Genomic DNA, 46,670 nt, shown 5'->3' with positions numbered 1-46,670 from the left:
GTGCCGGCCGCTGGCCGGCAGCGTCCAGGATCAGGCCGCGACGCTCTCTTCCAGCGTCGGATAATCGGTGAAGCCCGCCGCGCCACCGCCAAAGAATGTCGCACGATCCGGCGGGTTCAATTCCGCCCCCAGACGCAGACGCTCCGGCAAATCCGGGTTGGCGATGAACGGGCGACCGAAGCCGATCAAGTCGGCCCAGCCTTCAGCCAGTGCCTGCTCGGCGCGCTCGGCGGTGTACTTGCCGGCGTAGATCAGCGTGCCCGGGTAGACCATGCGCAGCGCCTGCTTGAACGCCACCGGCATCAGCGGTGCATCGTCCCAGTCAGCTTCGGCGATATGCAGGTAACCCACGCCCAGCTCACCCAGCAGGTGCGCCGCGGCCAGATAGGTGGCCTGCGGCGTATCGTCAACCGCGCCCTGCAACGTCGTCAGCGGCGCCAGACGAACACCGACGCGGTCACCACCGGCTACCGCGGTCACCGCCTGCACTACCTCGCGCAGGAAACGCAGCCGGTTCTGCAGCGAGCCGCCATAGCCGTCGGTGCGCTGGTTGGCCTGCGAGTCGATGAACTGGTTGATCAGGTAGCCATTGGCACCGTGCAACTCCACGCCATCGAAGCCTGCGTCCAGCGCGTTGCGTGCCGCCTGGGCGTAGTCGGCGACGATGCCCGGAATCTCGTCTTCGCGCAGCGCGCGCGGCATCGAATGCTGGATCATTTCGCCCACCCCGGCTTCGGGACCTGCCCCGGTCGGGTCGACGAACACCTTCACGCCTTCCGCCAACAACGCCGACGACGACACCGGCGCGGCGCCACCCGGCTGCAGCGCCACGTGCGAGACCCGGCCGACATGCCACAGCTGGGCGTAGATGCGACCACCGGCAGCGTGCACGGCATCGGTCACCCGGCGCCAGCCCTGCACCTGGTCCGGGCTATGGATGCCCGGGGTCCAGGCATAGCCCTGGCCCTGAGGGCTGATCTGGGTGCCTTCGCTGACGATCAGGCCGGCGCTGGCGCGCTGCGCGTAATAGGCGGCCATTTCGGCAGTGGGCACGTTGCCGGCCGACGAGCGCGAGCGGGTCATCGGCGGCATCACGATGCGGTTGGGCAGGGTCAAGGCGCCCAAGCGGTGGGGAGTGAACAACATGGCGGCGATCTCTTGCGGGGGGGACTGCCGCAAAGGATGGGGATGCCAGCTGCCAGGCAACAGGCATGCACTGGCAAAACAATTGTTCCCCGAAGGCAAGGATGGCCCGCCGGGGGGCAGAGCCCCTTCCTGCGGAACGGGATCCGGCCCCGCGCGCAACCGGGGTCGGATCCCTTTGCACCGCAAAGGGCTCCGACCCCGAAGCCGGTTACAGCGTGGGTTCGATCAGCACGCCGCCATGCGCCACCCGGTCATAGCAGGCGCGCACCACATCTTCCCCATACTTCAACTCCAGCCGGCGCACGATGAAGTGACCACGCGCCATGTCCTGGTAGTAATCGGTGAACATGGTATTCAGTGTTGCACCCGCGGCCGCACCAACGATCGGCACCGCCTGCGCAGCGAATTTCTCGGTAACAACCACGCCGAAGCGCGCCGCCACCTTCTCCACCATCTTCGCCAGCAGCTTGCCGGCTTCCTTCGGCGCCACGCCCAGCGTCAGGTCGCGGCCGGTCACCACCCGCCCGGCCAGCTCGGCCGACAGGTGGCGCATCACATCGGTGGTGAAGCCGCGGGCCAGGTAATAGCCCGTCTCGCTGGCGTCATCACGCGGCGAGTTGCCGCCCAGCGCGAACACTTCCAGGCACGCCTGGCGGGTGCTGAACTCGGACAGGTCAAACCCCTCGCTGCGGGCGACGTCGGCCACCGCACGCATCATGATCGTGGTCGACACCGGCAGCTCGATGAGCAGGGCGGCAAAGCCGAAGGCACCGCCGACCGCACCGGAGGTGGCTGCCGCCAATTTGTGCCAGCGGGTCGACGCTCCCTTGCCGGGCGAGTTGTCCATGCTCCACAGGGCTGCCTGCGCCGACTTGGACAGTGCCGCCTGCACCGCACCGTGGATGCGGTTGGAGACCGAACTGGGCAGCGCCTTCACCGCGAACTCCAGCGGCGTACCGACCAGGTTCGCCATGCGCGCGGTCAGGGTCGGCGCTTCCAGCAGCGCCACCGCGCGCTGCAGGTCGGACCAGTCGCGGGCGTCATGGGCGATGTCGCGGGGAAGCAGGATGGGCTCGTTCATGGCGCCGATCTTAGCGCCCGGAAGTTGAACGGTTCGTCGTGGGTCACGACAGTAAGGCGCGGATCCCGCGCCTTGCAGGCCAGCGGCCGGCACTACCCGTTGGTGTGTCACCCGGTAGCGCCGGGCCATGCCCGGCGGCGTCGTTCAGGCAGCCGGCAACCCCGACAGCGCGCCCATGAACTGGCGGTAGTGGCGCAGTTCGGCGATTGAATCGTGTACATCGCTCAGCGCGGTATGGTTGCTGTTCTTGCCGACGCCGGCGGCCACGCTCGGCGCCCAGCGCTTGGCCAGTTCCTTCACCGTGGACACGTCCAGGTTGCGGTAGTGGAAGTACTTCTCCAGCCTCGGCATCTGGCGATGCAGGAAGCGGCGATCCTGGCAGATCGAGTTGCCGCACATCGGCGAAAGACCGGCCGGAATCCACTGCGCCAGGAAGTTCACCGTCTGCGCTTCGGCCTGGCCCAGGGTGGTGGTGCTGTCCACCACGCGCTGCCACAGGCCGGAACGACGGTGCTGGTTGCGGTTCCACTCATCCATCGCTTCCAGCGTTTCCAGCGGATGGTGGATGGCAAACTCGGGGCCTTCAGCCAGCACATTGAGCTGGGCATCGGTGACCACGGTGGCGATCTCGATGATCGAATCGTTGTCGGTATCCAACCCGGTCATCTCCAGGTCGATCCAGATCAGTCGCTCGTTGGCCGCGCCGGTGTCCGCCATTGTGTCGCCTCGTTGCTGGGCAGGCGCGCGGCCTACCGGTGAAGGAAAGAGGCGCCCATCATACCCGTTCGCCCCTCAGCCCTCGGCCGCATGGTCTTCCAGCAGCAACGGCGGCTTGCCGCGCTTGGCGCGGAAATAATTGGTCAGGCGCATGCTGGCCTCCTTGGCCAGCACCCCACCGTGGATTTCCACCCGGTGATTGTGCCGGGCATCACCCAGCAGGTCGAACACGCTGCCGCAGGCGCCGGTCTTGGGGTCGCTGGCGCCGTAGACCAAGCGGGCGACGCGTGCATGCACGATGGCCATCGCGCACATCGCGCAGGGTTCGAGGGTCACGTACAGGGTGCTGCCGAGCAGCCGATGATTGGCCAGCCGCGTGCCGCCGGCGCGCATGGCCACGATCTCGGCATGCGCACTGGGATCGTGCGAGGCGATGTTGAGGTTCCAGCCCTCGCCCAGCAGCTGGCCATCGGCGCCCACCAGTACCGCACCGACCGGAATCTCGTCGAACTCGCGCTGCGCACGCTCGGCCAGCGCCAGCGCATGGCGCATCCAGTGTTCATCGGCGTCGTGCACCGGTACACCCAGGGCATCGGTCATGGCGGTTCTCGCGTGTCTGCAGGGCCAGGATGGCCGCCGGGGCCGCATTGTACGCCCGCGGCCGTGCAGGCGGCGCGGGTATCGGCGGTGCCATTGCGCGCGACCGGCGGTCCAAGCAGCGAGCGCGCTGAAGCCAGGCTGCAGGCCTCATACTGAGCCTTTCCGCAAGCACCTTGGTGAACCCATGACCACCCTCCGCCCCTCGCGCGCCGATGACGGCGCCGCCCTCGTCGACCTCTGGCGCCGTGCCGTCGACGCCACCCACGACTTCCTCAGCGCCGAAGACCGCCAGGCCATCGATGCCGAAGTCGCCAGCTTCCTGCCGCAGGCGCCGATGACCGTTGCGGTCGATGCACAGGATCGGCCACTGGGCTTCATGCTGATCGACGGCACGCACATGGAAGCGCTGTTCATCGATCCGGACGTGCGCGGCACTGGTATCGGCCGGCAACTGCTGCAGCACGCGCTGGCCCGGCATCCGCAGCTGAGTACCGACGTCAATGAGCAGAACGCACAGGCCGTTGGCTTCTACCTGCGCATGGGCTTCGTCGAAACCGGCCGCTCACCGCTAGATTCGCAGGGCCGTCCGTATCCTCTGATCCATCTCCGGCACGACGGCTGACATTGGACGGATATTCGAGGCCCGCCCCCGATCATCAGGCCGTGGCTTCGAATGCCGGTGAGTACTGCACCTCTCCCTGCGCCATCGACGGCCTCAGGTGCAGCGCCTGGAAGTACTCTGGCGGCACACCCGGCAGCACCAGGCCGGGCTCGGCGCGGAATCCGAATCGACCGTAGTACGCGGGTTCTCCCAGCAATACGCAGCCCTGCGCCCCCTGCTCACGCAGTGCATCAAGCGCCGCATGCATCAGCGCCGCGCCGACACCCTGCCCCTGCCATCCGGGCAGCACCGAGATTGGTCCCAGGCCAAACCAGCCCGTACTGCCATCGCTGATCGTCACCGGCGACAAGGCAACATGCGCGACGACCTGCCCGTCCTTCTCGGCGACCAGCGAGAGACTCAGCTCTCCACGCGAACGCAGTGCATCCACAATGAACTGCTCGGTGTGGCTGCTGTGCGGGGCTTCGCGGAAGGCTGCCTCGGTGAGTGCGTGGATGACAGCGCGGTCTTCACGGATTTCAGGGCGGATCGTGCAGTTCAAGGAGGGCGCCTTCAATGAAGTGATGGACATGTGAATGATTGATTTCAGTCACGGATTCAGCAGCAGACCTGCCTCCGGCAGCAATGCCAACGTGATGATCGCGAGCCTTGTGCGGCAAGCGATCCGCCCGGGCAATGCTTCCCCGGGGCGTCAAAAATCCGTCTCCAAGGGTGGCACAGCGCTCCCGGCACGTTCCATAATCGAGATACCTGCCACCCAGGAAGGATAGATGGACATGGACGCACGATGCAGGCTCGCGCCATGGGTGTAGCTCGCCCCGAACCCAGGGGGCGGCCGCTCCTGGCATTGCTCGCCCTCGTCCCGCTGGCGGCATGTTCGCCCTACGCCGACGCCGACGCCGACGCCGACGCCGAGCGTGACGTCGCCGCGGGTGGACGCGGCCTGGCCAAACTCAACCCGGCGCCGAAGCAGGCCTACGAATTGGTGCTGACACTGAAGGATGCGCCTGGGCCTTTCGCGGTCGCCGAAGGTGTGGCCCAGTATGACGTCAGCAACTACGAAGACTGCGGGCGGGTCATCTGGTCGACCGGCACGGCCAGCCGCATCACCAGCCAGGAACCGGTGGAACTGCGCAGGACGGGCGAGAACGAATATCGCGGTACGTTCTACCTCGACCGCATGCAGGACCAGGACTATTACGATCGCGGTACCTGCCACTGGACACTGACCGGTGTTGGCGCGATGTTGCGTGCCACGACCGGCGAAGCTGATACGCGATTCCTGACGTTCATCGACAAGAAGCGCATGGACTCGGGGAGCCAGTTGACGCGGTACTACCCACGCGCCGACTACCCGCGGATCGAAGAGATCACCGGATACGGAGCAAGTGGCAAGGAAGATCCTTCGGCGTACAGGGAAGAGCTGCGCAATGCGCTGTTCTCAACCACCACCACTGTGCAGAGGCTTGTGCCATGAACTGCCAGTGCCACATTTCCCCCTACACACCAGGAGGCCGACATTGCGCCACAAGATGATTCCGTGCCTTGCTCTGCTTCTGTTGACCGCCTGCCATCCGGAGACCGCCATGAACCAGGAACGTGCCGCTGCTGAAGCCGATGTCGCCCAGGGTGGGCGCGGCCTCGCCAAGCTCAACCCCAGCCCGCGCAAGGCCTATGAACTGGTGCTGCGCCTGAAGGACGCCCCGGGTGATTTCGCTGTGGTTGAAGGCGTGGCCCAGTACGACGTCACCAACGAAGACCAGTGCGGCCACATCGAGCCGGCCACCGGCACGGCTGCACGCATCACCAGCCAGGAGCCGGTGGAACTGCGCAAGGTTGCTGATGGCGAGTACCGCGGCACGCTGTATGTGGACCGCATGCTGGACGAGGACTACTACGGTCGTGGTGTCTGCAAATGGGAATTCACCGGTGCAGGCGCGATGCTGAAGGCAACGGGTGCTGAAGAGGAGACCCGCTTCCTGACCTTCGCTGACGCGGAACCGCTGATCGAAGGGAAAACGCACACGCTTTTCTATCCTGATCTCGTCTATCCGCGGACAGACCGTGTTCCCAATTTCCCGGCAAGTGGCGAGTCCGATCGCAGCGGTTATGCCGTCGATCTGCGGGACAATTTGTTCACGATCAGTCTTTCTGCAAGTGAGGTGGCCCCGTGACCATCACGTCACAAGACTACGCCGCCTTATCCGATGACGCATATAAGGATCGCGCTGTCGGTCGACGCGCCCCTGGTCAAGAAGAGAAGGTCATACTGAACGGCCATGAGTACAAGATCCTTGAGCATGTCGACAATCGGCTCAATGGTTATCAAGGTACGGTCTATCAACGCGTAGACAGCAAGGAAATCGTCATTGCACATCGGGGCACCGAGCAGATCGGACGCGATGGCATCCTGACGGATGGAGGCATGGTCGTCGCCCGCACCAATGTGCAGGCACCTGACGCGATCGCATTGACGCAGAGAACGCTCGAAGCCGCAGCGGCGCAGTCCCGCTTGAGCGGCGGACCAACTCCTCAAGTCACCGTCACCGGCCATTCCCTCGGCGGCGCGCTGGCGCAGATCACCTCGCACCATTTCAACGTCAAGGGCGAAACCTTCAACGCCTATGGCGCGGTCAGCCTCAGCTACCGCATCCCGGAAGGCGGCAACACCATGATCAACCATGTCATGGCCTCCGATCCGGTCAGCGCAGCGTCGCCGCACTTCGGCCAGGTGCGCATCTACGCCAGGCCGAATGAAATCAGCACGCTCGCCGCGAACGGTTTCAGCAATCACTCGTTGCGCGCCCTTATCCCCGACCGGCCGATCATCGCCGCAGGCAGCTCGTTCGGCGCGCACAAGCTGGGCAACTTCCTCGGTGACGGCTCGGTGCTGCAGCACCCGGAAACGCAGAAGCTGGCAAAAGACAACGCCAGGATGATCGAGGAGTACCGCGACGACGTTGAATCACTGCGCCGTGGTGTCACCCGCGCGGCGCGGGGCATCCCAGGCGGCGCCGTCGACCTGTACGACCACATCCGCGGCCCGCTGCAGCCCGGTGAGCCGGCACGCCGCGAAGCGGAGAAGAACGGCCATCACACCAGCATGCTGCGAATGGACGATGCCAACCATGTGGGCAACCCACTGTTCAACGACGCGATCCGTGGCGTGCACGCGCAGGATGTCCGCGTCGGCCGGGTACCAGACGTGATGAGCACGCAACTGGCAGGCAGCCTGGCCGCCGAAATGCACGCAGCAGGCGGCAAGCGCATCGACGAAGTGGTCATGAATGCCGATGCCTCGCGCAGCTTCGCCGTGCAGGGCCAGGGCGGCGACCCCGCCCACCTTCGCGTATCGGTGGATACGGCAGTGGCGATGAACACCCCGCTGGAACAGAGCAGCCAGCGCATCGACCAGCAGGCCGCCGACCAGCGCGTTGCGCTGGAGCGCGACCAGCAGCTGGAACAGCAGCGGAACCAGACCCGCAGCCTGCAGGCCTGATGCAGCGCGGGAGCCGGTCAGCCCGGCTCCCGCATCACTTCGAGACTTCGGCTCAGGGGCTGGACGCTGCCATTGGCACGGATGCTGCGGCCGTCACGAACAGATCGGGCCCGGAATCCGGGAATCCGCCACAGGCGCGATCGCCGGGTGCCACCGGGTCACAGGGCCACTGCGCGCGCGCGACCTTCTCGCGCAGCTCGAAGCGATCACCGGTCCAGACCACGAACGCGATGTGCTCACGGTTCCAGTCACTGTAGGCGCGCGGACCACCCTTCTGCGCCGACTCCGGGTATTGCACGAACCAACGCATGGCCGGGCCGTACTGCAGCTTGCTGTGGTCCAGGCTGATCCGGCCCTCACGCGACAGCTGGCGCGCACGATCGGCCTCCGTGACCGGGGGCATCGTCGGCATGGCATCGGCGGTCACATCCCGCGGCGCCGCATCCCCGCGGACCTGGTACACACGCTGGGCCACATAAGCCTCGCGGCAATCACCCGCTGGCACACGGACCGGCTCCGCGCCGTACTCCTCGCGGTTGGCGACCCGGTCGCTGCAGGTGAACGGCGCTGACACCAGGTAGAACGTGCTGTCGGCGTCGCGCCCTTCCAGCGAGCGCACCCAGATGTCGCCCATCCGCACGATGAAGTCCGGGCGCTGGCCATAGCCCGGCACAGCCTTGAACCAGGCCTTCTGCCGCACCTCACGCTCGCGCCAGCTGCGCGGCAGGTGGATGTCCTGCACAGGCAGCGCGACCAGCAACGCGGCCAGATGCGCCGGCATGGTGCCCTGGCAGGCGCCAATCAGCAGGTCGCCCTGGGTCGCCAGCCGCCCGGCCAGATCCACCGGGCAGCGGGCACCGAGCGCCCGCTCGGTCGCCTGCTCTGGCGGCAACGGCACGATGGCCAATGCGGGCGGAGCGGGGGCTACCGCGGGAACGGTTGGCTCGACGGAGGCGGACGGTGCAGCCACAGGTGCCGCCGCTGCGGGCGCAACGGGCGCCGGCGCCGGATCCGCAGTCGGCGCCGGCTGCGCGTCCACCACAGGTGTCGCAGGGGGTGTCACGGCAGCCGACACCTCGGGCGTCGGCGCCACGACAACGGCGTCGGCCGCCGCGGGCGCTGCAACGGCCGCCGCCTCTGCAGGCGCCTCAACGGTAGCCTCGGCAGCGGGGGGCGTCTCCACAACAGGTACCGCTGCCTCCTGAGCCTGTGCCGACGCTGCGGCAAGTCCAAGTGACAGCAGCCAGAGCGGCGGCAGCCGGCGCACGGATGCAGTGCAGCGGGCAGCGGTGTGCCGGGTATTCGAGGGAACGATTCGCATGTGGTGTCCTTACGAGTGGGTTTCCATGTCGGCGCCACAGGGCGCCACGCGTCGTACGTAAAGCGCCCGCGGGCACTCTGCCCGCCGGCATCAGGTGCTACAGGGATCGAGAGCGCTGCTCCTGCTCGCGGGCGAGCGCGGCCGCGGGGTCCTGCTGGGCGACACTGGCGGCCAACTGCTGGCTGCTCTGTGCCAGCGGCTGCTGTGCCGCCTGTTCGCGCTCGACCGAAGCGCGCAGCATGGCCGGGTCACCCAGCGCGCCCTGCACGGCAAACAACGTGCGGCCGTCGTTGCCAGCCAGGAGATGATCGATGCGCGACATCCCCGCCTTCTGCGCGCTCAGCGCCAGTGCGCCGGCAGCATTGTCCAGTTCCTGCACGCTGCGCAGACCGCTTTGTGGTCCCATCTGCTGCAGATGGTGGCGGGCGCCCTGGAACAGGGCATGCCCCGGCGCGCCAGGCTGCGACATGTCGCGCACGGTGGCCTGCTGGGCCGGCGCCCCGACTTCGCCCCGCTCCAGCCGCGCCATCACATCAGGCGTCAGCTTCTGCTGCCACACCTCGAATCGCTGCTGGCGGGCCTCGATGCCGTTCAGGCCACCATTGATCGCGCGCGTCGCTTCGCGCACGTCCTCGCGCGCCGCTTCCGGCACCCGCGTCTGCCACTGCCACACGGCAATGCGGCCAGCGTGCTCGGGCTGCGCGGCCAGTTCCGGGTGGTTCACCAGGTCCAGATCCAGCGCCTTGCCGGCACGCTCGTAATTCTCCTTGCCGACCAGAGGCAGATAGCCACGGCCGTGATACTTCAGCGCATCGCCAGGCGCGTCATTGCCCATACGCCCGCCATACATCAGTTCGGCCAGGTTCTCCGGCCGACCACGCAGCGCCTCCTGGCGCGCGCTCTCAAGCGCGCCATTGCCATTGCGCCACGCCGCTTCCACCGGGATCTGTGAGATACCCCGGGTGAAGTTGAAACTTTCATTGAGCCGGCTCAGGCCACGGGACTCGTGCCCGGCCTGCGCCATGAAGTTGGCCAGTTCCCGGGACGAGGTCATGCCGGCCTCCGTGGCCTGCCGCAACAGCTGCGACTCCCTATCCTGCGACACGGTGAAACTCCTGCTCGATCATCGTTGGATACTCCCGCCTCCTCACCGGCATGGCACTCAGGGCAAGCTGACGTCGGCGACGACGGACGGATCGAAATCCTCGAACCGCACCCGGCCAAGTTCGGCGGCCGAGAAGTCACGCGTATGGGTGGCCTCGGTCTCGGTGTCGACCACCCTTCGCTGCACGCCATGCACCCAGCACGCCTGCTCGGCAGGTGCATACCGGAACGTGTAGACGCTGCTCCAGCGTTCGCGACTGCCGCCGTTGGTGATCACACTGAACGCACCATCCTCGATGGTCACGTACGCGAAGGGATCGCCGGCAATGCCTCCCCGGGTGGAACACGGCACCAGCTTGTCGTTGCGCGCCGCCAACTGCCATCGGCCCGTGGCGTCGCCCAGCAGCAGCAACAGCACCCGGTTGGGACCGTGCTCGCCGGGCAGCAAGCCCTCCGGAGGAGGTTGGTCGATCACCAGCAGCTGGTCCTGGAACCCATTGCCGGTCAGATCACCGCGCACGGCTTCCAGCAGGTTCGCGCCGGACGGAACGAACGCCAAGGCATTGTCCATGTGTACGCCACTCCCCTTCTCCATCCCCTGCAACTCCTTCAATCCCGTCCTGCCAGTTCCCGAGCGGAGGCCGGAAACGGGGCGATGCCTCGCACGTGCCCTGCGGCCGCCATGGCGGATGATAGCCCCGAGCCCACGGCAACCGCGATGGTGGCAAGCGTCACCCGCATCGCGGGGGGACACAGTCCTCATGGACGGAAAAGCTCCTGCGTTCGATGGCACCGGCGCGCCGGGATTTTGACGCGCACGCAGCTTACTTCGAGGAGGCGGGGCTCGTCGAAGGGGGCTTGGGATGAAAAGCGCACTTGATCACATAAAAAGCGCGGTTAACGTGAATGGTGGCTTATCGGGCAAACAGATCCGCGGCGGATGGCACCGCCGGGATGCGCTGCGACCCCACACAAGACCTGATTCGGCTAAGGCGATGTTGCACGGAAAGCCTGCGCCTCCCGTGCGGCTAGCAGCGACACGCCGCCCATGCTTTGCTGCCTCGCGTCGTAGCCAGCAATCACGATCAGCGCAACTGCTGCGCGCATGTAGCCCCGTGTGTGGCGTAGTCACGGACGTAGCCGTCCATCGTCAGCACCGTGATATCGCATCGATGGTTGACGTCACTGACGACATGCCCATAAGCATTCAACCCCTGCACACGCTCGCCACGGTGCAGGTACAACGTACGCGAACCATCGGCCCCATTCTCCACACGATCCGGTGGGCCCCATGTCCTCACGAATTCCTGCTCTGTCTTTCCGATCCACAGCTCCATGAGATTGTTGCGACCCACCCGGTTCGCTGCGCGACGCGACTCATCCAGAGCTCTGCTGGTTTCATTCTGGCCGCGCGCCACAGTCGCTTCCAGGCTACGCACAGTACGATCCATTTCAGCGTCGGTCGGCCGATAGGTGAATGCTGGGCGCTTGCCGTCCTTCCACAGGCTGCCCCAGATGAAATCCACAGGCGATTGCCCGGCGTCACCGATGGAAAGGAAGCCGCGCTTCATCATTTCCGCCGGCACCTTGGCCTTGGGATCAGGCCCCACGAGACAGGCAAACTGCACCAGTTGCACCTGCCAGGGAGCAGTCGCCTCGGCTCGCGGTTCAAACTTATCCGGCGGGACGTTCTCCATTGGCCGATCGCGCCACTGGATCAGACTCGTCCTGGTGGCCACGGTGTTGCGTGAGCAGTTCACCCAGTACTTTCTGACCAGTCGATTCGGTTTGGTCGCGTTCTCGTAGACGGTATTGACCTGGATCTCGTACACCGGCTCCGGACCCGCAACCGGGTCACCGGGCTTGGGTGGCTTCCTGCGGCGCAACTGCTTAAGGTACGCGTTTTGCTCTGCCGGCGTGGCACGCTGCAGAAAACCGACCAGATCCGAGCGGTCGGCGAGCGTTTGCGCATCGACCACCCATGCCTCGCGGTTCGGCGTTTCGCCACCGGTGAAGATGACCCAGCTATCAGCCGCATGGGTCGACGAGGCGAACAGCAGTCCGCCAATCAGTGAGGCAACACGGCCTGGATTCTGCATGATTCGTTCCTTCGAATGGCGCGAAGACTTACGGTAGCGCGGATGGCACCCTATGGCACGGCCTGGCGCGTCGCCTCGCGGGACGCCCCCCGTTGGCGCAGAGTCGGCACCTTAAGCCTGAACGAAAGTGACCCACCCCCAGAAATCTGGTGCAGGCGAGAGTAGAGACGTCGGCACATTGGGCCCCGTGACAAACGAGGATTCAGGCATGAAGAAGTCGCGTTTCACCGAGGAGCAGTTTGCCTACGCGCTGAAGCAGGCAGAGCAGGGAACGGCAGTAGGCGAGATCTGCAGGAAAATGGGTATTGCCGAGGCCACCTTCTACGTATGGCGAAATAAGTACGGTGGGCTTGGCCCTTCGGAATTGAAACGTTTAAGGCTGCTGGAAGAGGAAAACCGAAAGCTCAAGCAATTGGTTGCTGATCTCAGCCTGGACAAAGCCATGTTGCAGGAGGTGGTCACAAAAAAGTTCTGAGGCCTGCCCAGCGACGCACCCGGGTCGGCGGGTCCATCGTATTTGCAAGGAAGAAGGCCTTTCTTTAAGGCATTGCCGGCCTCGGCGCAGTAGAAGTGCACGCCAGCGTCAGCCGATAAAGGTAGCCGTTGCTCCCAATGCACTTTGGGGAATGGACTTCGTCAGCGACGCACTATTTGACGGTCGCCGTTTCCGGATGCTGACCGTGGTTGATTACTTCACGCGTGAGTGTCTTGCCATCGTCGTGGACCAGTCGCTACGCGGGGAGCATGTGGCGGAGGCAATGACGAGGTTGGCAGCCCAGCGAGGATCGCCGGGCGCAATCAATGTGGACAACGGCAGCGAGCAGGACAAGTTCACAGTTGAGTCAGAACTTCTCAAACAAGGGCTCACTGCAGTCGGTGTACTTAACCACGCAAGCCCTCCCCCCGTTATCCAAACAACTCTTCATCGCTGCCTTTGTAGCGACATCTTTAGAAGGCCCTCCAGCCATTGATATCCTCCCACCAGACCCAGATTCAGGAGCCACGAGAGCAGCACACTGATTCTTGTAGGTGAGCCCAACAGCGCAGTCCACCGCCCCATACGATGCGCATCGCGACTGCGCCTCAGCTATTGCTTCCGCCTTGGCACGCTTTCCGACAGAAGCGCCCACGTCACCCGTTGTAATCGAACGAGAGATGGCTCCCCAGGTCTTTATCCAACGCCCGGTCGCTCGAGGGCTCGGAACCTCCCCCCCACCAGTTCCACCAGGGATCGGAGCGCAGCCGCCTACTCCTTGGCCGCCAATCGGGTACTGTCCGGGCGGACAACGACCCTCCGCATATGCACTTACAGAGAACGCGAGCAACAGAACTAACAGCATCACTTTCTCAATTTTCATAAGCTCTATTCAACGACCAAGACAATTCGGTGAAACGGCCATCATGGAGGACGGCGGACCTAACGATTTGCTCCCCGAAGACCCGTCTCCTGTGCTCCCAACGTCGAACTCTGCGGCAACGTCATGCGTGATACTCCAGCGGTCGCGTCCTGGGTATTGGTGGACACATTAGCGTTGTTGGATGGCTTATCCGGCGTGTAGTAACTACCCGGCGGCTGTCCATTAGGTCCCGGCGCCTGCGCCACCGGGCTACCGCCTATCTGCGAATATGCCATGAAGCTACCCAAGGTGCCCTGGAAGAACATGGCCGCCATTGGGGGCGCAGTCAGAATCAAGGTCGTCAGGATCAATCCCATGCCGCCCTGCTGCATCGCCTGACTGGTCATACCGTCACTGGACGCGCCCATGAGCGGGAACTTGTTCACAAGCGCTGTCATCCAGAACGAGGCCGACACGCGGATCACCATGTCCAGCGCGATCGAGACCATCGCCGCCAGCACCGCCATGGAGAACATGGTTCCAATACCGTAGAACAGCCATCGCTGGAACAACTGCTTGGTCTGATCGAACAGAAGGCACAGAATGAACAGTGGTCCCAAGCCAATGAACAAGGCCATGGCGACCTCATACAGCAGCAACATGGAACCTGCCGTCACTGCAGGTCCGCCCGTGCCCAGGCCGATGAACCACATCGCACGGGTCTTGTCAGCCTGCAGCTCGGGATCATTGAGAATCTTGATGCCATCGATGCTGGACAGCGCCACCTGCATCCAGGCAAGGCTCTTGTCGATCTGCGCCTCGGGCTTTTCATCCTTGCCGGTCACAACGTGCGTGATCAGCCCCTTCACGTCTTCCGTCAGGAATTCATGGAGGTCGCGACCGAACATGCCCATGCTTGTCGCCACCGCCACGATCAGGGCGGCGCGCGCCATGTTGGTCACCAGGATCATCATCGAGTCCCGGCTGCGGCCGGTGACGATCCGATAGCCCTGTACCAGCACCCACAGGGTCATCAGGGTCAGCGCGATGCCGCCGACCCACGTCATCATGTTCTCCATCAAATGGAAGCCGAACTTGCCAATCCTGTCGCGCAGGTAGTCAAGAATCAGCTTGAAGAACACGAAGTCGCCGATCGACTGGATACGCACAGCGTGCTCCATCAGATCCTGGAACCCGCCCGAAAAATCAAAGTTGGCAATCGACCTGATCGTCATTCCTGCAATCCCTTGGTAATACCGCTTTTGCACCGGTGGCCGCCCCTTGTACTTGCTCTGGCCACCCCACCGCCTGCCTCAATCGATGGACAGTGCAGCCTTCAGCGCGACTGTCTTCACCAGATCGCTCGCAAGGGTCTTGGTGGGATCTCCCTTGAGCGCCGCCTGTGCCACAATCTTCTGGTTGGCTTCCATGACTTCAATGTAGGCATCGTAAGAACGCATGCGTCCTTCCCAGCTCTGCGCTGCCACTTCCAGGTTGTTGGCCATGCGGGTCGCTTCGCTGTCCGAACCCTGGACGTTGCCCTGATCATTGCTGAAGATGCGCAGATCGAATATTTCCTTCAGGCCCGACTCCATCTGGGGAATGGACTGCGCGAGGAACATGACCGAATCGTTGTACTTGCGATTCTGCATCATGCGGATGTTCACGCAGATCTGGGTCTGCTGCTCCTTCATGTCACCGGTCGGATTGAACACAAGACTCTTGAAAAGATCGCCGGGCGAGAAACTGCTCTTGCTGCCACAGGTTTCCGCCACCAGATAGTCCGCAGGCACGGGTACCAACGGCTGCCCCTCCGGCAGGCCGATCTTGCGCATCTGAGCCTGCACCTTCACCAGCGCCTGAGCGTACTGGTCCAGCGTCCTTTTCCAACGCTCTGCCTGCTCGGCATACTCGGCAGCGTCGGCCGCGTAACTGGTGATCGAGTTCTTGTACTCATAGATGGCCTGCATCAGGTTCGAGTAATCAAACACCGGCCAGCCTGCGTTCGCCGTCGTGGTTGCCAACGACATCACGGCGCCCAATGCCAACGCGCTCAGTCGAGTGCTGCGCGGCATACCGGCCTTCTTCCTGTTCTTGCTCAGACTGTTCATCATCGTCTCCATAGTCGGTCGTTCAAGAGCGTCGGGACACCCGACTCATGCCACGGCCTCAGTACTCGCCGTCTTGCCCGAACCCTTTCGATTCTTGTAGAAATCTTCCAACCACTGTTCCGGCGTGAGCTCGTCCACGGTGATCCGATTGCGGACTGCAGCCATCTGCAACACCCGATGCATGATGTCGATGTTGTCGGTCGAGGCCGAGATCACCGACAGGATGTCGTCCATCCCACGCAGGTTGAGCTGGCAGACGCTGGACGCATGGCCCTGCTTGACCAGGAAGCAGCGCGAGCGCTCGTCCAGGGCGGTAACCACCCTGAACTCGGCCTCGGTCAGCTTCAGGCCGTCCATGTAGTCGCTCTTGCTGGCATTCGGGTTCGGCAGCAGGATCAGCGTGGCGGTCTGTTCGATCAGTGCGGCGGAGATATCGCTCTTCAGCGCGTCCTCCGGGCTCTGCGTCGCGAAGATGCCCAGACCGTTCTGCTTACGGATGGTCTTCTGCTTGTTCTTCGCGAATTCCTTCAGGCCACCCTCACCGTCCAGAATCTTCCAGAATTCGTCCATTACGTAGATCAACGGACGCCCGTCGATCAGCGACTCCAGGCGGTGCAGCAGGTAGTTGATGACCGGCACACGCACTTCGGGGTTGTCGATGATGTCGGTGTAGTCGAAGCCGATGATATTGGCCTTGCTCAGGTCGACGGTATCGACCGGATTATCGAACACCCAGCCCAGCGAATTGCCCGAGGTCCAGCGGCGCATGCGCGCGTAGAGGCCATCGTCGCCCATGTTGGGCAGGCTCTTCTGGAAGTTGGTCATGCTGCGCAGGTGCATCGGCGTATCGAGCATGCTCTCCACTGCGCGGTAGATGTCCTCTTCCTCGCGGGCGCTGTACTCACGCTTGCCGGCCAGCACCTTGATCAGGTCGGCCAGGAACTGCACGTTGGCTTCATTGTTCTCGCACTGGAAGGGGTTGAAGCCGGTCGGCGCGCCGTTCTCCAGGGCCAGATAGTTACCACCGCAGGCGCGCACGAAGATCTCCGCACCGCGATCCTTGTCGAAGAAGAAGATGGTCGGCGACGGCTCATACTTCTGCACCTGGCTGAGCAGGAAGTTGATCAGCGCGGTCTTACCGGTACCGGACTTGCCAATCACCATGGTATTGGCGATCGCCTTCTCGCCCAGCGAGTTCTCTGACGGATGGGTCGCGTGGAAATTGAAGTAGTACGGCTGGCCGTTGGTGGTCTGCAGCGTGGTGACGCAATCGCCCCACGGGTTGTTGTGCTGCTTGCCGGTCGCGAAGTTATGCAGCGGCGACAGGCCCAGGAAGTTCAGCGAGCTGACATTGGCCAGGCGGGTGCGGTAGCGCCAGTTGGCCGGCAGCTGGGAGTAGAAAGACGAGGTAACCGCCAGATCTTCCTTGGTCGATACAAAACCGGCATTGGACAGCTCGGCGCGCGTCGTGGCCACGTTCTGCGACAGCTTGGCCTGGCTGTCGCCGTAGACTGCCATGATGAAGTGATACTCGCCGAGCACGAAATTACCCGACGAGAGCTGATCCATCGCCTGGTCCAGCTCGACGATCTGGCTGACTGCCTTGTCGCCGGAGGAGATCATCATGCCCTTGGTGCGGTCGAGCACCTTGAGCGCGTCCTGACGCCCCATCGGGCTGAACGAATGGGTGATGACGTACTCGTAGTCCAGGTACTTCAGGCCGTTGAGGATGCCCGGGTAAGTTCCCTCGGCATACTCCTTGATGTTCAGGATGGCGCCGAAGTGGTTGGCACCATTGGGGGTATTGATGACGAAGTCACCGGTCTTGGACGAGAACATGTGCCGGCTGACCGGCAGGTAGTCCTTGATTGGTGCCGACAGCACCGGGACCGGCTCGTCAATGCGATTGATCAGGTAGCCGAACAGCTCCAGCGTTTCCGAGAACACCACGCCATTCTTGGCCTCATACATGCCCAGGCGATACGGCGCGTAGTCGCGGATCACGGCCTCGACGTTGCCGGCCAGTTCCATCAGCTTTTCGACTGCCTGCTCCTGCTCCGCGCGCAGCTTGTCCACGTTCGCCGACTTCTCGACGAAGCGCTTACCCGCCACCACGGGGCGATAGATCATGGTCAGGTACAGCTCGTTCTGCATGATGCGCTGCGAGGACAGCATGCCCATGTACTGATCGGACACGTCCTGGTTGAAGCGCTGCTTGTAGTTGCTCTTGCCCTTCAGCGTGCGGCGACGACGGATGTCATGCACCCAGAACGCCACGTTCACGAAGTCGGGAGCACGCAGCGTCTGCAGCAGGCGGTTGAACGTGTTGTGGCGATGCTCCAGCTCCCACTCCTCACGGCCGACGAACGGCAGCCCTTCCAGATGCCAGGTCAGCAGGTAGTCGCCGCCCGTGGTCTTGACCACGTTCGGGGCGACGTGCGACGACAATGGAATGAACTCGCTGATGGAGGTGTCTGGGCTGAACATACGACTGCTTCCAAAGAGGTACTGCCAAGAAGTTTCAACAGACCCGACGGGCGCTTGCGCCCGCCGGGCCGGATCCGGACCTCAATCCATTCGGGCCGGCTTGTCGCGGTAATGGTTGGGGTTGAACACCCACATGCCATCGTGTTCCTGCACGTTGCGGACTTTCAGCTTGAACATCAGGCGCAGGCCCAACAGGCGGAAGATCATTTCGTCACGCTTGGCCATCTGTCGCATGATGAAGACCGCCACCGGAATGGTGAGCAGGAACCAGAAGTTCGTATACATGCTGAGCAGCAGCAACCCGCCTGCCACCATGAAGAATGGCAGGTAAGGCACACCCAGGAACATGGCCGGGCGCGTGCAGCCGCGGAACACGACGTTCTTATGCACTGTAGTACTGGATCGCGTTTTTGATCAGGTAGTAGCCAGTGCTGGTACCAGCACCGCACTTCCCATCACTACCTTCGCCCAGCAGCATGCGTGCGATCTGGCCAGCGGCACCGATCAGCACGCCACCGATCAGGATCGGCGCGACGTCACCGATGCGCTTGTGCGCGAAGGCGATCTGGTAGCCGGCGAAGATCACCGCAATGGTCACCACGGCGATTGAGGCCATGTTCAGCAGGCCGTTGATGTTGGAGAAGAAACCGCAGACCTTCTTGTCGGTGCCGCCGAAGTCGGTGCCGGTGGCGAACACCTGCGGGGCGAACAGTGCGCCAACGAAGATCGTGGCCATCAGCAGGGTCTTCAGCGTGCGCTGGGCCTGGACGAGGTCGAGATTGGATCGCTTCATGGATTGATTTCCTTGTTGATGGACTAACACAACTGAATCGGCCAGCCGGGGGACTGGCCGCACCACGACTTCGTCAGAACACGAAGGCCGCATCCCCTGCGGGAATCTGTTGCACCGGTGCGGCCTGCACCGGCGCGTTGTACGAATTGTCGGCACCCGCCACAGGCTGGTTACGCTCGCTCCAGGGCCGCAGCATCACGGGCCCCTCATTGCTGGCACCGGCGGCGCCCGGCAACTGCTGCGGCATGGCCATGGCCTGCGCAGCACGCTGCTGAGGCAACTGCTGCGGCATACCACCGGACTGTTGCTGCGGATAGGCGGCCCCTTGGCTGGGTTGCGCTTGAGGCTGCATCATCCTGTCCACCGAACCCAGCACCACCTTGGACAGCGCCTGGTCGGCGAGATTCAGCAAACTACCCCGCGCCATCGCCCCGGTGGACGGGTACACGACATAGGCGCGTGCGGGATCTTCCGACGGCACGTACACCGGGCCGTTGGATTGAGCAACGATGCGCGCCTGCGCCGGAGAGGCCAGCTGCGGATGATGTTCGACCTTCACGCTGCGGCGCTCGCCGCGGCTCACCACGTCGATCGGCGCAACACCATTGCTGGCAACCTGCTGGCCGCGGCGGATCGAGTCGTAGATCTTCTGCACGTAGCCGTGACGGAAGCCGGTCTCGAAGTTGCCCGAGTAGTAACAGCTGAACGACTTGCCCCAGTCACCACCGGAGCGCTTGTAGCACTCGGCGAGAATGCGCGAACCGGCCTGCAGGTTCGGGCACTGCTGGAAGGCCTTCTCGTACGAATCCAGCCCGTATTTGCCCAGGTTGTAGCGATTGACCTGGGCCAGCCCGATCGAGAAGTTGTAGCCCTTCTCTTCCAGCATGCGCACCGTCGCCAGCGCTTCATCCAACGCCTTGGGCTGGCGCACCAGTGCACCGCCGACCACGCCGATGGCGTAGGGATTGCGCGACGATTCGACGTTGATGACGTGCTGCATCACATCCATCGACACGGCCATCTCCGGGCACGCCATCATTTCCAGTCCTGGCAGCATCCCTCAGCCCTCCTGCCCCTGGGCACGCCCAGGATTGAAGTCGATGCCGGTGATGTAGCGCGAGCCAGCATGCGCCTTGATATGCACAACGATGTCGATGGTCATCATCAACAGCCGCTTGATCACGTTGAACTCCAGGCCCGAACCTTCGGCTGAAGCCTTAACCATCAGTGCAAGCTGGTCCCAGGTCTGCTCCGGGCTGCCCGCATGGCAGCTGGTGATCGAACCCGGATGGCCGGACGCGCAGTTGCGGATGAAGTAGAACGCTTCGTCACCGCGCAGCTCGGCCAGGATGATGCGCTCGGGCTTCATGCGCAGGCAGGCTTCCATGCAGCTCTTGGCCGTGACATTGCTGGTGCTCTGCCCGCCCTTGGAATACAACAGGTGCACCACGTTGGGCTGGGTCAGGAACAGCTCGCGTGCGTCCTCGATGGTGACCAGGCGCTCGTTGTCCGGGATATGGTTGACCAGCGCCTTCATGAAGGTGGTCTTGCCGCTGCCGGTCGCACCGGATACCACGATGTTCTTGCGGTACATCACCGCACGCCGGAAGAACTCGGCGTACTCTCGCGAATGACGCAGCTCCAGCAGCTCGCGATCCTGCTCGCTGATGCTGCCATCGCTTTCCAGGATCTGATTGAAGAAGCCGTCTTCGTGATACTGGCTGAGCGACTTGGTGTGCTTGGACGGCAGACGGATGGTGATCGACACCTTGCCTGCATCACATGCAGGCGGAATCACGAACTGCGCACGCTGGCCAGTGGGGAACGTGAGCGACACGACCGGATCGGCATCGGTGATGCGCTGGCCGGTGTTGCTCTCGTTCACCACCGCCGTGCAGAACTGCCGGGCCCGCTCGAAGGTCAGGCTCGGCACGTCCACCCGCTGCCACCCGGCCCGCGTTTCCAGGTACAGCTCACCGGGACGGTTGATGCAGATTTCCGTCACTTCCGGAGAGGTCATGTACTCGGCGATGCCCAGCACTTCGTACTGATAGCGCAGGAAATCGCTGGAGACGAGGGCGAGGGGTGACACTTCGGCGTCCATGATCGTTCGTTGGGTTACCGGCGGGGATGCAGCACGTTGGTGAAGTCGACGTCCTTGGCGACGTAGACGTTCACGATCGTGCCCTGGTTGATGGTGACGGTTGGCGGACGACGGTTGCTGCTGAGTGCCTCGTTGGCCAGGCGCTCCATCGTGCGTGCGGTAGCACTCTCGTAGGGCGACTGCACCGTCATGCCATTGTTGGCGATGGTCGTGGTCTCCGGACCGTGCTCGGCGGCCGCATACTTGAAGGCGTCGGAAATCAGGCTGATCATCAGCGCCGATGCGATACGGCTACCCCAGTGCGCGCTGTACTGGCCCGGATGACCGGCGCCACCCAGCTGATCCACGCCCGGGCTGGACATCGCAACGTCGATGCCATTCGGTGTGGTGATGCGATCCCAGATCACTTCCACGCGCTTGCCCATCGGACCGCCGCCGTAGGCGCCATAGATCTTGGAGCCCTTCGGCAGCAGCAGGTTGCGACCGTTGATCGAGTACACCGGCTCGGTCAGCAGGCACGAGGTGTAGCCGGCGAGGTCGGTGATGATGCGGGTTTCCAGCACGCAACGCAGGTAGGTGCCACGCACCAGCAGCGCATCGGGGCTTTGGATGTAGGTGGCGCTGGAGACATCCTCGACGTCCGGGCCGCGGCGAACCTTTGCGGGAGCGGTGTTGCCGTTCTGCGCCTGCAGCGTGGCGAGCATGGCCTGTTCGTAGGATGAAGGAGGACCCCCAGCCTGACCCTGCCCTTCACCCATGCCACCCACGCCACCGCCAGACCCGGCAATGCGGCGATCAAGCAGCGAGGGGCCACGCTCGATCTCGCGCTCCTGACGCGTGCCCATCATCGCTGGCGAAATGGCATTGCTCTCCTGCGGCGGCAGCGGTGGCAGCATCGGAATCGGGTCAGCGGGCTGCATCGCCTGCGACGGAACCGGATCCGTCTGCACGGCGTCCGGCAGCGTCGGCGTAGACACGCGCGCAACTTCCGGCACCTTCTGCACGGCATTCTTGTCATCCTGCCCCTTCCGGAACAGCAGGAAGCCCATGGCCACAAGCAGCAGCACGATACCGCCGAGGAACAGCAGCGCCTTGCGGTTCAACCGCTGCTCTTCGGCCGAGCGCAGCTGCGGCGCGGCCGCATCCAGATCCGGCGCGGGCTCGGCCTGGGTCGTGCCGAAGTAGGGATTCGACGGCGCGTCCGCGGCACCCTGTGCGCCGTACGGGCTCTGGCTCTCGTCGCGTCCGTTGTTCGGGTCGTTTCCGGGAGTGTTCTGCTGGCTCATTTCTTCACGTTCCTTCGCAGGCCGACGACGAAGTCGCCGTGGCGGATGACCAGGTACGGGTGCGTCCCGTGCACGATCAGCGTATTGCCTTCAACCGTGGTGTTGACCACGAAGTCTTCACCGTATTCCGTTTCACGACCGAACACCGCCGGGAAGATGCCGGTCTTGTACTCCGGCGAATTCGGCAGTTTCAGGTAGGTGAAACGACCATCGTCGTAGGCGTTGACCGGGATCAGCCACCCCATCTTCTTCGCCTTGCTGGTCGAATAGGAGTAGTTGAAGTTGTACTGCCGGTCCTTGGCCAGTTCCGAGCTCAACAACGGCTTGGCCTCTTCTTCGACCGCTTCCTGGGCGACACCGAACACGGTGTCGTTGGGATAGACGAAGGCGATCTTGTACTGCACGCCTGCACGGCGTGCCTGCTCCAGCTGGCGCCAGTCGGTGGCTACTACCTTCAGTTCGAAGATGTAGGAATGGGTCTCGGTGCGCACCATCATGTTGGTGTCGACGTCGACGTTCTTCGGCTTGAGGTAGAACACGTTCTCGCGGCGGGTCAGTTCCCAGCCGCTGCTGAAGCCGGTGCTGTAGTCGAGGATCTTCTCGTTAGGGCTCAACTCGATCTGGGTGGTCAGGCCCAGGCCGGTGCGAACCGGATAGATGCGGTCCTTCTCGTACTCGTAGTGGTCAACCGCCTGCGCCATCGCCGCTGCTGAGAACAGCAACGACAACATCGACAGCAGCGCCAGCGCGCTTCCCCTGATATTTCGACTACTCATCGGTTGCTTGCTCCATCAGCAGTTCCGGTGGAATTGTTCTGCGCCGGCCTCATGGCCGGATGTCCGGGCATGGCCTGCCCCGGCATTGCTTGCCCCTGCACCGGCTGACCCGGCATCGGTTGGCCCTGTACAGTCTGTCCCGGCATTGCCTGACCCGGTACCTGGCCGTTGGCTGGCACCGCGACCGGCTGGCCGGTGGCCGGGTCGATCATGGTGGCCGCGGCCGGATTGTTGGGATCGTAGACACCCTGCGCCTGCTGCGCGGCCTGCGCGGCCTGCTGCGCCTGTGCCTGCATGGCGCCGTCATCCGGCACCGGCACGCCACGCGAGTAGTCGTTGTCGACGCGGTACTCGGTGACCTGGAACGCCAGCGGATTGAGGATGCGATCCTGCTCGGACAACGCCAGGTTCTGGTTGTACTCGAAGCGCATCGTCACCAGCTGGTTGTCCAGGTAGGTAGAGACGCCGGTGCGCTTGTCCAGCAGGCTGCGCTGGATGCGCACCGAAGCGCCGCGGAAGCTGCCGTTCGGTTCTGCGCCCAGCGGCGTGATGCTGAGGATCTTGACCCGGATCGCGCGTTCGCGGCCATACATCACGAACGGGTTCTGCGGATTGTTGCCGGCATAGCGGACACGCATGGACTGCGCCACCGGATCGGTGGACATCACGAACACCAGTTCCCAGTCACGCAGCCCCATCACCGCCGAGTCGTACGATTCGCGCGCGAGCACGTACTGGGCGACGTTGCTGCGATTGATCGCTTCGTTGGTGGTGATCGTCTCGCCCTGGAACGTGCCACTCAGGCGCGCGACGGTCGCGGTACCCGTGTAGGCATCGGCCATCACCAGGAACGGCACCTTCTCCTTCAGCGGCAGCATGTAGTAGTAGCCGCCCGCCAGGGCGAGCGACATCAACAACGAGCCCGTGGCGACCCACCACGCGCGCCGCTCGCTGCGGCGCGCCATGTCGGCCACGGTGATCTCGTAGCTGACCGCCTTGGCGACCGACTGCTCGACCTTGGGACTATTGCCGGGATCCTTCTTGCGGAACATGGATTCTTCCGTACTGCTGAAACATCAATGGGCGTGGCACCCCTGCGACAGGCGCGGGGAGCGGCACGTTCGATGATTTCGAGGTGGACTCAGGTGCCGCTGTTGGAATCAGCGCCCTGCGCCGACGCGGTCGGCGTCGAGCCAGCGCTCTGCACAACGATCTGGTTGCCAACGATGGAGACGGAGATGCCCTGCGCCGCATAGGCTGCGGTCAGATCGATCACGGCCTGCTGTGCGTTGGTGGTGTCGATGTTCGAGACCGCGCCATACAGGGTGAAATCCGAGCTGAGGCGGTAGTCCAGCGTGCGCCCGGAATCCTTGGCCCAACGCTCGAGCATGGCTTTGAGCGTGCCATCCATCGGCGAGGCCTGGTAGACGTAGCTGGAGTACAGCGGAATTTCGGTCGTCGTCGCAGCAAAGCGGTTGACCGGCTTCCAGCGGCCTCCGAAATCCGGAGCGGACTTGGTGGCGCAACCGGCCACCATCAGCGCCGCCACTGCGGCGATGGACATTTTCGCGATAAACGCCTGATTCATACGGGCTTCACTTTGACGTACGAAAAAGCAGTCCCGAGCATTGGTCCCCTGGTCGTCCGGCGCTGCATCGCGCACGCCGGAATCGGAGGGACACGCTGTGTGCAGCGCACCCACTCCGGCTCCCCTGCAGCCCAAAGGCTGCCAACCAGGTCGCGGGGCCATCGGCGCAGCCGACAACACATCCGCATACCTCACCAACGTCGAAACCATCCTTGTTTCCATGGCACAAACTCCTGGCCACCCTGCTGCTACATCTTCGACATCCAGCACACACTTCTGGACGACATGCACAGGGTCGCACAACCACGCGTCAATTCCATGTCAGACAAGTCTGAAAATCCATGAACAAATGCCAAATTCTTGACCGAAATCACGAATTCACATTCTTAACTTCGAATCAAATTCACAAATTAAGCGTCGTGAATTAGACGTTCAGCATCGGAACGTCCACCTTCGGCAGCAGCCTCGAAGTGAAGTAGCGGTCCTTGTAGTAGCGGATCTTGTCGCACTTCACCGGATGCGGTATGCCCTCATACAGGAACACCTCCATGTCCGGCCCCATTGCCTTCAGCTCCTGCGGCAGCATCAGCGCGCGCCGTTCCTCGGTGAAGTTGTGGGTCTTCTCGCGGGCATGGGTGACGTTCTTCTTGCGCACCGTGGTGTAGCCCAGCATGTCCGAATAGTCATTGGCATCCTGTTGCTCACGCGGCGCGTACAGGATCTGCAGGGCATGGTTGGTGATGATGGTGCGTGACACTTCCCGGCCGTAGGTGGCGTCGAGCTGGGACATGCTCTGGATGATCGGCAGCAGGCGGATGTTGTAGCCAGCCATGTACGACACCGCCGAGGCGATGATCTCCACTTTGCCGATCGAGGTGAATTCGTCCATCAGCAGCAGGCACTGATACTTCAGGTCCGGGTTGGACTTGGGCAGTTCCTTGGTGTTGAGGTTGATCAGCTGGCTGAAGAACAGGTTGATGATCAGCCGGCTCTCGGCCAGCTTGTTCGGCTGGATGCCGATATAGATGGTCATCTTCTTCTTGCGGACATCGGTCAGCAGGAAGTCGTTGCAGCTGGTGGCCTTGTCCAGCACCGGATTGATCCAGGGATTGAGCGGTTCCTTGAAGGTGCCCAGGATCGAGGCGAAGGTCTCATCGGCCTGCGACAGCATGTTGGCGAACGCCGAACGGGCGTTGGCGCTGAGGAACGGCCGCTCCGACAGGGTCTTGAGGTACTTCTTCAGGTCGGTGCCGTCGCCGGAGGACAGCCGGTACACCGCACCGAGCGTGGGCGTGCCGGCGCCGCCCGGGAAACCGCTGCTGCGCTCGTCGTCCCAGTTCTCGAACAGGTACAGGGTGAAGGCCATGAACGCGTTGCGCGCCTGGCTGACCCAGAATTTCTGGTCCTCGGCCCCGTCCGGATACAGCATCGCGGCGATGCTCATCAGGTCCGAGACGCGGAAGGCCGGATCATCGGAGACGTAGCTGAGCGGGTTCCAGCGGTGCGTGCGCCGATCTTCGGCGAAGGGATTGAACAGGTAGATCTCCTGGCCCTGGCTGGCGCGCCAACCGCTGGTCAGGTCGAAGTTCTCCTGCTTGATGTCCAGCACGACCAGTGATTCGCCGTACTCCAGCAGGTTCGGGATGACCACGCCCACGCCCTTGCCCGAGCGGGTCGGCGCGGCCAGGATCACGAACTGCTGGCCATCCAGGCGCACCAGCTTGCCGCCATGGCTGCCGACCACGATGCTCTGGCCGGTCTTCTTGAACATGCCGTGCTTGGCCAGGTCGGCGCCGGTGGCGAAGCGCGCGTCGCCGTGCAGCGAGCGCTTGTCCTTCTTCAGCAGCAGCACCAGGCCGGCCACCAGCAGCACCAGCAGGGGCAGGCCGAAGCCCACGTAGCCAGCCCATTTGATCTTGCCCACGAAGGGCGCGACCTGCGGTTGGCCGATGGCGTGGACGTACTGGTAGTAGGTGTTCCAGGTGAACAGCTGGGTGTCCAGCCCCAGGAACAGCAGGGTCAGATAGCCGGAAAACACGAAACCGAGCAGCAGGGTCGCCAGCGTGATGATGGCGATGAGCAGATACTTCTTACTGGGCAACACCCGAATCCTCCATGATGCGCACGCGGCGCGACGGCCTAGCGGTGGCGCCAGCGCGACGCCTTCTTCCGCAGGTGGTTCTCGTTTTCCAGCCCGGGCTCCTCGCCCTCTTCACGCACCAGTTGCAGCAAGCGTTGGCGCGCTTCGGCCAGTGATATCAGGTCGGTCAGACGATCCCCATCGTCGGCGACGACCGCATGGCCGACCACATCGCCGGGAGCGTACACCGGCTCGTAGGACACCGCTACCAGCTGATAGCGCCCACGGGTTTCCAGCACATGCCTGAATTCCTGCATCTCACTCCTCCTTGTCGGGGCAACACTGCGTCCCCTGCCTCGCCATCATGCCCGTGGCAGCGTCATGGGCGCATCCACAACCGCTGCGGCTCTTGCGCGAAACTGTGCGCGGATATCCAAGGAGACTGCAATGGACTGGGTAGCACTTGCCCGTACGCTGGCCACCGAGGCCCACGCGGGGCAGTTCGACAAGGCCGGCCAGCCTTATATCGGCCATGTGGCGCGGGTGGCGGCCGCCGTGCGCGGCGACGATGACGCCGAAGTGGTGGCCTGGCTGCATGACGTGGCCGAGGACTGCCCGGCGTTTGCCGCGCGGATCGAGGTATTTCCGGCGCCGCTGCGCGAGGCGGTGCAACTGCTCAACCGCGATGCAGCTCCTGACGCGGACAGCTACTACGCGCGCATTGCCGCCCACCCGCTTGCATTGAAAGTGAAGCGCGCCGATCTGGATGACAACGCCGATCCACAGCGGCTGGCGATGCTGGACGGGACCACGGCAGGGCGCCTTCGCGACAAATACGCTCATGCCCGGGCGGCGCTGGGCATCTGAGCCCGCCGCGAGGCGGCGCGGAGGGCCGGCGTGTCACCGATCAAACGCTGATTTACCCTGAGTGCTGCTGCTCCTGTTGCAGTGCAGCAGTACAATGGACGGCTCCCCCGCCCCATCGCGCCTCCGCATGAGCCCCAACTCTTCCCTGGCTGCGCGTCTGACGCCCCGCCAGCGCACCCTGATCATCCTCGCCCTGTCGCTGGGTGGATTTGCCATCGGCACCAGCGAATTCGCCAGCATGGGGCTGATGCTGGAGATCAGCCGCGGCCTGTCGATTTCCGAAACCCAGGTCGGGCACCTGATCAGCGCCTACGCCATCGGCGTGGTGGTCGGTGCCCCGATCCTCGCCTTCGTGGGTGCCAGCTTCCCGCGCCGCAAGCTGCTGTTGGCGCTGATGGGCTTCTACGCGATCGGCAACCTGGCCAGCGCGCTGGCACCGAATTACGGCACGATGCTGGTGGCACGCTTCGTCGCCGGCCTGCCGCATGGCGCCTACTTCGGCGTTGCGATGCTGGTGGCCGCTGCGATCAGCCCTGCCGGCCAGCGCGGCCAGGCGATGTCGCGGGTGCTGCTGGGCCTGTCGATCGCGATCCTGGTCGGCAATCCGTTGACCACCTGGCTGGGCCAGCAGTTGAGCTGGCGCACCGCCTTTGCCCTGGTCAGCGTGCTGGCCATTGCCACGGTGGCGATGATCGCGCGCTTCCTGCTGCCGGACCCGGACGAAGTGCGTACCTCGCCGATGCGCGAACTGCGCGCCTTCAACACTCCCCAGGTGTGGCTGGCGCTGGCGATCGGTGCGGTCGGCTTCGCCGGCATGTTCTGCGTGTTCACCTACCTCGCACCCACCCTCGTGCAGGTCACCGGCGTTGCCGAATCGTGGATGCCGCTGGCAGTAGGCGTGTTCGGCATCGGCGCGATCATCGGCAACATCGCCGGTGGCTGGCTGGTGGACAAGTTCCATTTCAAGGCCGCCGCCGTGGTGCTGCTGTGGTCGATCGTGATGCTGCTGCTGTATCCGCTGGCCGCACAGTCGGTGTGGACCATCGGCCCGATGATCATCACGGTCGGCACCATGGGTGCGCTGGCGGCGGTGCTGCAGACGCGCCTGATGGACGTGGCCGGCGAAGCGCAGACGCTGGCGGCGGCCTCCAATCACGCCGCCTTCAATACCGCCAACGCACTCGGCCCGTGGCTGGGCGGCATGGCGATCAGCGCCGGCTTCAGCCCGGCCAGTACCGGCTATGTCGGTGCAGCCACCGCGATCGGCGGCCTGCTGCTGTGGTGCGTGGCGGTGATGCTGGACAGGAAGCGCAAGACCGTCGCCGCCGGCAACCACTGAAGAACGGACGACCGCATCCACAGGTCAACCGTTCGACTGAGCCGGCTTCGTCGCGCTCCTGACGCGCGATGAACACATTTCGTGGATGTGCATTTGGGCACAGTGCAGCCGACGCCGTTTTCTCGGCCTGCACCGGACCCGCAATGCACCACCCTCGCGCCCCTGCCCGCCACGATGCCATCGCCTTGCAGGCCGGCATGCTGGGCAGCGTGTTGGGGGTGGCGTTGTCCAAGGCCATCGCCTTGTCCGCGTTGGCAGCCGATTCGATGATGGGGATCGGGCTGTGGGTGGTGGCCTGCGCACTGCTGGCTGCCTGGGCGCTCGCAGCCTATCTGGCCTGCCTGGCGCTGAGCCGTCGTGTGTTCGTGCTGATGGTGGCGCTGTGCATGGTGCTGATGATCTGCATCGCCTGACCCAGCAGGGGCCGGACTATCGCGCATTTGTTACAGAATAACAAGTGCAATGGGTCCGATTGTGCATGCCCGGCGTCACGGATTTGAATTCCATGACCATCCTGGCATTACCCGAGGCCACCCCATGAACCTGCAGCCTTCATTCCGCGCCACCCTCACTGCCATCGCTCTGGCGTCGCTCAGCGCCTGCGCCACCTACGACGACAGCGCCATGCATCCGACCTGCCAAGAGTCACCCCATCTGAAGGATCTGCCACGCGAGGTCGCTGCCCGCGAGAGCCGTTGCAACAAGGATGTGGAAGTGTGGTCGAGCGAGCGCGGCGGCAGTGACAAGCCGCTGGACCTGAGCGGAAAGAAAAAGGATCTCTGAAATGGAGCGCTGCCGGTTGCCGCAGCTGGCTTGATCATGTCCATGCACCTGGCTGACTGGCCCATCACAACCGGCGCGCGACGATGAGGTCTCCCCACCCTGTCGAGATTCAGATGCCGGACACTGCCCACCCTGTCATTCGCGCGTTCGAGGCCGTGTTCGATCTGTCAGGGGGCGTGCAGCGCATCACCGCGCTCACGGTCACCTGCCGGCATTGCACATCGACCAGTTCGGCCAGTGAGGACAATCTGGTGCACTTGCCAGGTGGAGCATTGTTCCGCTGCGACGGGTGCGGCTGCCATCAGCCGGTCAGCCATGCCCGGCTGTCGGACTGGCAACCGGCGTCGTTGCTGGGTATCTGAGGACCGCGACGTGATAATGACTGCGGAACAGCGGAAAATACTCCAAGCGATCGCCGCTGCAGAACCGGTGCGCGGTGATGCCGCAACCTGGGCGGTGACCGCCGGATGGGCTGTACAGGCAGAGGACGGGGATATCGATCTCACCGAGGCTGGCCGGGATGCGCTCACCGCGCAGGCAGGTCGTGAGGGCTAGACCCGCCGCTCAGGCCAGCTCCGCCTCCCTTCGCGCTGCGCCGCGATAGCGGCAACCTGCGGAACAAGGGGTGCATCGCTGCCACGTCGGCGGCGAAGTGGCGAGGCCTTCATGTCGGCGGTGTGCAGAGCGTCATGACATGCGCTCGGCTATGCTGCGCCACCTTCCTGCGCCAATGGCGGCCATGCATCCTTTTCCCCTGCCAGTCTCTGCACCTGATCAGCTCGCCTACCGACTGCTGCAGGACAGTGACTGGGCCCGCTCGGCCACTGCCGCAAGCGCACCCGCCGAACTTCGCACGTTACTGGCGATGATCCTGGATTCGCCAGAACCCCTGTGGCTTGCCTGGGGCAAGGAAGACAAGGCGTTCTTCTTCAATGATGCGTACCTGCCCATGCTGGGGGAAAAACTGCACCGCGCGATGGGCAATCGCCTGGAGGATGTCTGGGAGGACGTATGGCCGGACGTGGTGCAGGCCGTCAACGATGCCTTCGCCGGCACCAGCCGCAGCTTCAAGAACCTCCCGTTGATGATGGATCGCGACGGCACGCTGCGTGAAACATTCTGGACGTTCTCCTATTCGCCGCTGCGCGTCGGCTGCGGCAGTGTGGCCGGCATCCTGTGCGTGGTCAGCGAACAGACCGAACGGGTGATCGAGCGCGACCTGCACAGCCGCCAGGTCGCGGCGATCACCGAGCAGGCGCGGGAGGCCCATCTGGAACTGGTGCGCGCCCGCGAGCAGCTGCGCCAGTCGCAGAAGCTGGAGGCGATCGGCCAGCTCACCGGCGGGGTGGCCCACGACTTCAACAACCTGCTGCAGGTCATCACCGGTTCGGTAGACATGCTCCTGCACACGTGGCCGGCAGACGACACCCGGCGCCGCTACATCCAGGCCATTGCAACAGCGTCGGACCGCGCCACCAAGCTGACCGCGCAACTGCTTGCATTCTCGCGTCGCCAGAGCCTGTCGCCGGAGGTCTTCGACCTCTGCGAAAGCGTGCACGCGCTCTCGGATATCATCACCACGGTACTTGGCGCGCGCATCCAGGTGTCGTTGACATTGCCCGATACACCGATGCCGGTACTGCTGGACCGGACCCAGCTGGACACCGCATTGATCAACATCGCGGTCAATGCCCGCGACGCGATCGAGGGACACGGCCGGGTGACCATCGAAGTGGAACGGGTAACCGCCGTGCCTTCGGTGCGCTTCGCCGCGCCGATGAAGGGCGACTTTGCCGCGATCAGTGTGACCGACACCGGAGCGGGCATCGACCCTGCGGTGGTTGACCGCATTTTCGAGCCGTTCTTCACCACCAAGAGCGTGGGCGCTGGGACCGGACTCGGTCTCAGCCAGGTATTCGGCTTCGTCAAGCAGTCAGAAGGCGAGGTGGACGTGCAGAGCCAGGCCGGCGCCGGTACCCGCTTTACGCTGTATCTGCCACTGGCGCAGGCAGGAGAAACGGCGGAACGGCCGGCGGCGCAATCGGGGCTGCAGCATGGTCATGGCGTCTGCGTGCTGGTGGTGGAAGACAACGTCGACGTGGCCGAATTTGCGGTGGGCGCCCTGCGCGAACTCGACTACAGCGTGGTCCTTGCACGCAATGCGGACGAGGCCCTGGCCGAGCTGGAACGGGATGCCGCGCGCTTCCATGTGGTGTTCAGCGACGTGGTAATGCCAGGCATGAACGGCCTGGATCTGGCCCGTGCCATCCGCGCCCGCTTCCCGGAGCTTCCGGTGATCCTCACCAGCGGCTACAGCGAATTGCTGGCGCGGGATCCTGGCCATGGCTTCACCCTGCTGCGCAAGCCGTACTCATTGAAGCAGCTGGCCTCGGTGATGACCGAGACCGGGCACCGCGCCCAGGCCATGATGGCATCCCCCTAGCGCGCCGTTCACCACGGCAAACCGAACCAGCGTTCCAGCGAAGACTCCAGCCCCGACGTGTCGAAGCCAGCATCGCAGGCCCAGGCCACAATACCGTCAGGGCGGACCAGCAACGCACCCAGTCCCATCGCATCGCGCGCCGTGGATATCACGCAGGGAACCGAGCGTTGCCAGCGCGCAAAGACCGGGCCGAGTGAAACGCCGGTATCGAGCCCCAGCAGCACGCCCTTCCCTGCGCGCAGGAGCTCCCCCATGCGATCGCCATTGGCCAGCTGGACGTCAGGCACGCTTTGGCCAACCCACGGATGCTCGCCGTTGAACACCGGTGGTTGTGCCACGCCCCACAACCGCTCAGCGAGATAGGTGGCACCGTCGCGGGTCGCGGCCAGGTCGGCGAAGACCGCCGCCAGCGCGCGCTGCCCTGGGCCTGGTCGCATCAACGCCACCTGCGCACGCGACCAGTCGAGCACCCGCGCGCCGATCGGATGGCGCTCCGCCTGATAGCTGTCCAGCAGCGTCTCGGCGGCGTCGCCTCGCGCCACGGCGGCCAGCTTCCACCCCAGGTTCATCGCATCGCCGATGCCGAGATTCAGGCCCTGCCCTCCCAGCGGCGAATGCATGTGCGCCGCATCACCAGCCAACAGCACGCGGCCGCTGCGATAGGCCGTGGCCTGGCGCGCGGCATCGGTCCATGTGGTGGCCAGATGCAACGCGGTGATCGTTGCCTGGCGCCCGGACACCCGCCGCAGCAACGCCTGGGCGGCGTGCAGGTCCAGTGGCCCGCGGTGGCCTGCGCCACCGTCGAAATCGGCCAGCGCCAGCACGCCCGGCGGGTTGAAATTGCACATGCCGTATTCGGTGAACTGACGCCCCGGGGTGAGCACCGACGGATCGGCCAGTTCAACCTGCAGCGTGTACCCGGTGAACTCGGGCGCCGTCCCTGCGAACTCGAAGCCGGAGTGCTTGCGTACCGTGCTGCGGGCGCCATCGCAACCGACCAGCCATCGGCCCCGCATCAGCCCGCGACCGGTCTGCACCTGCATCTGTGCGTCGTGTGCCTGCACTGCCTGCACCGAACAGCCACGCTCGATCTGCACACCCAGCGACACTGCGCGCTCGGCCAGCACCGTCTCCAGCGACTGCAGCTCCACCGCCATCTGGGTGGGTACCGGGGTCGGCAGGCGATCACGCCAGCGCCCGCTGTCCACGTCATCCAGCGCGAACGGAATGCCGGCGAAGTGGCCTCCCAGCGGCCGCGGTTGTGCCAACCAATGGGCGGTACCGGGCGGCGGTGCGCCCTTGTCCGGCTTCAGCACCTGGCGGGCTGCGACCGCGTCCAGCAGGCCGCGCCGATCCAGCGCTTCCAACGTGGGCGCGTTCAAGCCGCGCAGGCCAAATGGCAGGCGCTTCAGGGCTGAATCGGGCGACTCAGCCTGCTCCAGCAGCAGGACCGAACAGCCGGCCTGGGCCAGCTCGCAGGACAGGAACAAGCCGACCGGGCCGGCCCCGGCAATGACAACGTCGTACAGCATCAGGTTCCCCCCTGCGCCGGCCCGGCGCTCTGGTGCGCACAATGTTACACTCGGTGTACGTTTACACAAGCCAACCGCCATGACCCCGCCCCAAGGCCGTCGCGAGCAACGCAAGGCACAGACCCGACAGGCAATTTCCGATGTCGCCACCGCGCTGATCATCCGGCGTGGCTTCGAGGCGGTGTCGATGTCCGAGATCGCCAAGGCCGCCGGGGTCTCGCGCAAGACAGTCTTCAACTATTTCGCCAGCAAGGAGGACCTGGTATTCGACCGCGACGAGGAGGCGCGGGCGCTGCTGCGCGAGGGCATGGCGGCGCGCCGCGGCATGACGCCGCTGGCCGCCTTCCAGTCTCTGGTGAGGGAGCTGCTCGACAGCGGCCATCCCCTGTTGCGGATCAACTCCGGTGCAGCGGCCTTCTGGGCCACCGTGGCCGACAGTCCGGTGCTGGTCGCGCACGCGCGACGGCTGCAGGCACTGCTGGCCGACGACCTCACGCTGTTGATGGCAAGCGCGGTCGGGCGGCCAGCGGATGATGCCGAGGCACGCCTGGGTGCGGCGATGCTGCTGGCGTCGATGGTGGCGGCCTATCAGGGAGGCCTGGCCAGCCAGCAGGAGGGTGAGGATCCGCGCCAGGCGGTGCTGCAGCTGATCGTACGCGGCGGCACCGGCGTGCTGGTGGCCCTGGCCGGCACCCCGTATACCGACCCGGGCCCGCGTCCATAGTGCATCCGGGGGATAGGTCCCGAAGCACTGCAAATGCTAATCTTTCTCATTTGCAGCCCAGCCTCGTCCCTCATGCCCTTTCCAACCCCGCTCAAGCGCGCCCTCTGCCTGGCGCTGCCCCTTTCCCTGGCTACACCTGCACTGGCTTCCGAGGCCTTCGCTGACGCCCCGAAGGACCTGGACAAAGTGGAAGTCCGCGGCCGCGCGCAGACCCTGTATCGCACCAACGATGCGGCCGTCGGCACCCGCACCGATACCCCGCTGGAACTGGTACCGCAGTCGATCCAGGTCGTGCCGCGCGAGCTGATCGACGACCAGGCGGCGCGCCAGGTCACCGATCTGTACCGCAGCATCAGCGGCATCAGCTTCTTCAGCTATGCCGGCGTCACCCTCCGCGGGTTCCGCCAGGAGAACGTGCTCTACGACGGCCTGCGCGGTGATCCCTATGCAGGCTTCTCGGTGCCGCAACTGTTCAATATCGAACGCGTGGAAGTGCTGAAAGGTCCGGCCGGTGCGCTGTACGGCGGTGGTGATGCGGGCGGTGTCATCAACTATGTAACGCGCAAGCCCAAGGCGCGCGCCGAACGCCGCATCGAGCTGCAGGCAGGCGACAAGGACTTCCGCGCCGGATCGATCGAAGGCACGGGCCCCTTGAATGCCAGCGGCAGCATTCGCTATCGCGCCGGCCTGTATGCCGACAGCGAGCAGGGCGTGCGCTGGAATGCCGACAGCGAAAGCGTGATCGGCGATGCCTCGCTGGCCTTCGATGTCGGCCAGACCGGCGAACTGGTGCTGCAGTTCACCGACATCACCCAGAACCTGGGCGGCAACCGCCTGCGCGGCGTGCCGGTGAACGATGCCGGCAGCTTCCTGACCGACCGGCGATGGAACCACAACGAGGCCAGTGACTTCCTCGACATGCGCGCCAAGGTCGCACTGGCGCAGTATCGTTTCGCACCGCGCGACAACCTGGACGTGGACATTGCCGCGCGCTGGTTCAGCAACAACGAGCACCAGATGTACCACGAGCCGATGGGGCTGATTGATCGTGATCGCGACGGCGTGGCCGAGTGGATGACGCGCCAGCTGCGCAACCAGATCCGCGACAACGAGGCCTTCACCGCCAGCGGCAATGCCGTCTGGCGGATCAACACCGGCCGTATCGAACACAAGGTGCTGTTCGGTGCCGACGTGTATCAGCTCGACGCCGACTTCACCGCGCAGACCGCCAACAGCGCCGACCTGGCACGCGGCGCCGGCCCTGTGCGCGGCATCGACCTGTTCAACCCGGTCTATGGCGCGAGCACCTGGCACGACTACAACCTGGCCGCACTACCCTGGCGCAGCACCGCCACCCGCAGCAAACGCTACGGCGGCTATCTGCAGGATGAGCTGGCACTGGGCACGCGCTGGCATGTGCTGGCCGGACTGCGCTGGGATGGCTTCAAGGATGAGGACCGCATGGGTCGCAGCAGCGTCGATGGCAATGCGCTCAGCTGGCGTCTGGGCAGCACCTTTGCCGCCCGGGACGGCGTGAACCTGTACGCCAACGTCGCCAGTGGCTTCGTGCCGCAGAGTGCCGCCAACCAGAATCCGGCGGCCGGTGGGCCCTTCGACGCTGAGCGCAGCAGGCAATGGGAAATCGGCCTGAAATCCCTGCTGGCCGACCGTGTGACCCTGAACATGGCGGCCTACCGCATCGACCGCAGCAACATCGTGCAGGCCACCGGCGAGGTGATCGGCGGGGTAAACCAACTCGCTGCACTGGGCCTGGTACGCAGCACGGGCATGGAACTGGACCTGCTGGCCGACGTGACCGAGCGCTGGGTGGTGAACCTGACCTACGCCTACAACGACGCACGGGTGAAGGATGCCGGACCGAACGGCATCACCAATGCCTCCGGCGACCGCTTCGCCAATGCGCCACGCAACAAGCTCGGCGTGTGGACGCGCTACGACCTGCCGTCGATCAACTCGGCCATCGGCTTCGGCGCCGACCATGTGGGCGAGCGTGTCAGCCTGGATGGGCAGGCGGTCAAGGCATACACGGTATTCGACATGAGCTGGAAGACCACGTGGAAGCAGTGGCAGTTCCAGGCCAACGTCAAGAACCTGTTCGACAAGGTGTACGCGGCCAGCGGCTTCATCGAGCGCAACGGGCATTTCCCGGGCGAGCCGCGGCGGGTGTATGTGCAGGCGGCTTACAGCTTCTGAGAAGGCCTTCCAGCAGAGCCGGGCGCCCGCTCGGCTCTGCTGCGTAACCTCAGCCCATCCGCATCGCAGGGTTGTCACGCGCGTGGACGTCGTTGTCCTGCTGGCGCTGCATGGCCGCCTGCTGTCGTTCCAGGCTGGCGGCCTCGATCTGCCGCAGCGAGTGTTCGACCGGCGTCTGCACTGCCGTGTCCGTAGGCATGACCGCTCGCAGATGCGCGGGATCGCTCATCTCGCCCTGCACCACGAACACGTTGCGGCCGGCCGGATGCTCGGCGGTCTGCGCGCTCAGCAGCACATGGTCGGCCCGTTCAAGCTGGTTGCGACGGGCCAATGCCATCACGCTCGCTACGAGGCGCTCGCTGTTCTCGTCGTGGGTACGCCCGGCGCCGGCATCGATCGCGGCCACGCCTTCGCGCACCTGTTGCATCAGTGCGTAGTCGCGGTGGCCCGGACCAATGTCGGCCAGGCGGGTCGGTGCCTGCGAGAAATCCGGCACGTCGTCCACAGCTGCGGTCAGCGGGCTGCGGGTGATGGTCCGGTACGGGTCGTCCGGGTGGAACTGGGTGCGTTTTTCCTGGCGCTCCAGACGAACCTCGCGCGCGTCGTTGAGCTCGGCGATGCGTGCGGGGTCTGTGATCTCCCGCATCGACATGTGGCCGCCGCCCGCGCTGACACTGGCCCACTTCCTGTCCGCTGCGAAATACATTGCGTAGTAGCTGTTGCCACCGATGACGTTCGGATCGACCGCCGAGCGCCCTTCCAATGCCTGAGTGGCTTCCAGCACGCTCAACCGGGTCAGGTACTGGCCGCCCTTCGCCCATCCCATCTGGCTGATGGCATCGACACTGGTATTGCCTACGCGCGGGCCGCCGGCATAGTCGTTGTTGAGCATGTTGGTCCAGATCTGCTCCAGCTTCTCGGAGCCGCTCTTCTGCTCAGCCGCCTGCAGCAACACGCGCGGCGTCCAGCAGTTGGGATCGAGTTCATGCCGTTCAAATGCCCGGTCGTGAGCCAGCATCACGTCTTTGCCGGGAAGATTCAGTGCCAGGTCTGGACGGCGCTCGTTCATCCACTGCTGCCGCAACTCAAGATCTCTTTCGAGCAGGGTCTGCCCAAAGGACTCCCATTGCCGCTCGGTCAACTGTGCATTTGAAAATCGGGATCCCTCGTCCTGCTGGGTCTTTGCGTAGCTTTGTGCATACGCGTTCGCGACGCGTCCCGGCAGGCTGTCATTGCGTACAACACCCAGTGCCAGTGTCCCGTATCCATCGGCTCCCGGCAGTTGCGACAGGTAGTTCCAGTAGAGCTCGCGGTTGCCGTCTCTGGCATAGCTGCCAAGGACGCTCAGATCGCGTTCGGTCAATCCACTCATACCCTGCCCCTTCTCTTCCTTGAATCACCGATCACTTGGACCGGGTACGCGCGATGACGTCCCTGACGGCCTCTTCCATGCGCTTCCAGTCTTTCAGAAACGCTCTCTTGTAGTCCAGGCTGACGGACAGCTTGTTGTCGATGTCCACGAAGTAATGAACGCAGCCCGCGGCCACTTCCCCTGGCTCACTGATCACCTCGCGCCCCTCCAGCCGCACGCCGTCGCGTCGGAATTCCTCGCCGTCACATTTGATGAATGAGCTGATCCGGCCGTCGCCCTGACGTGCGATGTACCAGTCTCTTTCGTAGGCGGGATTGCGCACAGGCGGCTTTCCGTACCGCGCCTCATACTTCTTCGCGTACACCACCATCTTCGCTTCATCGATTGCATAGGGCGTCAGGCCCAAGGTCTCCGGCTGTGCAACGCGTTGATCGAGACGGTCCCTGGGATCCTCCCTTTCCACAGAGCCCTCCTCCGTGATGGCTTCATTTGACGACAGCCTTGAAAGCAGTATTTCAACGGGAACGCGATCAACATAGTTGATCCGGATTGGAATCTCCTTTCGGAAATCATTCGTGCGCGGATTGGCGCGCGCACCTGGCGGTGTCGGCTTCATGTCCGGCCACTCGATGACCAGCGTCACGCCCTCGCCTGGCCACGGTGCGATCTGGCTGTCCAGGTAGTTGGCCGGAATGCGGAAGGTATTCGGCCCGAGCTTCACGTCCACGGGCGCATCGGTATAGGTGTGGCCGTTGATCGTGCGGCCGGTCTGCGTTGCGCCGGACATGGCGGGATTCCTTTCGTGTTCGGTGGACGGTGACCGTGCACATGCGCTGGCGCTCACCGCGACGGCAAGTGCAAGCGTCAGGCAACGGCTCGGGGACATCACGTGCATGGGCATTCCATTGCAGGGTTCCAGCGCCACTATAAGGAGCCGGGCGTCAACGGAACAGGAACCGCATCGCAGCCCTTCATGGAACCAGGCAGCGCTCTACCTGCAGTGACAGCACTTGGCAGGCGTTGAACAGGCCCTCGACCACGGCGGCGGAGGGACAGCAGGCGGGATCGTCGCTCTCCCGCGCCACATGCGCAGCGTGCAGCACCGCAGTCAACGCCGTGATGCCCGAAATGCTTCGGGTCGCCAGGGCCATGTCGAAGGCGCGGCCGGGGCTCAGGCACATTTCACTCCAGGCCTCGCCATCGGCACGCAGGTTCCTGCCGTGGCCTTTCAGGTGTGCGAAGAAAGCCGATGGGGTGACGAACTCGGCGGATTCGCGGAGCGCGTCCTCCAGCGTTTCCGCCAACGCAGCGGGAAGATCGCGCACGGCGGCGCCCAGCAGCGCATGCAGGCGGGGATGGTCGGGAAGACGTTCGGGCATGACGGCAACCTCACGATGTGGCCACCTGCAGATGCAAGGTGGCGGACGGTGCGGGTTGGCGTGCCGGATACGTAGTACGAAAGCCGACGGGCCCTAAGACCCCCACGCACCATCCGCCATGAACTGACAGAAGGTGCATTGTCGTGATCGCAACATACGTTGCAACTACGACGCCTTGTACTACGTAAGTTCGGGACGCCAATCCCGGCCACGGCGAATGCCTTGGCGCGGACATGGTTACCGCCCTGAACCGGCGGTGGAAAGCAGGGAAATCCTGATCGATCAAGTCGCTACGTTGGTTGCGTCAGTGGATGTCGAGTTGTCCATTGACTGGCGTTCTTCGCCAGCAGGCGACTACCATCGACGCGTACTTTCCGGACGCCCTATCCAGCCGTATACGACATGCGCGCTCGCGGTGCCAAAGACCCGCCGACGGCTGTAGGCATTCGCGAAACCCACATGCGGCAAGCGCAACGCCGCGCAGCCTTCAGCTATCGCCTTGGGTGCTCTGATAGCCGCGGTAGGTCTCGCCCCACTCGCGCATCGCCAGCAGCACCGGCGCCAGCGTGCGGCCGAACTCGGACAGCTCGTATTCCACTTTCGGCGGCACTTCCGGATACACGTGGCGGATCACCACGCCATCGGCTTCCAGTTCACGCAACTGGCTGGTGAGCATGGACTGGGTGGCATTAGGCACCCGCCGGGTCAGTTCCATGAAACGTCGCTTGCCGGTCATCAGGTGAAACAGAATGATCGGCTTCCACACGCCACCGATCACGGACAGCGTGACTTCCACCGCACACCCGCTCTTGCCATCCCAACGCCTGCTACGCATGCATACTCCGGAAAACCATAGTACCTACGGAAAATCATCGTTCTTGTTGCAATAATGGCACGAGCCTAGCATGGCCCCATTCCATGAATGTGAGGCCATCCATGACGTTCAAAGCCCTGCTGACCGGCAAGACGAACAACCAGCTTTCGACCGAGCTGGTCGATTTCGACGAGGCGGACCTGATGGACGGCGATGTCCTGGTGCAGGTCGAGTACTCCACGCTCAACTACAAGGATGCGCTTGCGCTCACCGGCAAGAGTCCGATCATCCGGAGATTCCCGCTCATTCCCGGCATCGATCTGGCAGGCGTGGTACTGGAATCCAGCAGGGCCGACTTCAAGCCAGGCGACCGCGTCGTGCTCAATGGCTGGGACCTGAGCATGGGCCACCACGGCGGCCTGGCACAGCGCGCCCGCGTACGCGGCGAATGGCTCAACCGGATTCCTGGCAACCTGAGCACCCGTGACGCCATGGCCATCGGTACCGCTGGCTATACCGCGATGCTGTGCGTGCTGGCCCTGGAACATGCCGGGGTGACGCCCGAGAAGGGCGATGTGCTGGTGACTGGCGCCAACGGTGGCGTCGGCTCGATTGCGGTGGCGATCCTGTCGAAGCTGGGCTATCGCGTGGTAGCCGCCACCGGACGCCCGGAGCATGCTGAGTATCTGCACAACCTGGGTGCGGCCGAGATCATCGATCGTGCGCAGCTTTCGGAGCCGCGCGAGCGGCCGGTGAGTGCCGAACGCTGGGCCGGCGTGGTGGATGTGGCCGGCGGCCCTACCCTGGTCAACGCCATCGCCGAGACGAAGTATCGCGGTGCCGTGGCCGCGTGCGGCCTGGCGCAGAGCGACGCTCTGCACGGCTCGGTATTGCCCTTCATCCTGCGCAACGTGACCCTGGCCGGCGTGGATTCGGTGAATGCCCCACAAGAGGTTCGCCAGCGCGCCTGGGATCGGCTTGCGACCGACCTGGACCCGCAAAAGCTGGAAAGCACCGTGCAGCAGATCGGCCTCGCCGAGGTGCTGGATGTCTATGAGCAGATCATCCCCGGCAAGGTGCGCGGCCGCATCGTCGTGGATGTGAACGCCTGACGCCTGTCGCGCTGGCGAGGGTGCAATGCCATCGCTGGCTCACGCGCGCGACTGACCGGAAAACGCAGCGTGCCACGCCAAGCCGCCTTATCATGGGGCGGCAAGGGCGCTTTACGCCCGGTGACGTACGCAAGGCAGTATCTGGATGTCTATGGAATGGCGCCCCTCGGTCTGGGGCCAGCGTGTGACCCGCTCGCCGGACTGGCAGTTGCGGCTGGATGGCGAACAGCTCGCGCTTTTGATCGACGGCAGGCAATACCACCAGCATGTGGCGAACGAACACAGCGTGCGGGTCGTTCGCGGCGTGCTCTGGTCCCGGGTCGAACTGACGACCGAGCACGGTGAAGCACTGTCCGTGGATGGGCTGCCCAACAGCCAGGGGTCCGGGCTTGCCGCTGCCGTTCAGCACGTGCTTTTCGCGCGCTCCAGACGAGGGCGCAAGGCACTGTTTGAGCACGTTCTGGCGCAGATCCAGGCGTGGCTGGCCGAGGCAGATGCGCTTACCGACCGAGGCACCACCGGCCGCCGCTGGATCACGTACGAACAGCAGCAGGCGTTGCTGGCCGAACGCCCGTCCCTGCCCCTCACGTCAGCCGAGCTGGAGCAGCTGTTCCTCGACGAGGAGGTGCATGACGACCTGCACTCGGACCGCCACCGCATGGCACTGGATGCACTGCACGACTGGCAGCTGGATTGGCCCGCCATGTGGGCGGACGCCAATGAGGCAATGGCGACCCGTGAACTGGGTCTGGCCAAGCCCTTCCTGGACCGGGTCGAGAGCAGGCCGCTGACCGAGGAGCAGGCCCGCGCTGTCATCTGCTTCGACAACCGGGTGCAGGTCGTGGCCGCGGCCGGCTCTGGCAAGACCTCCACGATGGTTGCCAAGGCCGCTTATGCCATCGATCGCGGCTTTTTCCAGCCCGAACGGATTGTGATGCTCGCCTTCAACAAGGACGCCGCTCAGGAGCTGGAAGAGCGCGCGCAGCGATGCTTCGACCGGCTCGGCATGGGCGACACCATGGTGGAAGCCTGGACCTTCCACGCCCTGGGCCTGTCCCTCATCGCCAAGGCCACAGGGCGCAAGCCCGATATCCCGGAATGGGCGGTCGACGCAACGCTGGGCTTCAACAAGCTGGCCGAACTGGTGGACGACCTGAAGGACCGTTCGACCCACTTCCGCACCCAGTGGGACATGTTCCGCCTGGTGTTCGGACGCGATCTGCCGCCGTTGGGTGCCGACATGATGGCCGATGGTTACGACCGCGATGGCACGCCCTACATGCGTACCCTGCAGGGTGAGCGAGTGAAGAGCCTGGAAGAGTGCGTCATCGCCGACTGGCTGTTCTACAACGGCGTGGCGTACGACTACGAGCGGCGCTACGAGTTCGATACCGCGACGGATACCCACCGCCAGTATCGTCCTGACTTCTACTATCCGGACGCCCAGCTGTATCACGAGCACTTTGCGCTGGATGCCGATGGCCAGCCGCCGAAGCACTTTGCCAACTACAGCGAAGGGATGCGCTGGAAGCGGCAGCAGCATGCGGCACGCGGCACCGCACTGGTCGAAACGACGTCGTTCGGCCTGCGCAGTGGACAGGCCCTGCAGCATCTTGCCGAGCGGCTGGGTGCGTCTGGTGTCGAACTCGACCCGCACCCGGACCGCGAGCTGCCTGACCAGGGCGCCAAGCCGATGCCGGATGCAGACCTGATTGGCCTGATGCGCACCTTCATTGCGCATGCCAAGAGCAACTGCCTGACGCTGGATGACATGGCCGCACGCCTGCGGCAGATGCCTGAGGATCAGTTCAAGGAACGCTACCGGCGCTTCCTGGAGATCGCCGGGCCGGTTTTCCAGGCCTGGGACGATGCACTGGCTGACGAGCGCAGCATCGATTTCGAGGACATGCTCAACATGGCCGCCGGGCTGCTGGAACAGGGCCACTATGAATCACCCTACGATCTGGTGATGGCCGACGAATTCCAGGATGCCTCGCGCGCCCGTGCGCGCCTCTGCCGTGCGCTGGTCAGCCAACCGGGCCGCTATCTGTTTGCGGTGGGCGATGACTGGCAGTCGATCAATCGCTTCGCTGGCGCCGACGTTTCGGTGATGACCGGATTCCGTGAATGGATGGGGCATGGCCAGGTGCTGAAACTGGAGCAGACATTCCGATGCCCGCAGGCACTGTGTGATGTTTCCAGCCGCTTCATCAGCCGCAACCCCGCGCAGATCGCCAAGAAGGTCCGCTCTGCTGCGCCGGCAGTCGGCCCGGTGCTGCAGGCGTTCCAGATGAACCGGCGTGAGGAGGTGCAGGATGGCGTTCGCCAGTACCTTTCGAAGCTGCACCAGCAACTGTTGTCAGGCGCGGTGGCGCAGGGCCGCAATGGACGCGTGACGGTCTTTGTTCTGGGGCGCTACCGCGCGGACCGCGGCGCGGTGCCTTCGGATTGGAAGACGGCCTTTGGCAGCACGATGGACGTCGAGTTCCTGACCGCACATCGATCGAAGGGGCGCGAGGCGGACTACGTGATCCTGCCGGGCATGATCAACCGCAGCTTCCCGAACCTGCGCGCGGATGACCCGGTGCTTTCGCTGGCGATGCCGGGTGGTGATACCTATCCGCTGAGCGAAGAACGGCGCCTGTTCTATGTCGCGCTGACGCGTGCGCGACGGTCGGTTGCGATGTTCACCCTGCAGGGCAGGCACTCGCCATTCCTGGATGAGCTGGTGAAGGACGGGGCCGTAGAAGTGACCGCGATTTCAGGCGCGGCCATCCACGAAGAGCGCTGCCCGGTGTGCAAGGTGGGCGTGTTCGTGGACCGCAATGGGCCGCATGGGGCGTTCCGGTCGTGCTCGAGTTACCCGTTGTGCCATAACAAGCCAACAGGTGGGCGTCGGGGCTGAATGCCGCTCCCTCCACATATGCCTGACTGCGTCAGGGCACACAGACACCGTCTCGGTTTCGCCCCCGGCATGATGCGCGCCATGGCGTTTCCAGAAACGGAAAAGCCCCGGAAAGCCACTGTTTTCAAGGGCTCTTTGAAACAACTGGCGAAGAGAGTGTCTGAACTTTGGATGTTCCCTAGCTTCCGTGCACGTTCGTGAAACCGGCCTCAGCCCTTGCACCAGCTAGGTTTCACCATCCGGATTCGTTCCCAGGCATTCGCACGAAGTCGCGTCTGCCGGGCGGGGAATGGATGGGCCGGACGGCAGCGGGCTGTACCTAACAGGTTTCCGCATCAGGCACGAAAAACTGCGTGTTCCGCTATCGCTTTGAGGGGGAAGCGGCCAGAGATGGCATTAGGCCCGCTGCATGTGATCGGTTTGGCCGAGACGCGGGAGGCGGCAGGAGCCGCGAGGAAGATAATACATGCTGGCCAGGAGTCACTCGCGGGAAGACGAGCTGCGTCGGTCACTGCCGCGAGCATTCCAATGTTCTGGCATACGTCGCAGAGCGCGAAGCGAGATGGACCAACTCAACGCACTCCGGCCAGTGGACAAGCACGTTAGAGACGTGTGCAAAGCCGGTGCAGGGGGATCTGCGGGTGGATCGTATCGAGACCGAGCATATCCTGACCGTGCTGCGGCCAACCTAGACCACCAAGACAGAGACTGCCAGCCGCGTACGGCAATGTATGGAGGCCTTCCTTGATGCCGTGACCGTGCAGAGAAAGCGCAGCGGGGAGAATCCAGTGCGATGGCACCAAACGGAAAAGCCCTGACCGGAGTCATGGCTCCTGCTTTAGGCACAGAAGGTGAACTGAACCGCTCTGGACGGATTTTCAAGCTACAGATTATCTCTGCATTTCCATCACTTACCTGTTCCACCCGGCCCGCCACCAGGAATAAGCCTGCGCAGAAGCAACATGTTCGACCCAACTACCGCGTGCCAGCCGGTCCGAACCGCGAGGGAGACCGCAGCAAACAGCAAGGCCGCCATCGCGCCTTCCACCGGCTCCCGCGTCTGGCAGGGTAGCAAGTAGGGCAAATTCAAAAGAGGGACGCACCAAGCAGAGATGACGGCAATGTTGATAAGAATGCACAACTGAAACGTGTACACATATTCCAATGGCCCACCCTTCTCGTTCAAGAATTTCTGAACCTCTTCAGTCTGCATGATCGAGTTAACGTTGCCGGCCCAAGAAAAGGTCAAGCCGACCAAAATCGCCATCAGAGGCAGCAATGCGCTTTTTGCAAGATCCTGAAAGTCAACTTCGACCAAGAGCGCAACAATGCCCCCCAGGCCCAGATGAAACAATCCCCAAGCATTAGCCACGCGCCTATAGCCAGGCCTTTTGGCAACACCATGGAAGAACCAATGCCAGAAGGTGGGGATGGGCTCGTCATTCATGTCTTATCTTTAAGTACTCTTCTCTCATGCGTCGTACTATGAGGTCCGCAATTCTCAGTGGCTGAGACTGCTCAACGTATGCCACATCCTGCCCCGAGACAGAAGAGTCCTCTGTGACGATTTCCTGCTCAAGGATCACAGGATTATTCTTCTGCTTTACGGTCACAACCCTATCGCCGGCACACTTCTTCACCCAAGCGACAGCCTTCTTACCAACTGCGGAAGATGCCTTTGCGAGGCGAACTAGCGGCCCTCTTCGAAGATCATCGCCCTTGAAGACCGCAGCCCCTTCATCAGCCCCCAGGATCCTAGTCGTTTCCTGCATCGGCTTCTGAAAGTCATCGGCGTCCCAAACGTTGGGCAGCCCGTAGGTGACTTTGAACTTCACCACCGCCTGAGCCGTTTCCAAGATCCGAATGAAATCTGTGGGGTCATTAACGGCTGCTACAGACACTTTGCATTCGGCCTCACGGACAATCTGGCTTGATGCAAGTAGCGTACGAATTCTGCTCGCGACTGCGTAAACACTCTGAGAGAGCTGGACCCGGTGGGCAATGGCTAAGAGCTGATATTTGAGATCGACAACAACCAGGGTATTCGGAGCCACTACTGCCTCCGCCTCGTGGAAATCGCCATCTGCACCCACTGTACCAAAGGTTGTCGGCTGCTCTTTTCCTATGAAGAAGACCATTGCATCGCTGGAGACCTCACTGACATTGCCAACTCTCCAGACGTGTCCCCGGACCTCGTCCCAAGGCTTTTCGAGCAATGCCGCCTTAAGGATTTGCGCTTCTGATGCCTCCACCCCAAGCAAAGGCATCTGCTGAGGCTTGTGTAGCTGAACGCGGAAAAGAGTAAATGAATGCGTAAGTCTCTGCATGCGCCTCCCCCTGAGGCTTCCTTGCCAATGTTGAAGCTTCGCACGGGGGAACGAGGAGAGCCATAGGGGGGAACCCTACGTCTTGCTCCGCGCTAGCCGGGTTCGCCC

45 protein-coding genes and 1 pseudogene are annotated in these 46,670 nt (G+C 63.8%); 16 read left to right on the top strand and 30 right to left on the bottom strand.

What is annotated here, in order from left to right:
• Positions 1 to 30: 30 nt before the first annotated feature.
• The 4 genes from ACM0O9_RS03655 to tadA form a co-directional block, all read right to left on the bottom strand.
• Positions 31 to 1,146 (bottom strand): alkene reductase, encoded by a 1,116-nt coding sequence (locus ACM0O9_RS03655; protein WP_235649331.1) that lies wholly within the window; start codon positions 1,144 to 1,146, stop codon positions 31 to 33.
• 208 nt (positions 1,147 to 1,354) lie between these two features.
• Entirely contained in the window at positions 1,355 to 2,227 is an 873-nt protein-coding gene (locus tag ACM0O9_RS03650; protein WP_005417175.1) for an EcsC family protein, read from the bottom strand.
• A 144-nt stretch (positions 2,228 to 2,371) separates the two neighbouring features.
• Positions 2,372 to 2,944: an oligoribonuclease gene (gene orn / locus ACM0O9_RS03645; protein ID WP_053499815.1), complete on the bottom strand. Its 573-nt coding sequence runs from the start codon at positions 2,942 to 2,944 to the stop codon at positions 2,372 to 2,374.
• Between the two features lie 75 nt (positions 2,945 to 3,019).
• Entirely contained in the window at positions 3,020 to 3,544 is a 525-nt protein-coding gene (gene tadA / locus ACM0O9_RS03640; RefSeq protein ID WP_095377163.1) for a tRNA adenosine(34) deaminase TadA, read from the bottom strand.
• A gap of 184 nt (positions 3,545 to 3,728) precedes the next feature.
• Between tadA and ACM0O9_RS03635 the strand changes: the two genes are divergently transcribed.
• Positions 3,729 to 4,166 (top strand): acetyltransferase, encoded by a 438-nt coding sequence (locus ACM0O9_RS03635; protein ID WP_065186149.1) that lies wholly within the window; start codon positions 3,729 to 3,731, stop codon positions 4,164 to 4,166.
• 34 nt (positions 4,167 to 4,200) lie between these two features.
• Here ACM0O9_RS03635 and ACM0O9_RS03630 read toward each other — a convergent pair whose 3' ends face one another.
• A complete protein-coding gene (locus ACM0O9_RS03630; protein ID WP_414604082.1) occupies positions 4,201 to 4,707 on the bottom strand; it encodes a GNAT family N-acetyltransferase in 507 nt (168 codons plus the stop codon).
• 246 nt (positions 4,708 to 4,953) lie between these two features.
• On the opposite strand from ACM0O9_RS03630, the gene ACM0O9_RS03625 reads away from it, so the two are divergent.
• The 3 genes from ACM0O9_RS03625 to ACM0O9_RS03615 are packed head-to-tail and all read left to right on the top strand — an operon-like array spanning position 4,954 to position 7,665.
• The gene (locus ACM0O9_RS03625) at positions 4,954 to 5,643 is read left to right on the top strand and encodes a hypothetical protein (RefSeq protein ID WP_414604073.1); all 690 of its coding nucleotides are present in this window, start codon (positions 4,954 to 4,956) and stop codon (positions 5,641 to 5,643) included.
• 43 nt (positions 5,644 to 5,686) lie between these two features.
• Positions 5,687 to 6,340: a hypothetical protein gene (locus tag ACM0O9_RS03620; RefSeq protein WP_065186150.1), complete on the top strand. Its 654-nt coding sequence runs from the start codon at positions 5,687 to 5,689 to the stop codon at positions 6,338 to 6,340.
• Positions 6,337 to 7,665, top strand: a complete 1,329-nt coding sequence (locus ACM0O9_RS03615) for an XVIPCD domain-containing protein (RefSeq protein WP_032954274.1) — start codon at positions 6,337 to 6,339, stop codon at positions 7,663 to 7,665. The genes ACM0O9_RS03620 and ACM0O9_RS03615 overlap by 4 nt, the downstream gene beginning before the upstream one ends.
• A gap of 52 nt (positions 7,666 to 7,717) precedes the next feature.
• Here the strand turns inward: ACM0O9_RS03615 and ACM0O9_RS03610 are convergent, their stop codons facing one another.
• From ACM0O9_RS03610 to ACM0O9_RS03595, 4 genes are all read right to left on the bottom strand, one after another.
• Complete coding sequence (locus tag ACM0O9_RS03610; RefSeq protein ID WP_235649333.1) at positions 7,718 to 8,563, bottom strand: hypothetical protein; 846 nt, start codon at positions 8,561 to 8,563, stop codon at positions 7,718 to 7,720.
• A 520-nt stretch (positions 8,564 to 9,083) separates the two neighbouring features.
• Positions 9,084 to 10,091 (bottom strand): XVIPCD domain-containing protein, encoded by a 1,008-nt coding sequence (locus ACM0O9_RS03605; RefSeq protein ID WP_005417198.1) that lies wholly within the window; start codon positions 10,089 to 10,091, stop codon positions 9,084 to 9,086.
• Between the two features lie 57 nt (positions 10,092 to 10,148).
• Positions 10,149 to 10,685, bottom strand: coding sequence for a hypothetical protein (locus ACM0O9_RS03600; RefSeq protein WP_032954278.1), 537 nt, complete (start codon positions 10,683 to 10,685; stop codon positions 10,149 to 10,151).
• 490 nt (positions 10,686 to 11,175) lie between these two features.
• Positions 11,176 to 12,189, bottom strand: coding sequence for a hypothetical protein (locus ACM0O9_RS03595; protein ID WP_235649334.1), 1,014 nt, complete (start codon positions 12,187 to 12,189; stop codon positions 11,176 to 11,178).
• Positions 12,190 to 12,397: 208 nt separating this feature from the next.
• Here ACM0O9_RS03595 and ACM0O9_RS03590 point away from each other — a divergent pair.
• A pseudogene (locus ACM0O9_RS03590) lies at positions 12,398 to 13,055 on the top strand (transposase); the annotation flags it as partial.
• On the opposite strand, the gene ACM0O9_RS03585 reads toward ACM0O9_RS03590, so the two are convergent.
• The 14 genes from ACM0O9_RS03585 to ACM0O9_RS03520 form a co-directional block, all read right to left on the bottom strand.
• Positions 13,032 to 13,529 carry a DUF4189 domain-containing protein gene (locus ACM0O9_RS03585; RefSeq protein ID WP_164262764.1) on the bottom strand — a complete coding sequence of 166 codons (498 nt, stop codon included), beginning with the start codon at positions 13,527 to 13,529 and terminating at the stop codon, positions 13,032 to 13,034. The pseudogene ACM0O9_RS03590 and the gene ACM0O9_RS03585 overlap by 24 nt on opposite strands.
• Before the next feature lie 77 nt (positions 13,530 to 13,606).
• Complete coding sequence (locus tag ACM0O9_RS03580) at positions 13,607 to 14,761, bottom strand: TrbL/VirB6 family protein (protein ID WP_235649335.1); 1,155 nt, start codon at positions 14,759 to 14,761, stop codon at positions 13,607 to 13,609.
• 78 nt (positions 14,762 to 14,839) lie between these two features.
• The gene (locus tag ACM0O9_RS03575; protein ID WP_231109098.1) at positions 14,840 to 15,637 is read right to left on the bottom strand and encodes a hypothetical protein; all 798 of its coding nucleotides are present in this window, start codon (positions 15,635 to 15,637) and stop codon (positions 14,840 to 14,842) included.
• A 45-nt stretch (positions 15,638 to 15,682) separates the two neighbouring features.
• Positions 15,683 to 18,124 (bottom strand): VirB4 family type IV secretion/conjugal transfer ATPase, encoded by a 2,442-nt coding sequence (locus ACM0O9_RS03570; protein WP_414604074.1) that lies wholly within the window; start codon positions 18,122 to 18,124, stop codon positions 15,683 to 15,685.
• A gap of 81 nt (positions 18,125 to 18,205) precedes the next feature.
• Positions 18,206 to 18,514, bottom strand: coding sequence for a VirB3 family type IV secretion system protein (locus ACM0O9_RS03565; protein ID WP_019660289.1), 309 nt, complete (start codon positions 18,512 to 18,514; stop codon positions 18,206 to 18,208).
• Entirely contained in the window at positions 18,507 to 18,917 is a 411-nt protein-coding gene (locus ACM0O9_RS03560) for a TrbC/VirB2 family protein (RefSeq protein ID WP_065186157.1), read from the bottom strand. The genes ACM0O9_RS03565 and ACM0O9_RS03560 overlap by 8 nt, the downstream gene beginning before the upstream one ends.
• A 73-nt stretch (positions 18,918 to 18,990) precedes the next feature.
• Complete coding sequence (locus ACM0O9_RS03555) at positions 18,991 to 19,974, bottom strand: lytic transglycosylase domain-containing protein (protein WP_065186158.1); 984 nt, start codon at positions 19,972 to 19,974, stop codon at positions 18,991 to 18,993.
• Between the two features lie 3 nt (positions 19,975 to 19,977).
• Complete coding sequence (virB11, locus tag ACM0O9_RS03550; protein ID WP_049415061.1) at positions 19,978 to 21,021, bottom strand: P-type DNA transfer ATPase VirB11; 1,044 nt, start codon at positions 21,019 to 21,021, stop codon at positions 19,978 to 19,980.
• A 14-nt stretch (positions 21,022 to 21,035) separates the two neighbouring features.
• The gene (locus tag ACM0O9_RS03545; protein WP_053500185.1) at positions 21,036 to 22,307 is read right to left on the bottom strand and encodes a TrbI/VirB10 family protein; all 1,272 of its coding nucleotides are present in this window, start codon (positions 22,305 to 22,307) and stop codon (positions 21,036 to 21,038) included.
• Positions 22,304 to 23,083 (bottom strand): TrbG/VirB9 family P-type conjugative transfer protein, encoded by a 780-nt coding sequence (locus tag ACM0O9_RS03540; RefSeq protein WP_014037652.1) that lies wholly within the window; start codon positions 23,081 to 23,083, stop codon positions 22,304 to 22,306. Before ACM0O9_RS03540 ends, ACM0O9_RS03545 begins: the two co-directional genes overlap by 4 nt.
• Complete coding sequence (locus ACM0O9_RS03535) at positions 23,080 to 24,135, bottom strand: VirB8 family type IV secretion system protein (RefSeq protein ID WP_414604075.1); 1,056 nt, start codon at positions 24,133 to 24,135, stop codon at positions 23,080 to 23,082. The genes ACM0O9_RS03540 and ACM0O9_RS03535 overlap by 4 nt, the downstream gene beginning before the upstream one ends.
• Positions 24,136 to 24,224: 89 nt before the next feature.
• Positions 24,225 to 24,671 (bottom strand): hypothetical protein, encoded by a 447-nt coding sequence (locus ACM0O9_RS03530; protein ID WP_032954281.1) that lies wholly within the window; start codon positions 24,669 to 24,671, stop codon positions 24,225 to 24,227.
• A gap of 424 nt (positions 24,672 to 25,095) precedes the next feature.
• Positions 25,096 to 26,775, bottom strand: a complete 1,680-nt coding sequence (locus tag ACM0O9_RS03525) for a type IV secretory system conjugative DNA transfer family protein (protein WP_061480696.1) — start codon at positions 26,773 to 26,775, stop codon at positions 25,096 to 25,098.
• Between the two features lie 35 nt (positions 26,776 to 26,810).
• The gene (locus tag ACM0O9_RS03520; protein WP_005417248.1) at positions 26,811 to 27,068 is read right to left on the bottom strand and encodes a hypothetical protein; all 258 of its coding nucleotides are present in this window, start codon (positions 27,066 to 27,068) and stop codon (positions 26,811 to 26,813) included.
• Between the two features lie 130 nt (positions 27,069 to 27,198).
• Between ACM0O9_RS03520 and ACM0O9_RS03515 the strand changes: the two genes are divergently transcribed.
• The 6 genes from ACM0O9_RS03515 to ACM0O9_RS03490 all read left to right on the top strand — a co-directional run bounded on the left by ACM0O9_RS03515 (position 27,199) and on the right by ACM0O9_RS03490 (position 32,183).
• Entirely contained in the window at positions 27,199 to 27,618 is a 420-nt protein-coding gene (locus ACM0O9_RS03515) for an HD domain-containing protein (protein WP_005417250.1), read from the top strand.
• A gap of 127 nt (positions 27,619 to 27,745) precedes the next feature.
• Entirely contained in the window at positions 27,746 to 28,957 is a 1,212-nt protein-coding gene (locus tag ACM0O9_RS03510) for an MFS transporter (RefSeq protein ID WP_005417252.1), read from the top strand.
• A gap of 143 nt (positions 28,958 to 29,100) precedes the next feature.
• Positions 29,101 to 29,370: a hypothetical protein gene (locus ACM0O9_RS03505; protein WP_005417254.1), complete on the top strand. Its 270-nt coding sequence runs from the start codon at positions 29,101 to 29,103 to the stop codon at positions 29,368 to 29,370.
• A gap of 124 nt (positions 29,371 to 29,494) precedes the next feature.
• Positions 29,495 to 29,740, top strand: coding sequence for a hypothetical protein (locus ACM0O9_RS03500; protein ID WP_414604076.1), 246 nt, complete (start codon positions 29,495 to 29,497; stop codon positions 29,738 to 29,740).
• A 113-nt stretch (positions 29,741 to 29,853) separates the two neighbouring features.
• Positions 29,854 to 30,102: a hypothetical protein gene (locus tag ACM0O9_RS03495; RefSeq protein WP_005417258.1), complete on the top strand. Its 249-nt coding sequence runs from the start codon at positions 29,854 to 29,856 to the stop codon at positions 30,100 to 30,102.
• Between the two features lie 377 nt (positions 30,103 to 30,479).
• The gene (locus tag ACM0O9_RS03490; protein WP_065196159.1) at positions 30,480 to 32,183 is read left to right on the top strand and encodes an ATP-binding protein; all 1,704 of its coding nucleotides are present in this window, start codon (positions 30,480 to 30,482) and stop codon (positions 32,181 to 32,183) included.
• A gap of 8 nt (positions 32,184 to 32,191) precedes the next feature.
• On the opposite strand, the gene ACM0O9_RS03485 is transcribed toward ACM0O9_RS03490, so the two are convergent.
• The gene (locus ACM0O9_RS03485) at positions 32,192 to 33,715 is read right to left on the bottom strand and encodes an FAD-dependent monooxygenase (protein WP_414604077.1); all 1,524 of its coding nucleotides are present in this window, start codon (positions 33,713 to 33,715) and stop codon (positions 32,192 to 32,194) included.
• Between the two features lie 79 nt (positions 33,716 to 33,794).
• On the opposite strand from ACM0O9_RS03485, the gene ACM0O9_RS03480 reads away from it, so the two are divergent.
• On the top strand, positions 33,795 to 34,439 hold the full coding sequence (locus tag ACM0O9_RS03480) for a TetR/AcrR family transcriptional regulator (protein ID WP_065179539.1): 645 nt from the start codon (positions 33,795 to 33,797) through the stop codon (positions 34,437 to 34,439).
• Between the two features lie 72 nt (positions 34,440 to 34,511).
• On the top strand, positions 34,512 to 36,653 hold the full coding sequence (locus ACM0O9_RS03475; RefSeq protein WP_329888824.1) for a TonB-dependent siderophore receptor: 2,142 nt from the start codon (positions 34,512 to 34,514) through the stop codon (positions 36,651 to 36,653).
• A gap of 49 nt (positions 36,654 to 36,702) precedes the next feature.
• Here ACM0O9_RS03475 and ACM0O9_RS03470 read toward each other — a convergent pair whose 3' ends face one another.
• From ACM0O9_RS03470 to ACM0O9_RS03455, 4 genes are all read right to left on the bottom strand, one after another.
• A complete protein-coding gene (locus ACM0O9_RS03470) occupies positions 36,703 to 38,025 on the bottom strand; it encodes a Smlt3024 family type IV secretion system effector (protein WP_329888825.1) in 1,323 nt (440 codons plus the stop codon).
• Between the two features lie 31 nt (positions 38,026 to 38,056).
• A complete protein-coding gene (locus ACM0O9_RS03465; RefSeq protein ID WP_329888826.1) occupies positions 38,057 to 38,920 on the bottom strand; it encodes a Smlt3025 familytype IV secretion system inhibitor in 864 nt (287 codons plus the stop codon).
• Positions 38,921 to 38,996: 76 nt separating this feature from the next.
• Entirely contained in the window at positions 38,997 to 39,404 is a 408-nt protein-coding gene (locus ACM0O9_RS03460; protein ID WP_138951860.1) for a hypothetical protein, read from the bottom strand.
• Between the two features lie 487 nt (positions 39,405 to 39,891).
• A complete protein-coding gene (locus tag ACM0O9_RS03455; RefSeq protein WP_139727306.1) occupies positions 39,892 to 40,239 on the bottom strand; it encodes a winged helix-turn-helix transcriptional regulator in 348 nt (115 codons plus the stop codon).
• 101 nt (positions 40,240 to 40,340) lie between these two features.
• Between ACM0O9_RS03455 and acuI the strand changes: the two genes are divergently transcribed.
• From acuI to ACM0O9_RS03440, 3 genes are all read left to right on the top strand, one after another.
• Positions 40,341 to 41,330 (top strand): acrylyl-CoA reductase (NADPH), encoded by a 990-nt coding sequence (acuI, locus tag ACM0O9_RS03450; RefSeq protein WP_005417278.1) that lies wholly within the window; start codon positions 40,341 to 40,343, stop codon positions 41,328 to 41,330.
• Positions 41,331 to 41,481: 151 nt separating this feature from the next.
• Positions 41,482 to 44,235, top strand: coding sequence for a UvrD-helicase domain-containing protein (locus tag ACM0O9_RS03445; RefSeq protein WP_414604083.1), 2,754 nt, complete (start codon positions 41,482 to 41,484; stop codon positions 44,233 to 44,235).
• Between the two features lie 353 nt (positions 44,236 to 44,588).
• Complete coding sequence (locus ACM0O9_RS03440; protein ID WP_414604078.1) at positions 44,589 to 44,927, top strand: phage integrase central domain-containing protein; 339 nt, start codon at positions 44,589 to 44,591, stop codon at positions 44,925 to 44,927.
• Positions 44,928 to 45,142: 215 nt separating this feature from the next.
• On the opposite strand, the gene ACM0O9_RS03435 is transcribed toward ACM0O9_RS03440, so the two are convergent.
• Together ACM0O9_RS03435 and ACM0O9_RS03430 are read right to left on the bottom strand one after the other, a co-directional pair.
• Positions 45,143 to 45,682, bottom strand: coding sequence for a hypothetical protein (locus ACM0O9_RS03435; RefSeq protein ID WP_171957347.1), 540 nt, complete (start codon positions 45,680 to 45,682; stop codon positions 45,143 to 45,145).
• Positions 45,675 to 46,562: a hypothetical protein gene (locus ACM0O9_RS03430; RefSeq protein ID WP_414604079.1), complete on the bottom strand. Its 888-nt coding sequence runs from the start codon at positions 46,560 to 46,562 to the stop codon at positions 45,675 to 45,677. The genes ACM0O9_RS03435 and ACM0O9_RS03430 overlap by 8 nt, the downstream gene beginning before the upstream one ends.
• Positions 46,563 to 46,670: the final 108 nt, after the last annotated feature.

Origin of the sequence: Stenotrophomonas sp. FR012 (assembly GCF_047520565.2) — a bacterium.
Taxonomy (GTDB): Bacteria; Pseudomonadota; Gammaproteobacteria; order Xanthomonadales; family Xanthomonadaceae; genus Stenotrophomonas; species Stenotrophomonas sepilia.
Note: the sequence above shows the minus strand (reverse complement) of the source record. Positions and strands in the feature narration are given on the sequence as shown.

Bases quoted from the DNA above. Each gene is read 5' to 3' on its own strand.
- ACM0O9_RS03655 (WP_235649331.1), bottom strand. From the start codon at position 1,146: ATGTTGTTCACTCCCCACCGCTTGGGCGCCTTGACCCTGCCCAACCGC.
- ACM0O9_RS03650 (WP_005417175.1), bottom strand. From the start codon at position 2,227: ATGAACGAGCCCATCCTGCTTCCCCGCGACATCGCCCATGACGCCCGC.
- orn (WP_053499815.1), bottom strand. From the start codon at position 2,944: ATGGCGGACACCGGCGCGGCCAACGAGCGACTGATCTGGATCGACCTG.
- tadA (WP_095377163.1), bottom strand. From the start codon at position 3,544: ATGACCGATGCCCTGGGTGTACCGGTGCACGACGCCGATGAACACTGG.
- ACM0O9_RS03635 (WP_065186149.1), top strand. From the start codon at position 3,729: ATGACCACCCTCCGCCCCTCGCGCGCCGATGACGGCGCCGCCCTCGTC.
- ACM0O9_RS03625 (WP_414604073.1), top strand. From the start codon at position 4,954: ATGCAGGCTCGCGCCATGGGTGTAGCTCGCCCCGAACCCAGGGGGCGG.
- ACM0O9_RS03600 (WP_032954278.1), bottom strand. From the start codon at position 10,685: ATGGAGAAGGGGAGTGGCGTACACATGGACAATGCCTTGGCGTTCGTT.
- ACM0O9_RS03595 (WP_235649334.1), bottom strand. From the start codon at position 12,189: ATGCAGAATCCAGGCCGTGTTGCCTCACTGATTGGCGGACTGCTGTTC.
- ACM0O9_RS03585 (WP_164262764.1), bottom strand. From the start codon at position 13,529: ATGCTGTTAGTTCTGTTGCTCGCGTTCTCTGTAAGTGCATATGCGGAG.
- ACM0O9_RS03580 (WP_235649335.1), bottom strand. From the start codon at position 14,761: ATGACGATCAGGTCGATTGCCAACTTTGATTTTTCGGGCGGGTTCCAG.
- ACM0O9_RS03575 (WP_231109098.1), bottom strand. From the start codon at position 15,637: ATGAACAGTCTGAGCAAGAACAGGAAGAAGGCCGGTATGCCGCGCAGC.
- ACM0O9_RS03570 (WP_414604074.1), bottom strand. From the start codon at position 18,124: ATGTTCAGCCCAGACACCTCCATCAGCGAGTTCATTCCATTGTCGTCG.
- ACM0O9_RS03560 (WP_065186157.1), bottom strand. From the start codon at position 18,917: ATGAAGCGATCCAATCTCGACCTCGTCCAGGCCCAGCGCACGCTGAAG.
- ACM0O9_RS03555 (WP_065186158.1), bottom strand. From the start codon at position 19,974: ATGCTGCCAGGACTGGAAATGATGGCGTGCCCGGAGATGGCCGTGTCG.
- virB11 (WP_049415061.1), bottom strand. From the start codon at position 21,021: ATGGACGCCGAAGTGTCACCCCTCGCCCTCGTCTCCAGCGATTTCCTG.
- ACM0O9_RS03545 (WP_053500185.1), bottom strand. From the start codon at position 22,307: ATGAGCCAGCAGAACACTCCCGGAAACGACCCGAACAACGGACGCGAC.
- ACM0O9_RS03540 (WP_014037652.1), bottom strand. From the start codon at position 23,083: ATGAGTAGTCGAAATATCAGGGGAAGCGCGCTGGCGCTGCTGTCGATG.
- ACM0O9_RS03535 (WP_414604075.1), bottom strand. From the start codon at position 24,135: ATGTTCCGCAAGAAGGATCCCGGCAATAGTCCCAAGGTCGAGCAGTCG.
- ACM0O9_RS03530 (WP_032954281.1), bottom strand. From the start codon at position 24,671: ATGAATCAGGCGTTTATCGCGAAAATGTCCATCGCCGCAGTGGCGGCG.
- ACM0O9_RS03520 (WP_005417248.1), bottom strand. From the start codon at position 27,068: ATGCAGGAATTCAGGCATGTGCTGGAAACCCGTGGGCGCTATCAGCTG.
- ACM0O9_RS03515 (WP_005417250.1), top strand. From the start codon at position 27,199: ATGGACTGGGTAGCACTTGCCCGTACGCTGGCCACCGAGGCCCACGCG.
- ACM0O9_RS03510 (WP_005417252.1), top strand. From the start codon at position 27,746: ATGAGCCCCAACTCTTCCCTGGCTGCGCGTCTGACGCCCCGCCAGCGC.
- ACM0O9_RS03505 (WP_005417254.1), top strand. From the start codon at position 29,101: ATGCACCACCCTCGCGCCCCTGCCCGCCACGATGCCATCGCCTTGCAG.
- ACM0O9_RS03500 (WP_414604076.1), top strand. From the start codon at position 29,495: ATGAACCTGCAGCCTTCATTCCGCGCCACCCTCACTGCCATCGCTCTG.
- ACM0O9_RS03495 (WP_005417258.1), top strand. From the start codon at position 29,854: ATGCCGGACACTGCCCACCCTGTCATTCGCGCGTTCGAGGCCGTGTTC.
- ACM0O9_RS03490 (WP_065196159.1), top strand. From the start codon at position 30,480: ATGCATCCTTTTCCCCTGCCAGTCTCTGCACCTGATCAGCTCGCCTAC.
- ACM0O9_RS03485 (WP_414604077.1), bottom strand. From the start codon at position 33,715: ATGCTGTACGACGTTGTCATTGCCGGGGCCGGCCCGGTCGGCTTGTTC.
- ACM0O9_RS03480 (WP_065179539.1), top strand. From the start codon at position 33,795: ATGACCCCGCCCCAAGGCCGTCGCGAGCAACGCAAGGCACAGACCCGA.
- ACM0O9_RS03475 (WP_329888824.1), top strand. From the start codon at position 34,512: ATGCCCTTTCCAACCCCGCTCAAGCGCGCCCTCTGCCTGGCGCTGCCC.
- ACM0O9_RS03470 (WP_329888825.1), bottom strand. From the start codon at position 38,025: ATGAGTGGATTGACCGAACGCGATCTGAGCGTCCTTGGCAGCTATGCC.
- ACM0O9_RS03465 (WP_329888826.1), bottom strand. From the start codon at position 38,920: ATGCACGTGATGTCCCCGAGCCGTTGCCTGACGCTTGCACTTGCCGTC.
- ACM0O9_RS03460 (WP_138951860.1), bottom strand. From the start codon at position 39,404: ATGCCCGAACGTCTTCCCGACCATCCCCGCCTGCATGCGCTGCTGGGC.
- ACM0O9_RS03455 (WP_139727306.1), bottom strand. From the start codon at position 40,239: ATGCGTAGCAGGCGTTGGGATGGCAAGAGCGGGTGTGCGGTGGAAGTC.
- acuI (WP_005417278.1), top strand. From the start codon at position 40,341: ATGACGTTCAAAGCCCTGCTGACCGGCAAGACGAACAACCAGCTTTCG.
- ACM0O9_RS03445 (WP_414604083.1), top strand. From the start codon at position 41,482: ATGGAATGGCGCCCCTCGGTCTGGGGCCAGCGTGTGACCCGCTCGCCG.
- ACM0O9_RS03435 (WP_171957347.1), bottom strand. From the start codon at position 45,682: ATGAATGACGAGCCCATCCCCACCTTCTGGCATTGGTTCTTCCATGGT.
- ACM0O9_RS03430 (WP_414604079.1), bottom strand. From the start codon at position 46,562: ATGCAGAGACTTACGCATTCATTTACTCTTTTCCGCGTTCAGCTACAC.